Below are 57,671 nucleotides of genomic sequence, written 5' to 3'. Positions count from 1 at the left end.
AACCGTAAAATTGGTGTGGTTGGATAAAGTTATCCTCGTACCATCAATATGCAATATGTGGCTAATGGCTATAATGTAGCCTCTGTGCAATTGTATAAAGCCCTTTTTAATGCTCAGCTGTTCCTTTACATCTTTTAAACTAAGATAAGCAATAATGATTTTCTCTGTTGTATGTATTTTGATGTAGTTATGGAAGCTTTCAAAACAGATAATATCGGTATAGCGTACCATAACAGCCTTGTGATCTTCCGATTTATTCTTAACCAGAAAATAGGTTTCCTCTTCTCCATTTTCCAGTTCCTCACCAAAAAGCCTGGCCAATGTCAGTGCAAATTTGGCATAGCCATAAGGTTTTAATAAATAGGCATCTGCTTCTGCCTCAAAAGCTTCAAAAGCATATTCCTGGTGCGAAGTGGTAAAGATCAATTTTCGTGTTTTCGAACGTACTGCCTTTGATAATTCAAGTCCAGATATCTGTGGCATTTGGATATCCATAAAAATAACATCAACTTCATCAATCTTTTTAAGCTCGCGCAGGGCCGTTAACGGATCTGTGTAGCTCCTTATGAGTCGCATGTTGGGCGTATCTTCAATATATTTTTGAAGTCCTGCGATTGAACTTTGCTGGTCATCTATGGCTATACACTTAATCATCTCCTAATCTTTCTTTAACTACATAACGAAATTACACCTTTTCATAACGAAAATATAACTATCCATATAGTTTTCTTTCAATTTGTACTTGATTTAAGTAAATTAATGTAAAAATGTGCCTTATGATTTATACAGGAATTATTAAATGGTATAATCCGATACGGGGTTTCGGGTTTATCGCTACTGAGGATAGTGAGGAAATGATTTATGCGGATAACCAGCAGCTGAAAGGTCTATTTAAGCCTTCGCTGGTAGTGGGAACCAAAGTTCGCTTTCATCTGGTAAAAGGGCACATAGGCTGTCAGGCAACCGACATTGTTGTGGTGAACGAAGACATCAACTAACCGTATAGCCTTTTCGTAACGAAAATTGACCGATCTGTGTAACACAGTTTGTAAAACGCTTTACGAATACGATCTTCGACCTAGATCATTAACTAAAAGCATTTACGGATTAAAGACAATAAAATTTTTAGCTGAACTAAATTTGTCCCGCTTTTACTACATCTATCTATTTCAGCATATCTAATTTAACTCTCCTCCATGTCTAAAATAACGCTCTCATTTTAGATATGGAGCCAGCAAAAGGCAATCTTACCTGCTACATTGACACTACATCTTTAACAGCATCATTTTCTTTGTTTCTATTGTTCTGCAAGGTTACGCAGTAAAGCTAAATTTTTAAAAAAAAACGGAGCTGAACTGCTTTCAGACTCCGTTATTAACTACTAAACTAACTATGATTTTTTAAGCTTTTCTTTTCAATGTAATGCCTTCCTTATTTCTTTTCGGGCATATCAATTACGCAAATTTCATAAATAGAAGGGAGGGCAGTGGCTTTTAAAACCCTAAAGCGCAGTTTGTTGGTTTTGTACCGTTTAGGTAGTCTAATCACCTTACAATCTCCCATTGGTTCATCGCTAAAGTAAATACTTTGCCATTGGCCATTCTGCATAATATCTACACTGTATTTTTGTATCCTCGGAACCCTGATCTGAGAAAATCCGTCAGATAGATCTTTAGTGTCCTGATATTCGAAAATGCTGATTTTATTAAATGCTTCGGTAGGGTTGAGGTTCATTTCTACACTGGCTACCGTATCTTTAGCTGCCCAACGGCTATCCAAATTGCCATCATTAATCAAATTGCCGCCATACTCGGTGTTTTTATCATCTTTCCAAGTGCTGCTTGCAGTAACCGCTTGTTTAAGTGAAATGAATTTTCCGTTTTTTGGCAGAGGTTTATTTAAGGATAAATTAAGCCTTTTACCCAAATTGATAACTGTGTTGGCTTCGTACTCGCGTATTTGCCCAGTTTGATCGGGAGGTACGTTAACAACCAAACAGTTATCATTATCGGTACTCCAATAAAAAAGTTCTTCCATTTCATCCAGGTCTCTTACCGGTGTTAGCTCTTTTTTCTGAAACCAGTTCCAGTATTTACTAATGCATATGGTATGCTCAAATGGCATATAATACGATTTGCCTTGGTGCAGGTATTGTTTTTTATCAAACTTGGTAATCACTTTTGGGTCCCACAGCCTAAAATCAGACGGGAAATACTGAAAAAAGTATTTGTTGTCTTCGGTCATGTTGGATGGAAGCGTGAATTTACGTTTACCTTCCTCGTTTACAATGGTGTGGTTAACACTTACCGCACATGCCGGATTGTATTTTTTAACCAATTTGTATACCTGGTCAATACCCCAATCTTCCGGTTTGCGGTCCCAGCCGCCATCTAACCAAAGTTCGCCTATTTTACCGTAGTTGGTAAAAAGTTCGGTAAGCTGGTTTAGCATATAATCTACATACTTTTGCGGATTTTTGTCTTTGTAAGATGCTTCGTGCCTATCCCACAGCGAATAATAAACCGCAAACTGGATTCCATATTTTTTACAGGCATTGGCTACAGCCTTTACCACATCTGTTTTTACAGGTGATGAAGCCACATCATAATCGGTATACTTGCTATCCCAAAGGCAAAAACCGTCGTGGTGCTTGGTTACCAATAGCACGTACCTAAAACCAGCTTCTTTAGCAGTTCGCACCCATTGATCCGGATCTAAATTTGTAGGATTGTAAGAACTTACCGGCAAGGTGCCATCAGACCATTCTTTTTCATTGAAGGTGTTAATGCCAAAGTGCATAAACATGCCATAGCCACGTTTTATCATGGCCGCTTGTGCTAAATTTGGTTGGGTAGAAGGCAGCTGGACCTGTGCAATGCAGTAATTTAGTGCAGAAATTAAAAGCGATACAGCAATTATCGTTTTCTTCATATTGATTTTTATTTTATCCATTATATAGAATTACCAGAGGGTAATCTATCTAAATTGTTTTGGTTAGGGTGAATTCAAAGTTATTAGCATTAATGATTAAATTATAAAGCCTGATTCGCTTTTTATGATGCTATTTTAGCATCGTCCTGGCTATGCAATATGTTACAAGGATAATATTGCTTTTTAGCTGAATGGGCAATAGATCCGCTTTTCCATCATATAATGGTTTTTATTCTATATTAGTTCGTTTAACAGTTAAAATCATACCATAGCTAATATAGCATTGGTTTTGGCTAAAATAAAGGAAGATTTGAGCTCATAGTTTAAAGAATAAAATACTTAAACCTTAATTAATTGATTTAGTACATGAAGAAAAAATGGAATTTGCTTCAAATCCTTTTGTTTGCTGGCATATTACAGGTAGGGGCTCAGGTTAAAATAATTCCGGCCATTAAAAAAGAAACCTGGAAAGGTTTTGAAAAGGTCAGTTTCAATATAGCCGGTCACGAGGCTTGGTATGTTAAACCTGCAAAAGCCTTAACCGGGAAGCCTTGGGTGTGGCGTGCCTCTTTTCCGAATTGGCATACAGATATGGATAGCATTTTACTGGCCAAAGGTTTTCATGTTTTTTTCGTTAATGTAGATGATCAGTACGGTAGTCCATATGCCATGCAGGTGTGGGATAAAAGCTATTTTTATTTGGTAGATAGTTTATCATTTGCACCTAAGCCTGCATTAGAGGCCGTAAGCCGCGGTGGGCTTTACGCATATGGGTGGGCCAAAAGAAACCCTGATAAAGTTTCGTGCATTTATGCAGAAGCACCTGTGTGCGATATCATGAGCTGGCCAGCGGGCAAGGGCAAAGGCGCAGGCGATATAAATAGCTGGAAACAGTGCTTAGCGGTTTTACAATTAACAGAAGAAACCGCAGGTACCTATCGTGATATTCCTTTAAACAACCTTGACGGGATGGCTGCCTATCGGGTTCCGGTTTTACACGTGGTTTCCAATGAAGATAAAATTGTACCCGTTGCAGAAAATACCTCTCCCTTAATCAATAATTATTTGGCCTTAAACGGTCCGGCAACTGTTTTTCCGGTAATTAGCGGACCACAGGATCTGCAGGGGCATCATTTTCCGATTGATAAAGCTGCTGAATGGGCTGATTTTGTAATGAAGAATAGTTATCCCATTAAAAACGAAATCAAACAGGATAAGTACCTCAACATCCGGAACGGAATTGAACATGTTCATCAAAAACTGGTTTCAGGTAAAGCTGTAACTGTTGCTTTTGTTGGTGGCTCCATTACTTTTAACGATGGCTGGCGCGATAAAACGGCCAATTATTTAACAGAAAGCTTCCCCAAAACCGAATTTAAGTTTATCAGGGCCGCCATACCATCTTTAGGTAGTTTGCCACATGTTTTTAGGATTTCGACTGATTTGCCACAGTTAAACCTGGTCGATTTATTGTTTGTAGAGGCAGCGGTGAACGACCGCGTTAATGGCACCGATAGCCTCACGCAGGTGAGGGCGCTCGAAGGTATTATTAAACAGGCCAAAAAAGCAAATCCTGCTATGGATATTGTGATGATGTCTTTCGCAGATCCGGATAAAAATAATGATTACAGTAGCAGAAAAATACCTGTAGAGATACAGAATCATGAAAAGGTTGCAGCATATTATCATCTGCCATCCATTAACCTGGCCAAAATGGTACACGATAAACTAGCCAATAAAGAGTTTAGCTGGACGTATGATTTTAAAGATCTACATCCTGCGGTTTATGGGCAGGAACTTTATTTTTCGGCAATAAAAAGGTTGTTGTTTAAAACTCTTTTTGAACGCTACCCAGCTGAGCAGCAGAAATATCCATTTAAAAACTTAAATACCGGGAGTTTTACCAATGCGGGTTACGTACCGATTGAACAGGCCAAATTAGGAAAAGGCTGGGAAATGGTTAAAGATTGGACCCCAACGGATGGTTTAGGTGCCAGACCAGGTTTTGTACATGTACCAATGTTGGTGGCCACTACACCTGGTGCAAGCATATCTTTCCCGTTTCAGGGCTCTGCTGTTGGTATTTCTATCGTTTCGGGCGCAGATGCAGGTATGATTGAATATGCCATTGACGGAAAATCCTTTCAAAAACTGGATTTGTTTACCCAATGGAGCAGTAGCCTGCATTTGCCATGGTATTTGCTTTTAGCTGATGACCTTCCTTTTAAAAAGCATGTGCTGACTTTAAAAATCAGTGCCGATAAGAATAAAAACAGTACAGGAAATGCCTGTAGGATTGTTCACTTTTTGGTAAACAAAAAGGAATAATTGTTTTAGGGTGTTAAATTTATAAACGGCTATTGCTGAATTGGATGATCACCTTTGGTATCAATTTAAACTTAAGCATCGAAATGTAGCATCACGATGCTTAAGCATTTATCCCGTTTATTTCTTCAACAAAGTATTAATCTCTGTATTAAATTCCTTGATAAATTCATCATAGAATTTCCCAGTTGCAGGTCCGTTAAAGCCGGTATGGATCTGTGCAACATTTCCTTCTTTATCGATAATGATGGTTGTTGGGAAGGAGAGGAATGAATCGAGTGCTGGTAATGATTCGGCTACTACCTGTTTATCAGCGGTACCGGCAATCACCTGGTCGTATTCAATCCCGAAACGTTCGCGGAAACGGGTCATTACTTTTTTTGCATATTCTGGCTCGGTTGAGCGTTCGTAATGCAAAGCAATCACTTCTACGCCACGCTTTTTATTTTCCTTATACCAAGGGGCAATAAAGCTGGCCTCATCTACACAGTTAGGGCACCAGCTTCCGGTAATGGTTAAAATAACCACCTTGTTTTTGTATTTATCATCCTTTAGCGAAATCTTTTTTCCGTTCACATCCGGAAAGCTAAAGTCAAGGGTTTTGTAGCCCGGTTTAAGGTAGGTAAGTTTATAGGCATCGGGTAGGGCTGCATCTTTGTTTTTAATGCCGGTAAAGGGCTGGCTGCCCCTTGCGCCCAAAATTTCGCCTGTTAATGAGCCATCTTTTTGAAAGGTACCTTTGTAATAGGCAGGAGAGGAGCCAATAAAGCTCGAAAGCTGAAATTCATTGCCTTCTACTACACCTTCCAGATAGCGCGAATCGCCGGTTACCCTTAAAAAAGTGCCCGTGAGTTTGTTACCTTTTTGTTTAAATAGGCCAACTGTTTTTTCTTCCTTGCCATTTGGCAATTTAAAAACAACATCGTAAGTGCCCGAGTAATCTGCTGTAGCCGGTTTGTTTAGCGTTTCAAACCTGTAATTTTTACGTTCGGCCAAAATGGTTAAGGGTTTTCCTGCTTTATCCTGTTTTCTTAAAGTACCCGATAAATGATCATTATCTACAAGCGCAAAAGCCAGCTCGTTATCAAACTGGTCGAGTTTTACAAAAAGCGAATCTGCAGTCTGCTTTACCAAACCACCTTCAAACCTTTCTTCCGCATTGCGGAAATACAGTTTCTGTTGCCCGTTTTTATCGTTAATCTCGAAGTTGAAGGGAATATCCAAACCTTCCTTTACTTTGGCAAGGCCATGCCAGATACCCAGCGCCACAAATGCTTTTGTTTTTTTCTCTTTGTCTTTTGCCTGTTGATTATTGGCCAAAACCGGTTGATCCTGAGCAAAAGTAATGGAGGTTAATATGGCCAGTGCGGCAGTAAATAGGGATTTTATGTTCATTGGGATTGTATTAATCGACTAAATTAGTCGACAAATATAAGGCCGAAATAGGGAAAGAAAAAATATTTGAATAAAAATCTATAAAAACTATAGGATAAATGGAATAAATTATACCTTTGCAGCAGTTATTTAAAAATGCTTATCAAGAAAGGCGGAGGGAATGGCCCTATGAAGCCTTAGCAACCATCTGATTTTTAAATTGGAAATGGTGCTAATTCCATCCCAGCAGAAACTGGGGTAGTTAAGTCAGTAGTTTGCGTTATCCCTATAAAAAATATATGGAGCACTTCTGACTTGGTGGGGGGTGCTTTTTTTTGTGCCAATGCTTTCTTGATGGTAACCTATTTTATTAAAGATCATTTCCAGATGAAAAAAACAGACCTACTAAAAGCTATTTATCCAATTTGCACGGCATACTTCCGAATGCGTATGCCCTGTTAAAACAAATCTGATTTAACAGGCTTTTTCAGGCTCATTTTACAGTGATTTCCATTTTTGAGGTAATACGGTTTTAGGCCGTGGTGGAATCGCTATGCCAAATTATTACCCTTTTACTCATCATTAACTACACACACACATGTTTAAAAATTTTAAATCAATAGCGTTTATCTTGCTGCTCTTTTTTGTGCAAAAGCTTTACGCGCAAAATTCAACAGTTACCGGAACGGTAAAGTCGGCAGATGGCGAAACACTGCCCGGCGTTTCTATTTTAATCAAAGAAACCAAGCAAACCACCATTTCTGATAATAAGGGCGCTTTTTCTATCAGTGCGCCTGCAAATAGTACCTTGGTGTTTTCATACATCGGTTTTAAAAGCCAGGAAATACTGCTCAACAAAAATGCCGGTCCTCTTTCCATTATTCTGCAATCGAGTGATAATTCGTTGGATGAAGTAGTGGTTACGGCACTGGGTATTTCCCGTCAAAAGAAATCGCTCGGTTATGCTGTTCAGGAATTAAAAGGACAGGATTTAGCTGAAGCCAAAGAATCTAACCTGGTAAATGCGCTTGCAGGAAAAATTGCGGGTGTAAGGGTAACCAATAGCCAGGGGAGCATGGGCTCATCAAGAGTGGTAATTAGGGGAGAAACCTCTATAGCAGGCAACAACCAGCCTTTATTTGTGGTTGATGGGATTCCGGTTGATAATTCGCAGTTAAATTCGGCAGGGGCAAGAGATTATGCCAATGCAATATCAGATATTAATCCAGAAGATATAGAATCGATCAGTGTGCTTAAGGGGCCAAACGCCGCTGCGCTTTATGGTTCGAGGGCTGCGGCAGGGGTTATCCTTATTAAAACCAAAACGGGTAAATCTAAAAAAGGACTGGGCATTGCCATTAACTCCAATGCTGTAATCGAAACGCTGCTTACCTTGCCTGTATATCAAAATGCATTTGGCCAGGGCTCGGAAGGTAAATTTAGTTATGTTGATGGCAAGGGAGCAGGTACTAACGATGGTGTTGATGAAAGCTGGGGCCCTAAGCTTGATGGAAGGTTGATTCCGCAGTTTTATTCGAAAGGGGTAGCAGTACCGTTTGTAGCGCATCCGGATAATGTACGCGATTTTTTTGAAACTGGATATGCGTTAAATAACGGCGTATCGGTTGCCGATGCCGGAGAAAAATACGATTACCGCTTATCTTACAATAACCTCAAACAGGTTGGGGTAATCCCAAATTCTGGTCAGGCGAAAAATTCGTTTGTATTGAACACTACCTTAAAAATAACCCCGAAATTAAGTTTAACCGCAAATGCAAATTACAGCAAACTTAATTCTGATAATTTACCGGGTACGGGTGGTTCGCGCTCAACAAGCACCATGCTCCAGTTTACCTGGTTCGGCCGTCAGGTAGATATTAACCAGTTAAAGAATTACCTTGATGAAAATGGGAACACTTTTAACTGGAACAACAGTTACTACAGCAATCCATATTGGGTAGCTTATGAAAACACGGTTGCCCAAAGCCGCAACAGGATTATCGGAAGCCTGGGTTTAAACTATAAAATTATTGATGGTTTAGAATTTAATTTCCGCTCTGGTACCGATTATTACAACGATAGGCGTAAAGTTAAAATTGCTTACGGCACCAACGGAACACCTTTTGGCTCGTATACCGAAAGTGCATTTACGGTAAGCGAAAGTAATACTGATGCGACCTTAAACTTTAACAAGCAGTTGAACGACGATTTCAGTTTGGAATTATTGGGCGGAAGCAATATCCGCACCCGTTATATCGAGCAGAACGATCAAAGTGCATCGAGGTTGGCCGTTGCCGGACTTTATACGCTTAAAAACTCCCGAGATCCATTGGTATCATCAAACAACTACAGTAAATTAAAATCCTACAGCGTTTATGCTTCCGGACAAATTGGTTTTAGAAACTATCTTTTTGCCAACATCACCGCCCGTAACGATTGGTCGTCTACCTTGCCTGCGCAGAACAGATCATACTTCTATCCATCGTTTAATGGAAGTTTTGTAGCTACAGAAGCATTTGATATTAAAAGTGAGGCGCTTAATTATTTGAAAATACGTGGTGGCTGGTCTAAAGTAGGTAAAGATGCCGATCCTTATCAATTGATCAATACATTTGCTTTCGGTGCGCCATTTAATACAAATGAAAAGCTTTTGGCAGAAAATCCACAACTGCCTACTTCAAACCCACAGCTTAGTCCGGGTTCTATTGATCTTAATCAAAACCTTAAACCCGAAACCACCACTTCAACAGAATTGGGTGTAGAGGCTGTATTCTTTAATAAAAGATTGCGTTTCGATTTAAGTGCTTATAATACCAATAGTTACAACCAGATTTTGGCTGCAGATGTAAGTCCGAGTACAGGTTTTACCTCTAAACTGTTAAATGCCGGAAAAATAAACAACATGGGGATTGAAGCACAGTTGGGCATTACACCCATTAAAAAAGCCTTTACCTGGGATATCGATGTAAACTTCGCAGCCAACCGGAGCAGGGTAATAGAGCTTGATGCCGAGAAATTTTTAACTAACTATGTGGTGGCCTCTAATTCGGCTCAGGTAATTGCAACGGTTGGGCAGCCTTACGGATCGTTATTCGGGACTGCTTTTTTAAGAGATGGAAGCGGAAATATCATCGTAAACTCAACAGGGGCACCGGCCACAAACCCAACCAAACAGGTTTTGGGTAAATATACACCAGATTGGATCGGTGGCGTATATAACACTTTTACCTATAAAGGCATAAGTTTAGGGGTACTGGTTGATGCCAGCATTGGTGGTTCTATTTACAATGGTACTTATGCTACTGGTACTTATACGGGTGTTTTGGCTTCTACCTTACCGGGAAGAGCTGCAGAGTATGGGGGTATTGCTTACTACTATCCGGGCAATGATAAAAAGAACGGAACCGTTAGGGTAAATGGAACTGCACCTACAGGGGTAACCGTTTACGATGATGGGATTGTTTTTGATGGCGTAACAGCCGATGGTAAGCGCAATGAAAAGGTTTTACCAGCACAGCAATACTACAAATCGTTCAGGAACATTGATGAGGCCAATATTTTTGATGCATCTTATGTTAAACTCCGTGAAGTAAAACTGAGTTATAACTTGCCGGCCAAGTGGCTACGTCCACTGAGTTTACAGGGCGTTTCAGTATCACTTGTTGGCCGTAACCTTTGGATCATCCACCGCAATACCGTTGATATTGATCCTGAAGTGGCCTTTAATACCGGTAACGGTCAGGGTTTAGAGAGTTTATCTAATCCAACAACCCGCACTTACGGATTAAACCTGAATATCAAATTTTAAATATTTCCATCATGAAAAATAAGAAACTATATATACTGGCCATTTTGGCCATAGCGCTTTCATCTTGCAATAAAGAACTTGATGAGGTAAATATTAACCCAAATGCTCCCGAAAATGCACAGCCAGATTATCTACTTACCGGAGCAATTAAAAACACAGCCGATGCGTATTGGAGCACGGCCAATACCATGAATTCCAGTTTGCTTTTTGTTCAGCACTGGGCCAAGGTTCAATATACTGAAGAAGACCGTTTTATATTTACCAACAGCAGTTTTACCGCTTTGTGGTCTACCGGTTATTCAAAAAGTATTGCCGGATTGAATAAGATTATTGAACTGGGCGATGCACAGGGCAATTCTAATTACAAAGGGGTTGCATTAACATTAAGATCGTGGACTTTCTTATTGCTTACCGATGCTTATGGTGATGTACCTTACTCACAAGCGGGGAAAATAAAAGAATACATTACGCCGGCATACGATAAACAGAAAGATGTTTACTTCGGCATACTTAACGATTTAAAACTGGCGCAAGCGGCTTTAACTCCCTCGGGTAAAAGCATTGGTGGCGATGTAATATATGGCGGTAATATTGCCCGCTGGAAAAAATTTACCAATTCTTTAAGGCTGCGTATTGCCTTGCGCATTGCCGATAAGGAACCTGAAAAAGCTAAACAGGTAATTGCCGAAATACAGGCAGAGGGCAGTGGATATCTTGTGGCAACTGCAGACAATACCCAGTTAATTTACGATGCCTCGCCTCAGCAAAACCCGGTAAATGCAATTTTCGAAACCAGGGATGATTACCGCATTAGCAAAACAATTGTGGATAAACTTTTTGCGCTGAACGACCCCCGTCTTCCTGTTTATGCCAGTAAAACCAAAACGGCAACGCCTCAACAGTATATAGGCGTACCCAATGGCTCAACCAACTCGGAGGCCAGTGCTCTGGGTTTTGCTACTACATCCAGACCCGGAGAGTATTTTTTATTAACTAAGGCTCCGGCAGTTATTCTGAGTTATGCCGAACTCCTTTTTGATAGGGCAGAGGCTGCCGCACGTGGATTTACCACCGAAAATGCTGCCGATTTGTATAAGCAGGCCATTAGGGCATCATTTGAACAATATGGAATTACCGGAACGGTTGTAGATACTTATATCAACCAGACTGCGGTACAATACGATGCTGCTAACTATAAAAAATCGATAGGTGAGCAAAAGTGGCTGGCTTTATTTGGTCAGGGTTTAGAAGCCTGGGCCGAGCAGCGGAGGTTAGATTACCCACAGTTAAGCGCTTCGGTAAACACCGTGCTGAATGGCAAAATACCTGTACGTTTTATTTATCCGGGTACAGAGCAATCGTTAAACGGACAGAACTATAAAAATGCGGTAAGCAGTCAAGGGGCCGATTTATTGACCACCAAACTATGGTTTGATGCTTTTTAGTGTCGTTGTACTATGCCATTAAGTTAAAAATTATTAACCACGGATGCGCACAGATAAACACGGATTATTTCTGTGTGTATCCTTTTGATCTGTGGTTAAATAATAATTATAAACAAAAGTCCCGGTTTTTACACCGGGACTTTTTTTACTTTCACTATCAAAGAAAGAGATATACCTGTTCAGGCTCCTTTCTTTTAATTGGTGTTCATTTGGCCAAATCGTCGGCCGCATTACTTACGCGTGTTTTTAAATCTTGGGTATATCCTTTGGCTTTATCTACCCATTCAGGAGCCTTGTCCATTAATTCGTCTACAATAGATTGTCCGGTGATCGGATCTTTCTTTGTGATATATTTAACGCCTGCATAAACTGCCGCGCCAATAATTGCTGTTTTTAAAATTCCCATGTCGTTTTCTTTTGTTTTTAGTTAAACATTTTGAGCCAGTTAAAAGTTTTAGACGATTTATCAGGCGGAATGTTACGGATAATTTTCAGGTGCTGTCAAATGCTACCATCTGACTGAAACAGTTTTTATTTTTTTTACCACGGAGGCACAGAAAACACAAAGTTTCTGGATTTTGTTCTGGATAACAAATAGGTTCAATAGCAATTCCAATCCTATTCCGTGTGAATCTGTGTTTCCGTGGCAATTTAGTATCGATTTGAGGTTTCGGTCGGTGAGACACCGACCGATAAGATAAATGCAATTCCGTGTCAATCAGTGTTTCCGTGTCAATCAGTGTTTCCGTGGCAATTTAGTATCGATAGAGATTTCAGTCCGTGAGACACCGACAGATATGGTAATTTTTTACCACGGAGGCATGGAAAACACAAAGTTCTTGGATTTTGCTCTGGATAACAACCAGGTTCAGTAGCAATTCCAATCCTATTCCGTGTTAATCTGTGTTTCCGTGGCTATTTAGTAGCGATAGAGATTTCAGTCGGTGAGACACCGACCGATAGGGTAATAGCAATTCCAATCCTATTGCGTGTTAATCTGTGTTTCCGTGGCAATTTAGTAGCGATTTGAGGTTTCGGTCGGTGAGACACCGACCGATAGAACAGGTTCAATTGTATTCCGTGTCAATCAGTGTTTCCGTGGCTATTTAGTAGCGATAGAGATTCAGTCGGTGAGACACCGACCGATAGGATAAAAAGTAATAAAATCTGTGTTTATCTGTGTGCATCTGTGGCTAATTTATATCGCTATCACACTGACCGCGATAAAATTTTTGCCGATAATCTCTATTATATTTATATATTTCGATCAAAATTAACTTAAACCCATCCGAATATTAATTAAATGCTGCTGCATGAATAAGGAAAAGCTGTTCAATGAAATTAAAGACCTGAGCATTATCAATTCGTTCTCCAAGCACGAACAGCTTGTGCAGGGAATCATTAATGGCTTAAATCATAAACTCATTGCCAAGGGCGATATTTTGCCTTCGGTGAATGAAATGATGCGCGAAACCGGTTTTGCCAAAGAAACCATTGGGAAAGCCTATAAAGAGCTGATCAGCAGGGGTATTTTGGAATCGAAAAACAGACGGGGCTATTTTGTTGCTACAGATGATACCGAGCAGCACCTTAAAGTTTGTTTGTTGATTTACGCTTTTGATACCTTTCAGGAAACTTTTTATCAGAACTTCCGCGATCATTTAGGCGAAAATATCCAGGTTGATGTATATTTTCACCACAATAATTTTAGCGTTTTCGAATCGATCATCAACAGCAATAAAGGGCAATACGGTTTATATGTAATTGCCCCGATTGAGAGCAATGAAGCAAAAGAGGTGCTGGAACAACTGCCCAAAGAAAAACTGTTGATTGTGGATAGGTATATAGCCCTGAAAGGCGAATACTCTTACATTGTGCAGGAATTTGAAAAAGCTTCTTACAATGCTTTTTTGCAACTGGCACCAAGAATTAAGGAATTTTCCGAATTTGTTTTCTTCTTTAAGCCATCATCGGCCGAACCTAACGAAGTATTGATTTCATTTAAGCGCTTTATTAAGGAATTTAAGATTAATGGCGTTATCAAAAACAGTTACGAAAGCGGAAGCATTGCACCCGATAAGGTTTACTTTACCATCCATAACCTCGAACTATGGGAAATGCTTAAAGATACCAAGGTGAAAGGGCTTAAAGTGGGTAAAGACCTGGGGATCCTATCGCATAATGATGATAATGTGAAAGAAATCATTTTTGATGGCATCACCACTTTCTCCATCGATTTTGCCGAGATGGGCCGATTGGCAGCCGAATTTGTGCTGAGTCTCAAACCTGTGCAGCATGTAATGGAAAATAAACTGATCAGAAGAAATTCACTTTAACGCCATCGCGTGGGAACAACGGCCATCATTAGTTTTATCCTGTTCACGGTACTCGCCGCGATTATTTCTTATTTCAAAACCAGAAAGGCGCAAAGATCCACCATCAGTGGTTTTTTCTTTGCCAACCGCACAAACGGTTTTATCATTATCGGCGCCTCCCTGTTTTTCAGTAACATCAGTGCCAACCAGTTTATCGGCGAAAACGAATCGGTATATATCAACAACATGTCGGTAATTGGCTGGGGGATATCGTCCATCCTCGCCATGATTATTGTATCAGAATTTTTTATTCCGATCTATTTTAAAACCGGTATCCGCACCATTCCCGATTTCTTGGAGAAGCGTTACGATAAGCAGACCAAAACACTGGTTTCGGTTGTTTTCCTCTTCAGTTACATAATTAATCTGCTGCCATCGGTACTGTACGGTGGGGCAGTGGCCTTTAGTAACCTGATCGATCTTTCGCGTTTCCACCTGAGTTACTGGGAAAGCATCTGGATATTTGTATGGATTATGGGTTTAATCGGTTCGGTATATACCATACTCGGTGGTTTTAAGGCCATTACCATTTCGGATACGGTTTTAAGCGCCGGCATGCTCATCTTAATTATTGCCCTGCCTTATTTCGGGCTCCGCTATTTGGGGCATGGCGATTTTTTTGGCGGACTGGCTACCGTGCTTTCAACTAAAAAAGAACACCTTAATGCCATCGGCAGCAGTAAAGATGCCGTTCCTTTTTCTACCCTGTTTACGGGGATGCTCATTGTAAACCTCTATTACTGGGGTATGGAACAGTACATTATCCAGCAGGTGCTTGCGGCCAAAAGCTTAGAAGAGGGCCAAAAGGGAATTGCTTTAACCTGCTTTGCCAAATTATTATGTCCCTTGCTCATTAATATACCCGGCTTAATTGCTGTACATCTGTATCCGGTTTTAACCAATACCAACCAGGTGTTTCCGCTGTTGATTAAAGATGTGCTGCCGCCAGTTTTAATGGGACTATCGGCCTGTGTGCTGTTTGGCGCCGCCATAACCACTTTTAACGCCGGACTGAACAGCTCCAGCACCCTGTTTCTATTAAACCTGTACAAACCATTTATGGAGAAAAAGGGAAAAATCTTATCGGATAAAAGCTTGTTGAGAACGGGGAGGATGTTTCAGATTTCCGTATCGCTTTTCGCCATGGCATTTGCACCTTTTATCATCTTTTCTAAAAACGGATTTTACGAGTACCTGCAAAAAATCAGCGCTATTTTCAGTCTGCCAATATTTACCATCATCTTTATTGGTTTTATTACCAAAAAAATGCCACCCATTGCCGCTAAAATTGGCATGCTTTTCTTCATTTCCTGTTATATATTGAGCGAATGGGTATTTTCTATCCACCTCCATTATCTCCATGCCTTGGCCATTATCTTCCTCATTACCACTTTATTGATGTTGGCCATATCGAAAATGTACCCCAACCAAAACCCCTACATCTTGGTGCTCGATAATAAAATTGAAATTGTTCCCTGGCGCAGCAGGCATTATTACCATGTGGTTCTCATTGCGTTAATGGCATTGGTGTTTTTCATCTTTTCTTCTTACATGCTGGCTTAATAACCGATACACACATCTAATTTGTTTAAGCACTTGGAATATTAATTTTTTTGTTTATAATTGTACCACGAAAGAATAATAGGATAGTATAGTATAGGATAGTAACTGGTATCTGTTTGCGTTCCAGCGTTTTGTTTGATTCTTTTTTAAAAGTTTAGAACAGAAAAACAGGTGCAATACAACTTTCCAACATGTTGTTCTGCTATGATTTCGACTAACCAAACAACAAAAAATATGAGAAAATTTACAAAAAATCAAAAAGAAGAACTGTCGGCTTCTTCGCTTACTACCTTTAAAGGCTACACCGTGCACCACAACACCTAGTGCATTAACCTGTAAACTCAATCTACCTATCTTAATCGTGTTTAATTCACTCATTAAAAGCTAATTGGCAAATGAAGCAATTATTTTTGTGCGGGTACTTACCGGTATCCAGCAAGTTAAAAAATGCACTGGTACTGATGTTTTCGGTCTTTGTGTTTTTTCTGGTTTTTATCCCTCTGGAAAGCAGCGCGCAAACCGGAAAGAAAACCATTACAGGTAAAGTTACCGATACGCTAGGCGTAGGTTTACCCGGCGTTACTGTAGCGGTGGTGAATAAAGTTAATGTAGGTACGCAGACCGATAACAACGGAAAGTTTGTACTCGATGTAGCTCCGGGAGAGTTACTCCGGTTTTCGTATGTAGGTTACCGCGAACAAAAGGCAACGGTTGGTGCGGCCAACGTAATCAACGTAAAGCTAACGGAAGAAAATATGCTATCGGAAGAGGTTGTAATTACCGCTCTGGGGCAGAAACAACGTAAAGAAGCCTTGGTGGGTTCGGTTACGACAGTAAAAGTGGCTAATCTGAAAATCCCTTCAAGCAACTTAACCAATGCCCTTTCTGGTCAGATAGCGGGTGTAATCGGTTACCAGCGCAGCGGACAGCCCGGTCAGGATAACTCGCAGTTTTTTATCCGTGGCGTAACTACTTTCGGTTATAAACGCGATCCTTTAATTTTAATCGATAACGTAGAACTCAGCAGTTCAGATCTGGCCCGTTTGCAGGTTGATGATATTGAAAGCTTTTCTATTTTAAAAGATGCAAGTGCCACGGCCCTTTATGGTGCAAGGGGTGCAAATGGGGTAATTTTGGTAGCCACTAAATCAGGTAAAGAGGGTAAGGCCAAAATTAATTTCAGATTGGAGCAATCTGCTTCCCAGTCGGTCCAGAATTTAGAACTGGCCGATCCCATTACCTATATGAGGCTTTTTAATGAGGCATCTATTGGCAGGGGAATGGATCCTATGTTTACACCCAACCAGATTATTAATACACAAGCCACGGTAAATAAAAGCCCAGGTTATAATGAGTATGTGTACCCAGCGGTTGATTGGCTGGATATGCTCTTCAAAAAAAGAACCAGTACACAGCGGGCCAACCTTGGTGTTAGCGGAGGTGGCGGTGTGGCGCGCTATTATATTGCGGGTTCGTATAATTTGGACAATGGTGTGCTGAAAGAAGATTCGCGCAACAATAACGATAACAATGTTAAATTCCGCAATTACCAGTTGCGCTCCAACATCAATATCGATTTAGGAAAAACGACCGAAATGGTGGTACGTTTATCGGGTAATTTTAGCGAATACAATGGCCCGTTGGCTACCGATGGCGGTTTTTCTACCGATTTATATAATATTGCGGTGCATACCAGTCCGGTTTCATTCCCCGCTTATTTTCCTGCCGATGCTGCAAATCAAAATGCACAGCACATCTTATTTGGAAACAGGGGCGGTGCAGGCGTTAACAGTATTTTGGATAATAACCCTTATGCTGCCATGCTCCGTGGGCACAAAAACTCTTCTGAATCGCGCATGTCGGCACAGTTTGAGTTAAACCAGAAACTTGATTTTTTTACTGAAGGGCTTTCGTTCAAATCGATTTTCAGTACCAACAGGTATTCTTATTTTGATTCGCAAAGAGCTTATTCGCCATTTTACTACAACGTAGGTTCGTACGATAAGCAAAGCAATACCTATGTGTTAAACTGGCTTAACTCATCGGTAACCGGTGGTGCACCGAACGTTGCGCAAGAATATCTTTCTTATTATCCGGGCGGTACCAATATCAATACCTTTTTATATGCTCAGGCTTCATTAAATTACGATAAAGCCTTTGGCAACCATAACGTAAGTGGAACATTGATCGGTACGGCACAGCAAACCGTATACAGTAATGCCAGTTCTTTGCAAAATTCGCTTCCTTACCGCAATCTGGGTTTGGCAGGCCGCTTAACCTATTCGTATAAGAGCAGATACTTTATTGAAACAAACTTTGGTTATAATGGCTCGGAGAGGTTTTCAGAAGATCACCGCTTCGGGTTTTTCCCAACTATTGGGGCTGGATGGGTTGTATCAAACGAGAAATTTTGGAGCGGTGGACTGGCCAATGTAATTAACCGCTTAAAAGTAAGGGGCAGTTACGGTATTGTGGGTAACGATGCCATTGGTGCACAGCGCTTTTTCTACATCTCAGAAGTTAACTTAAACGGTGGTGGCAATTACGCCCAGTTTGGATTTAACGGTGCGGCCAACCGGAACGGTGTATTCATCAACAATTACGAAAACAAAGATGTAACCTGGGAAACATCAAGGCAGACCAATTTAGCTTTGGAGGCTACGCTGTTTAAAAACTTAAGCTTAATTGCCGAGGTATATAACAATTACCGCTACAACATTTACATGCCACGTACCAACCTGCCTACTACATTGGGATTGGAAGCTGGCGTAGGTGCCAACGTTGGCGAAGCCAGATCGAAAGGGATCGATTTATCGCTCGATTATAAATTTAATGTGAACGACTTTTCTTTTTCAGTTCGATCGAACCTAACCTTTGCCAAGAACAAATACATTAATTATGAAGAACCGCAATGGGCAGAAGCTTACCGTTACACCACCGGACAGGCCATTAACCGCAACTTTGGCTACATAGCCGAACGTTTGTTTGTAGATGATAAAGAGGTGCAGAATTCGCCCACTCAGATTTTCTCGGCAAATGGTAAAGCGCCAAGAGCCGGTGATATTAAATACCGCGATTTAAATAATGATGGCCGGATAGATGAGGCCGATAAAGCATACATCGGTTATCCGCAATCGCCAGAGGTGGTATATGGATTTGGTTTTAGCTCATCGTACAAAGGTTTCGATCTTTCGGCATTTTTTACAGGGCAGGATAGGATGACTTTCTTTATCGATCCAACCAGGGTAAGTCCGTTTGTTCCAAGCAACCAACAGTACATTTTGGGCAATACACAGCTTTTGAAAGATTTTGCTGATAACCACTGGTCGCCAGAAAACCAGGATCTGTATGCACTTTATCCAAGATTGGCTGTAAATGCGGTAGATCTTCAAAACAATGCACAAACCAGCACCTGGTGGATGAGGAATGGTAGGTTACTGCGATTAAAGCAGGTTGAACTAGGCTATACACTTCCACAGCGCATTTCAACCAGAATTAAATTAAGCTCTTGCCGCATTTACTTTAACGGCTTAAACCTGCTAACCTGGAGCCCTTTCAAATTATGGGACCCGGAGCAGGGCGGAAACGGATTTGCTTATCCAATACAAAAGGTGTTCAATGTTGGTCTTAACGTAACCTTATAATGAAAACGATAAAAACATATTTAAAATACAGTTGCATTGTACTTGTGCTTTGCGGTTTGGTATCCTGTAAAAAGTATCTTGATGTAACACCAGATGACATTGGTACATTAGATTACGCTTTCAGAAACAGGAACGAGGCCGAAAACTATTTATATTCTTGTTACGCTTACCTGCAACGGATGAACGATGTAGCCACTAATCCGGGTTTTACCACATCATCCGAGCTGATTTACTCCAATACCCTCGATAATTTTCAGGGTTTTAACGCCACTGGTTTTAACCTGTTAAGGGGTACACAAACCGCCTCAAAACCCGGTTTAAATACCTGGGATGGCGAGGAGGGCAGCTACAGCCTTTGGCGTTCGATCAGGATCTGTAACATCATGCTCGAAAATATTGATAAACCTATTGATCTGGGTGCTGCTGAAAAGAAACGCTGGATAGCTGAAACCAAATTTTTAAAAGCTTATTACCACTACGTTTTATTTAAAATGTATGGTCCAATTCCTTTAATCAAAACCAATTTGGCCATCAACAGTACAACTGATGAAGTACGGATCAAAAGAATGCCGGTTAATGAAACGGTCGATTATATTGTTTCCCTGTTGGATGAAGCTATTGCCGATCTTCCTGCGGTAATTACCAGCCAGGCAACAGAATTGGGTAGGGTAACCAGTGTAATTGCCCTATCGGTAAAAGCCGATGTATTAACCACGGCAGCAAGTCCGTTGTTTAACGGTAACCCCGATTATGCTAACTTTAAAGATAAAGAGGGGGTTAGCCTTTTCCCGGCAGCTTACGATGCCCAGAAATGGAAAAGAGCAGCAGATGCCGCAAAAGCTGCCATTACTGCCGCCGAAGCGCAGGGAATAAAATTGTATACCTTTAATTCGCCCTCAACAGTTGGTAAATTATCCGATTCGTTAAAAAGAGAGCTCGATGTACAGAATGCAGTGGCCGAACGTTGGGAGCTGAACCCCGAAATTATCTGGGCCTCAAACCCCGAGTTTAACTACCAGGGTTTTTCTACGCCAAGGCTTACCGCAAAATCGGCTGTAAACAATTTCTCTAATCCTTCTACTTTCTCGGCACCGATCAGTACACAGGAGCTTTTTTATACAGTAAACGGTGTGCCGATTAACGAGGATAAAAACTGGGATTATGCGGGTAGAAATACCATTAAAGCAGGCGATAATGCCAGCCGTTATTACATTCAGCAAGGTTACGAAACCATTAAGGGCCACTTTGCGCGCGAAAGCCGCTTTTATGCCGATATCGCTTTCGATGGGGGCATCTGGTTCGGAAATGGCCGCAATAACCAGGATGATCCGGCCAATCCATTATATTATGTTTCGGCAAGGGGTAGCGGTTTTGCTGCACCAAGCGATAACATCAGGTTAAATATTACCGGTTATTGGCCCAAAAAACTGGTCAGCTATGTTTCAGTTTACGATGATGGCTTTCAATCGTCACCTTTCAGGCTGCCATTAATCAGGCTTGCCGGTTTATACTTGCTTTACGCGGAAGCATTGAATGAAGTTAACGGACCAACCGCAGAGGTGTTTACCTATATTGATAAGGTAAGGCAGCGCGCAGGTTTACAGGGGGTACAGGCCTCTTGGACAAACTTTTCCAAAAACCCGAATAAATTTAATACGAAAGACGGTTTAAGGCAGATTATCCACCAGGAGAGAAGAATTGAACTTTGCTTTGAAGGACAGAGCGGCTGGGATTTAAGACGATGGAAAGAGCTTCAGGCGGTGTTAAACAACCCGATACAGGGCTGGAGCATCAACAACGCAGAAGCCATAAATTATTACCGCCCAACTACCCAGTTTATTCCGGTTTTTGGCCTTAAAGATTATTTGTGGCCAATAAAGAGCTCCGATTTGGTTGTAAATCCAAACTTAGTTCAAAACCCTTATTGGTAATTAAAATATTAAAGCCAGGAAACCGTGATGTGTGGCATAAACCATAACCTTATCCGCACATCATTGCTTCATCACCGATAAAATAACTTATAACGATGAAAAGTATTAAAAATAGTATTTACCTAGTCCTTATAGTTTCTGTTTTGGCCAGCATTGCGGCCTGCGAAAAAATGGAAACCTATAACGATCCGTCATCTTCGGATATGACCAAGCCAGGTACAGTAACCAATATTAAAGTAAATAATTTTAATGGCGGTGCCTACATTACCTATTCTCTGCCCAATTCGAAAAACCTGCTATATGTGCTGGCGCAGTACAAAATTAACGGTATAACCACCAGAGAAACCAAATCGAGCTATTATTCTGATACCATTATGGTTGATGGTTTTGCAAAAAAACAAGCTTACGATGTGACTTTGTATGCGGTAAGCAGGGCTGAGGTTAAATCTGATCCTGTAGTGGTGAAAGTTAACCCCGATACACCGCCTTACCTGCTTTTAAAGCCTACAATTAATGCCGAGCCCGATTTTGGCGGGATTAAAATAACCGGAACCAATCCCCTAAAAAATAACCTGGGGATAATTTTGCTGGGCGTTGGCGATAACAATGCTTCGGATGTGATTGATCAGCATTATGGCAAAACAGAAGTTTTCGATTATTCGGTAAGGGGATATGCACCCGTGGCCAAAAAGATCGGCTACTACGTAACAGATAATTTTGGGAACATTTCTGATACCACTTACAAAACCATTACCCCGTTTTTTGAAACCCTGTTGGATAGGGGCAAGTTCTTTCAGTACAGGCTGCCTTCTGATGGTGTAATTGCCTATGGATGGGACCTTCCTTACCTGTGGGATGGCAAAACCGACGGCAGCTCAAACGGATGGCATACCGCTCCAGGCGGTGCAATGCCTGCAATTGCCACATTTGGCTTGGGTGTAAGTGCCAAACTAAGCCGCTTCGTTTTATGGGAGCGCCCAGATGGAGGCGATAAATTTGCCTATGGGCACGGTAACCCCAAAGTATTTTCGATATGGGGTTCGGATGCTGCTGCACCACGCGATGCACAGCTTCCTTTAGCAGCACCTGTAGGTACGGTAATAGGCGATTGGGTTAACATGGGCAATTACAATTTCCCTAACCCGCCATCAGGCGCAACGCCAGTAGCCCATACAACAGCCGATAACGATTTTGTAAAGGCAGGGGTGAGTTTCAACTTTCCGCTAACCAACCCTAAAGTTCGGTACGTGCGTTTATCGGTAAGTACAACTTGGTCTAACGGTACTTTTGCCCACGCCATGGAAATGGCCTTTTATGGCGATCCGAGATAGTGGAAATATAAGATTCGTATAAAAAGATAAATTTTCGAACATGAAAAGTATATATAAAATTGGTGGTCTGCTATTGTTGTTGCTTACAGTGGTAATGAGCTGTACCAAAGATGATCTTGCTTTTAAAGATTTTTTAAAGGATGGAGAAATTGTTTACCCGGGGCGTGTATCCAATATCGTAACCAAGCCCGGTAATTTAAGAACGGCATTGTGGTGGAACCCAAGTCCCGATCCAAGTGTAAGCAAATATGTGGTGTACTGGAACAACAATGCCGATAGTGTAACGGTGGCGGCAAGTAGCCATAATCCTTCAGATACCATTAAGGTGGTAATTCCGAAACTGAGCGAGTACACTTATACCTTTACCATTTACTCGTATGATGCTCAAGGACATAAATCTATCCCCATTGAAGCCAGAAACGTGAGGGTTTTTGGTCCTTTATACCAATCGGGATTATTGAACAGGCCTTATAATGCCACTACACCTTACGTTATTAATAGTAATGGCTCGGTACAGTTAAATTTTAAAACCCCCGATACCATTAATGTAAATACCATTATCAGGTACACCAATACTGCAGGGGCGAGTATAGATAAAACACTTTTACCGGCCGATACAGCCATTACCCTTACAGATTATAAAGCAGGGACCGATATTACTTATAAATCATCGTACATACCAGGGAAGGGTTCGTTGGATGTTTTTTCGGTAACCGATTTTTCTACCTTCCCTAAAATATTCTCTTACGTGCTTTGCAATAGGGCTTTATTTAGTGAGGTGAAACTTCCAGGCGATGCACCAACTTACGAGTCGGGCACCAGCATCAGCAAACTTTGGGATGGAAGCGTTGGTCCGCAGGGCTACCCGAATATTTTTCATAGCGCGGGTAATAGCGGTATGCCACATGTAATCACTTTCGATTTGGGAAAAATTTATACCAATTTATCGCGTATAGAAGAAACTGGCAGAGATTGTTGTAATAATCCCGATCGTTTTGAAGTTTGGGGCATAGCCGATTTAACCAATGCCACTACCAATTTATCGGCAAGTAACAGCGGTTGGCCAGCAGAAGCAACCAGTAAGGGCTGGGTACTTTTAAAAGATGTAACCCGTACCGATGATGGTAAAAATGCAATTACTGCCGAACTCGATAACGGAGGCAAACCGATTCGTTATATTCGCATCAGGATTAAACATGTTACCACTGGAGACGGAAATTACAGCAATATGAGCGAACTCCGTTTCTGGAACAAGGAGTAATTTTTTAAACGACCGTCATTTCGACTGGAATGTTTAATTAAAATGGCCGTCATTTCGAGCGGACCCGATAGCTATCGGGTGCAACGCAGCCGAGAAATCTATCTCGAGGTAGATCTCTCCACTCCACTGCGTTCCGGTCGAGACAACGGTCTTAGATTAATCACACACAAAAATGAAAAATGAATTTTAAACAACTGACAGCTATTGCGCTTTTTTCGCTTTTCATCAGTAAAAATGTTTCTGCCCAGCAACAGCCGCTCCAGCTCTGGTACGATAAACCGGCCAAGGTTTGGGAAGAAACATTGCCTTTGGGAAATGGTAAGCTGGGCATGACACCCGATGGGGGCGTTGCCAGAGAAAACATTGTGCTAAACGATATTACCCTGTGGAGTGGCGGTAAGCAGGATGCCAATAACTACGAAGCCTATAAAAGCCTGCCAAAAATCAGGCAACTGATATTGGCAGGTAAAAATGACGAAGCCCAGGAGCTAGTTAACCGCGATTTTGTTTGTAAAGGACAAGGCTCGGGCGGGGCAAACTGGGGCAAGTATCAAACCCTTGGCAATCTTCAGCTTGATTTTGATTACCCTGGTATTAAGGCGGCAAGTCCGCAGGTGTATAAAAGATATTTATCGCTCGATAAGGCTGTAGCCGTTACCGAATTTAGCCTTGATGGTGTACAATACAAAAGAGAGTACTTCTGCAGTTTTGATGATGATGTAAATATCATCCGCATTACAGCCAGTAAGCCTAATAAACTGAACTGCAATATTTCCATAAGCAGGCCCGAAAAAGCAAACCTTGCCAGCGAAGGAAATGAACTGCTCATGTTTGGCCAGCTGGATAATGGAACGGATGGCAAAGGAATGAAATACCTGAGCAGGGTGGCTACCAAATTGAAAGATGGTTCAGTTACCACCGAAGGCAATATCCTTAAAGTAAAAAATGCTTCAGAGCTTATTATTTATGTAGCAGCAGAAACCGATTTTAAACATGCTGATTTTGAAGACCGGGTAAAACAGGTTTTACTGGCGGCCCAAAAGAAAGCTTATGCTTTAGAACTGGCTAACCACAGCGCCAAATTTGGAAAATTGTTTAACCGGTTAAAAATCAATTTGGGCGAAGGCGCGGGAGCCAAACTGCCAACTGATATGAGGTTGGAACACTTTTACAAAGATTACAAAAATGATGTTTCCTTAAGTGCATTATTCTTTCAGTTTGGCCGCTATTTAAGCATCAGCAGCATCAGGGTTGGCCTGTTGCCGCCCAATTTGCAGGGCTTATGGGCAAACCAGATCAATACCCCATGGAACGGCGATTACCACCTGGATGTAAATGTACAGATGAACCATTGGGCCATTGAGCCGGCCAACCTTTCCGAATTAAACCTGCCATTGACCGAACTGGTAAGGAATTTAACTGATCACGGTGCAAAAACAGCCAAAGCTTATTACAATGCCGATGGCTGGATTGCCCACGTAATTACCAATGTGTGGGGCTTTACCGAACCCGGCGAAAGTGCCTCTTGGGGTGCATCTAATGCAGGTTCGGGCTGGTTGTGCAGTAACCTGTGGGATCATTTTGCCTACAGCCGCGATTTAAAATACCTGAAAAGCATTTATCCCATTTTAAAAGGATCGGCAGCATTTTACCAAAGTGCATTAATTAAAGATCCCAAAACGGGCTGGCTGGTAACCTCCCCATCTGTATCGCCCGAAAATACTTTTTATCTGCCCAACGGAAAAACGGCCAGCATTTCGATGGGGCCAACCATCGATAACCAGATTGTAAGGGAGCTTTTTAATCATGTAATTACGGCTGCTAAACTGCTTAAAACAGATGCGGCATTTAGTGCCTCGCTACAAGATAAATTAAAATCAATTCCTCCGGTAGGGGTAATCAGCAAAGATGGTCGCATACAGGAATGGTTGGAAGATTATAAAGAAACAGACCCTCAGCACCGCCATATTTCGCATTTATATGGTGTTTATCCCGCAGGTTTAATTACACCAAATACTACACCTGCTTTGGCCGAAGCCGCTAAGAAAACACTCGAAGTGAGGGGCGACGACGGACCAAGTTGGTCAATCGCTTATAAACAGTTATTTTGGGCACGTTTACAGGATGGAAACAGAGCATTTAAGCTTTTTAGGGAAATCTTAAAACCAACTTTGCGCACTGATATTAATTATGGCGCTGGTGGAGGGGTTTATCCGAATATGTTATCGGCAGGCCCTCCCTTTCAGATTGATGGTAATTTTGGTGCAACTGCAGCCATTGCCGAAATGCTGATCCAAAGTCATGATGGCTACATAGAACTATTGCCCGCTATACCTGATGCCTGGAAAGCCTTTGGTGAAATTAAAGGTTTAAAAGCCCGTGGTAATTTTACGGTTGATATGAACTGGAAGGACGGAAAAATTACCGCTTACAAAATTGCATCGGCCACACCGCAAAAGGTAAAGCTTAAAATGAACGGAAAACTAACCGAAGTAACTTCGACAAAATTTTAGAACAATACATGATTTTTAAACTTTTATTAAAGCCCAAGCCTCTTTTAGTTTTATTCATGCTGTTTTTTGCCTGCAGAACTGCCTCGGCTATTGTGATCAGTTATGGTAAAGCCGGCAAAATAAACTATAACCTCGAAACAGGCACATTTAACGTTTCGGATGCTGCGGTGCAACTGTTATTGGATGGTTTTTCGCAGGCTGGCTATCAGAATGCAATACTCAGTTCAAAAGATTATAAGCAGATTAGCTATAGCAAAAGCAGCATTAAAGATGGCTTTGGCCGTGGCATTAAACATGTGTTTTTGTTAAAACAGGCTGGTTTGCCCAGTATGAAGCAGGTATTTTACACCTATGCCGATCAGGATTATTTTATGGTTGCGGTATTTTTACAAGGGGCTAATTTATCGGTTAACCATTTGGTTCCTTTAAACGGAAACCTGGTTGATCAGGAAAGCTCAAATGCGCCAACCAGTTTATTTGTGCCTTTTGATAACGATACTTTTATTTCGTACAATGCGGTGCCTTTAAAAGCCAATGTAAGCAATCCAAGTGCGGAGGTTACCGCTTTGTACCATGATCAATCATGTAATGGCTTTGTAATCGGCTCTATTGAACATGGCAATTGGAAAACAGGCATTATAACTGCCCGCGATAGCGAGAAAAAAATAAACCTGAAGGCCATTTGTGGTTATACCGAAGAGAAAATTACCCGCGATAATATAGTGCATGGTTACCTAAAAGGTAATTCAATTGCTTCTGCTAAAGTATTATTCGGGGCATTTGCCGATTGGCGGCAAGGAATGGAAAAATATGCCAAGGCCAATCGGATAGCCGAAGCCCCGATTGTTTTTAAATGGAAGGCGCCGACTCCGGTGGGCTGGAACAGCTGGGGAGCCATGCAGGAAAAAATAACACTCGAAAAAGCAGATCAGGTAAGCGATTTTTTTGCCGATAGTTTAAAGTCTTTCAGGAGCGGGGGGGTAGCTTATATCGACCTCGATTCGTATTGGGACAACCTGTTAAGGGGTGGCTTAAATGGCGACTATTCCAAACTGAAAGCCTTTGCCGATCATGCGAAATCAAAAGGTTTAAAACCAGGTATTTATTGGGCTCCTTTTGTGGATTGGGGATTTGCGGCTGGCGGAAAACGTATTGCCGATGGAAGCCGGTATTCTTTTGGCAGCATGTGGACAAAAGTTGGCGCAGGTTACCATGATATTGATGGTGCCAGGGCATTAGATCCCACACATCCGGGTACCCAACAGCGCATTGCTACCGTAATACGGAAATTTAAGGAATGTGGATTCGAAATGATCAAAATAGACTTTTTAGGTCATGCGGCCATAGAATCCGATCACTTTTACGATCCGAAAATTACCACAGGCATGCAGGCTTATAAAGTAGGTATGGAATTTTTGCTAAAACAGCTTGATGATAAAATGTTGGTTTATGCAGCCATATCGCCGAGTTTGGCTTCTGGACGCTACATTCATATGCGCAGAATTGCCTGCGATGCCTTTAAATCAATAAACGATACCGAATATACCTTAAACAGCCTAACTAACGGCTGGTGGCAAACTTATCTTTACGATTATATTGATGCCGACCATGTGGTGTTCTCTGATCAATCTGAGGGCGAAAACAGGGCCAGGCTGCTGTCGGCTATTGTTACCGGAACCTGTATCACTGGCGACGATTTTTCTAAGCCTGGAAAATGGCGCAGCACTGCACAACAGTTGCTGAACAATACAGAAATTTTAAAGGTTTTGGAAGATGGAAAAGCATTTCTTCCAGTAGAAGGAGATAAGGGTAAATCGGCCTCGCAATTATTTGTAAAAGACCTCAATGGCGTGAAATACCTTGCCATATTTAATTATGGCAGTGATGCAAAAAACTATACCATTGACTTTTCAAGGATCGGCTTAAAAGCTGCTGGATTTTACCGTGCTGAAAACCTCATTGCCCAAAAAACAGAAGATTTTAAAAATAACCAAAACATTAATTTAGGCGCAAAAGATGCCATTCTATTTAAAATTACGCTCCAAGCATCAAATTAAAATCAACCTATCTACCTATAAAAAACATTAGCTATTAGTATTGAAAACACAAATGAACAGATCAGATCAAATTACAGGTTATATGAGGCAGGGGGCATTGGCAATGGCTGTTTCCCTCTTTACCATGGCAAGCATTAAGGCGCAAACCATCATTCCAATCGAAACCGCCCACAACGCTTTGGTATTGCAAGCCGATGTTAAAAAAGATGTAAATACCATATTTTTCGGAAAAAAACTCGCCAATAAGCAGGAGTATGCACAGGTTAGCGGTCAGTACAGACAAACAGAAGATTATACCGGCCAGTTAAATTCAGTTTACACCCCCTCCGGATCGAGAAACCTTGTTGAGCCGGCCATTAGTGTTACCCATGTCGATGGCAATAATTCGCTCGATCTGAAATATGTTGATCATACGGTTACAGCTGTTGATGACAATGTAAGCCTGCTTAAAATCAGGTTAAAAGATCCGGTTTATAATTTCGAAGTCACCCTGTTTTATAAATCCTTTTACCAGCAAGATGTAATAGAGCAATGGACAGAAATTAGACACAACGAAAAAGGAACTGTTGTACTGCACAAATATGCTTCGGCCAATCTGCACTTAAAATCGCCACATTTCTGGCTTAACCAATATCATGGCGATTGGGCCAAAGAAATGCAGCCCGAGCAAAGCGAAATTACACATGGCATTAAAACCTTAGATAGCAAGCTGGGAACAAGGGCCAATCTCTTTCAGCCATCGGTTTTTATGATTTCTTTAGATCAACCGGCTGAAGAAAATGAAGGCAATGTTTTATACGGCGCACTGGAGTGGAGCGGTAATTTTAAGATCGATCTGGAGTTGGATTATCAGGATAACCTGCGCATTATTGCGGGCATGAACAACTATGCTTCGCCGTACAGCCTAAAACCTGGTGAAGCTTTCACAACACCGGCATTTTTGTACACCTTTTCTGATCAGGGAAAAGGCGATGCCAGTAGGAAATTGCAGAACTGGGCGCGCAACTATAAGATTTTGGATGGTAAGGGCACCCGTTTAACGCTTTTAAATAACTGGGAAGCCACTTATTTCGACTTTAACGAACAGAAACTGGCCGAATTGTTAAAGGATACCAAAAAACTGGGTGTCGATTTCTTTTTGCTGGATGATGGTTGGTTCGGCAATAAATATCCACGCAACGATGACCATGCGGGGCTTGGCGATTGGCAGGAAAACAAAAAGAAACTGCCAAATGGAATCTCTTCCCTGGTAAAAGAAGCCGATCAGGTTGGAACCAAATTTGGGATATGGATTGAACCGGAAATGGTGAGCCCAAAAAGCGAACTGTATGAAAAACATCCTGATTGGGTGGTAAAACAGCCAAACCGCCCTGAACATTATTTTAGAAACCAGTTAGAACTGGATCTGTCGAACCCAAAGGTACAGGATTTTGTTTTCGGTGTGGTAGATGAGCTATTTACCAAAAACCCTAAACTGGCCTATATTAAATGGGATTGCAATGCCGTTATTTATAATGCCTACTCTGCACATTTAAAAAACCAGTCGCACTTTTACATCGATTATGTAAAGGGCCTATACAGCGTTCTACAGCGCATAAGGGCCAAATATCCAACTGTACCAATGATGTTGTGCTCAGGCGGTGGCGGTAGGGTAGATTACGCGGCCCTACAATACTTTACCGAGTTTTGGCCGAGTGATAATACCGATCCGTTGGAAAGGATATTTATGCAGTGGGAATACTCTTATTTTTATCCGGCCATTAGCAGTGCTAACCATGTTACCGATTGGGGCAAGCAACCGATAAAATTCCGTACGGATGTAGCGATGATGGGTAAATTGGGTTTTGATATTGTGGTGAGCAAGCTTCCCGAAAAGGAACTTCAGTTTTGCCAGGAAGCGATTAAAAATTACAACGAGCTGAAAGAGATTATCTGGCAGGGAGAACAATACCGTTTGGCCAATCCGCGTACGGGCAGTGTTGCATCAATGTTATACGTAAATGCACAGAAAACAGCAGGTGTAATATTCAATTACCTCGTAAATTACCGTTATGGTGCAGGCAGTAAATATCCCGTTAAACTGAATGGACTCGATGCGGCGAAGAAATATGTGATTAAAGAGATCAACCTTTTTCCGGGTACAAAATCAGCTATTGATAGCAGTAAAACCTATACAGGAGATTTTTTAATGAAGGTTGGCTTTAACCCAAATTTAAATACGGATAGGACAAGTGTAGTGCTGAAATTTGAGGAAGTGAAATAATGGACTGCGTAGCAATAACTTTTATTGGCACGTTTTAAAATCGGCCGTCATTCCCAATCGGGTTGGGAATGACGAACTCCGAATCCTATCATCCCTTCACCCGTGGTTCGTGTCCTCACGCACCACTTGGAATAAGTTTTTTGCTAATACCTTAAATGCTAACAAAAGCCCTTCGACTCCGCTCAGGGTGACAATCGGTGACGGACCGACTGAGGACTTTGGACTGGAGGCTCAAGACTTAGTACCAATCTACTCTTCTCCATTCCTCATCCGTGGTTCGTGTCCTCACGTACCACTTGGAATAAGTTTTTTGTCTAATACCTTAACTGCTAACAAAAGCCCTTCGACTCCGCTTAGGGACAATCGGTGATGTGCCGACTGAGGATTTTTCACCCGTGGTTCGTGTCCTCACGCACCACTTGCGTTAAGTTTTTTGTCTAATACCTTAACTGCTAACAAAAGCCCTTCAACTCCGCTCAGGGTGACAATCGGTGATGTACCGACTGAGGATTTTGCACTGGAAACTCAAGACTTAGTACCAATCTACTCTTCTCCATTCATAAAATACCGCGGGCCTTGTCCGAATTGCTTTTTAAACTCCCTGCTGAAATATTTTGGATCGTTAAAGCCAACCTGATAAGCTACTTCGTAAATGGTGAACCTGTTTTGTTTAAACAGTTCCATTGCTTTCTTTAAACGGATCGATTTAACAAAATCATTAACCGAAAGGTTGGTTAGCTGCCGTATTTTTTTATACAGCACAGGCCGGCTCATGCCAACCATCGAAGCCAGTTCCTGTACGCCGAAATCTTCATCGGCAATATGCTCGTCGATATAACCCATTAATTTTGACATAAAAGCCTCATCAATAGCATTAATGGTAAGCTCTTTGGGTTGCAGGTGGATATGCTGTAAAAATTTCTGCCGCATAACCTGTCTCGACATCAATAAATTCCGCACATTGAGCAATAGCAGCTCCGGACTAAAAGGTTTGGTTATATAGGCATCAGCTCCGGTTTCTAAACCGCTAACCTGGTGGATGTGCGAAGAACGTGCAGTAAGTATAATCACCGGGATATGACTGGTACGTTCATCTTGCTTAAGCCTGCGGCACAATTCAATCCCATCCATTACAGGCATCATAATGTCGCAGATGATCAGATCGGGAAGGGTTTCTACCGCTGTTTCCCAACCCAATAGCCCGTTTTCGCTTTCAGTAACCTGATAACTTCCACCAACCAAAGATGAAATTAACTGCCTGATTTCGCTGTTATCTTCCACTATTAAAATGGTTTCTTGAGCAAGATCCACAGGTTTAGCCGTTTTTAAATCTGTTACACCGTTTTCTACCGTTTCTGTATAGAGGTTAGGGTGCGATGGATAATCCTTAACGCCATCGAAAAGGGCTGTTTTAAAATGCGACTTTCCTTTTTTAAGCCTTACAGTAAATTTGGTAAAGCCCCTCGATCCATTTTCTGCAGGCGTACTTTCTACGGCAATATGGCCTTTATGTTCTTCCACAATAGCTTTCGATAAGGCAAGGCCAATGCCCGAGCCAATTTGGTTGGAGCTTTGCTCGTCGATCTGAAAATAATCGCTAAACAGGTTCTTCAAGCTTTCGGCGGGGATGCCCAGTCCATTGTCTGAAATGCTGATTTCCACTTCATCAGCCTGTTCCAGCGCTGTAACGACGATTTGGCCACCATTACTGCAAAATTTAAATGCATTTGATAAGAGATTGAACAATACCTTTTCGAGCTGCCGCTTATCAAAAAACAGGTTAATGTGTTCCTGTTCGTGTACAAATTGATATTGTATACTATTGGTTTGGGCCAAATGCGAGAAAGACAGGTAAATTTCGCTGATAAAATCAATAATATTATCCTCTGTAACGTGCAGGGTAAGGTGCCCGGTTTCTGCTTTCCTAAAATCCATTAATTCGGTAATGAGGCGCATTAGCCTGTTCGCGTTGTTTTTTATGGGGATGATCTGCCTATTCAGTTCAGTATCGTTTTGGTATTGGTTGGATAGGTTTTCGAGCGGTCCGAGGATTAAGGTTAAAGGGGTTCTGATTTCGTGGGCCACATAAGTGAAGAAATTCAGTTTCATTTTCTGTATATCCTCCGTACGTTTTAACAGGGCACGCACAAACAGATACCGTACAATCAAAAACAATAAGCCCGAAAAGAAAGCCAGATAAATAAGATAGGCCCACCAGGTTGCCCAAAAGGGTGGGAGTACCGTAATTTTAAGCACAGCAGGTGTGCCGCCAGGATTTCCGTCGTTGTTGTTCCCGCTAACCATAAGGGTATAACTGCCCGAAGGCAGATCGGCGTAGCTTACGCTGGGGATATCGGTTTTAACCCAGTTTTTGCTGTGGCCTTTAAGCAGGTAGCTGTAACTGTTTTTTTCTGGTTTAATGTAATTGAGCAGGGCAAAATCGATGCTGAAATTGTTGTTGTCGTATTTAAAGGTAATTTGCTGGGTGTTTTTGATGTCTTCTTTTAACAGTCCATCAGGGCCGTTTACAACAACTGGTTGGTTAAACAGTTTAAGTCCGGTAAAGGTAATTGGTGCCACATTTTGGTTAATATCAATCTGTGCAGGATAAAAAGTAGTTAAGCCATCGTATCCCCCAAAAAACAGTTCGCCATGGCTATCTTTTAAAAACGAGCGGATATTAAAATCGTTGCCGGCAAGACCATCGCTTTTGGTGTAGTTGATAAATTTACCGGTTTGGGTTACGAGTTTAGACAGGCCTTTATCGGTACTGATCCATAAATTTTTGTTGTCATCTTCAATTATCCCAAAAATATTGCTGTTCGGGAGTCCATCTTTTTCGCTGTAGGTTTTAAAGGTTCTGCCATTAAAAATGCTCAGCCCTCCAAATGCGGTTCCAACGCCGATATTTCCGTTTTGAAGCTGCACAATACAGTTGATGTGATCTGATTTTAATCCCTTGGTATTGGCTTTGCTGCGGTAATAGGCCTTAATTATTTTGCTTGTGGGGTTATAAACGTATAAACCGGCCATGGTTCCAATCCATAGGTTTTTGGCCTTATCTTCAAATATAATCTGGATGTACTTGTTCTTCAGGTTTTTTTCTATGGGGCTTTTAACGGTTGCAGCAGCATATTCGCCGTTTGTTTTCTTTAAGGTTGATAATCCATCCCTGGAGCCTACCCATACCGTTCCGTAACTATCTTCGGTTATGGCAATAACCTCGGCACCGCCAGGGCTATTTTTAACATCCTTAACGTTGACTATTTTTTTAAAATTGTTTGTGGCGCGGTTAAATAAATACAAACCGCCTCGGTGCGTACCCACCAATAATTTACCTGTTTTATCCAGGCAAAGCGTTTTAATCAGGTTCGAATTTAGTCCGTTGCCATCGTTAGGGGCAGATTTATAATAGCTAATGCTGTGGTTGTTTCTGTTAACATAGTTTAAACCGCCACCTTCGGTACCAATCCACAGGTTGTGGTGTTCGTCTTCGGCCATGGCGCTTACAATATTGCTGCTTAGGCCCTGTTGGTTTTTCGAATTTCTGAGCACAGTAAAGGGAGTGGCAGATGGATAAACCACATTTACGCCTTTGTAGAAAGTACCCACGTACATAGAACCGTTAATATCCTGAAAAATACTATGTATGGAGTTTTGGCTTAATCCGTTTGGCTGATCGGGATCGTAGCGGTAATTGGTGAAATTGCGGGTAACAGGGTTTAATATGCTCAGCCCTTCCTGCGTGCCGATCCAGATATTGCCGGCTTTATCGCAGGTTAATTTTCTGATGTCGTTATTGATAATCGAATTTGGATCGCTAGTGCTGGTTTGGTAGCGTTTAAAGGTTTTGTGCTGGTAATCAAACAGGTTTAAACCGTTATAAGTACCCAGCCAAAGGTTTTTCTGCTTATCAATTACTATGCTTTTTATGGCATTGGCGCTAATGCTGTTCTTGTTGTTGGGGTTGTGCCTAAAAATTTCGAAATGGTATTTGCCCTTAACCTGGTAAATGCGCACCAGGCCATTAAAAGTACCTACCCAAAGGTTTTGCCGATCATCCTTAAAAACAGAAAAAACATAATTAAGCCCCGATTTGTAGTTCGATTTATTAAAGAGGAACTTTTTAAAAATCTGTTTCTCGGCATCTATTACAAGGTTAAGCCCGTTGTAAGTTCCAATCCAGATGTTTTTCTGGGGGTCTTCATACACACATTCTACCGAATCGCAGCTAAAAGAGTTTGCTGAGCTCCGTTTGTTGATGCGTAAAAAACGGTCGGTTTTTGCGTTGTAAATATTCAGTCCGTTTTCGGTGCCAACCCATAACCTTCCTCTGCTATCGCTCAATAGGCTGGTAATTACATTGTCCGAAATGCTGTTCTGGTTATCAGAGCTGTTGCTGTAAATTTTAAACCGGTAACCATCGTAACGGTTTAAACCATGCCGGGTACCCATCCAAATAAACTGGCTTTTATCCTGGGCAATAGCCATCACCGAATTTTGCGACAGGCCATTATCAATAGTTAAATGGTTAAACGTAACCTGCTTTTGTGCACGTAATGAGGTGCAGATCAAAAATATTAATAAAAGGGATATAGCGCTTAAACGCAGCTTCATAATTCGGGTTAGATTTTTTAATCACCTTACACTTTGAGGAATAAAAGCCGGGGGATGATTTTATCCTAAATATAGCGCGAACTTATTAAAATAATAAGGAATTGCAGTTTTTCTACCCATTCATTTACAATTTTCGACCTTTTTCATTTTGGGCCAAGGTAGTTTTGGGAAAGCTAATACAGGTACTGCCCAAACCATTTTACCAATAACTACCAGGCAATTTCCATCATTAGCTTATAACCAAATTAACCAACAACCATGGCACGCTGAATGAACTAACTAAGGCAGGCCAAACAACAAGTATTAACCAAACCAACAATGAAACAAAAATTACTTTTATTAAAAGCGGTGCTTTTAAAAATTAGGAGTCCGAAGGTTTTGCACCGGCGTTTCCCGTCAGTACAACATAACCAACAGAAATGGATGCTAGCATTTTAATTACTGGCTCTACCAGTAATAATAAAACATCCCGAACAATCAACTCCTAAAATTTATGAACTTATTTACACTCAAAAGGCATTGCCTAATGCCTGCACTTGCCTTATTGTTTTTTACTTCCTGCAAGAAAAAAGAAGTCGAATCAGACATCTACACCATCCGGCAATGGAAATCAGATTTATCTGTAAGCAATGTTGTGCCCGCAATAACCGGCAGAACAGACCACGCGGTAGCTGTATGCTATTTAATGACCGATAACAAGCTTTACTACTACCTGTATTTTGATGCCCCGATCAACAATGGCGATAGCCCAACCAAAGCAGCAATTTACAGTGGAACTGCTGGCGCCAATGGAACTGTGTTGATTGACCTGAACAACGGTGCCTTTAATACCAGTAGGGAAGTAAAAGGGTCGGTTGAGTTATCGGCGCAGACCATAGCAGATCTAAATTCGAAAACACTTTACCTGCAGATTGCCTCGGGCCAACAAGGCGGTGGTTTGGTAAGGGGCACATTAACATCATACTAATAAACAGCTGATATTATGAAGATAAAAAATACAAATATTAGACTGAAGTGGCTGGTAGGTATGTTAGGCCTTGCACCTGTTTTTGCACTGGCACAAGAAAAACCCAGCACTAACACGGTTATAAAGGTGGATAGTACATTGATCAGGAGATTTGATCAGAAAAACTTTCTGCAGAATAAAGTTGATGTATGGAACGGAACAACTAAAAAAGCCAATCTGATAGTGGGTGCGGCCACCATATATGGCGATGATATTAATGCCACGCCGGTATCGGATGTAACCAATACGGTAGCAGGCCGTTTAACGGGTTTGTACACGCTGCAATCGTCGGCCCGTACAGGTTTTGATGTTACGCAACTGGTACTCCGAGGACAAACGCCGCTTATCGTGGTTGATGGTGTGCCGAGATCGTTCACCAATTTTAATCCCGATGATGTAGAGAGCATTACGGTATTGAAAGATGCCCTGTCTACTTCGATGTATGGCATGCGTTCATCAGGCGGTATCATTTACATCACCACTAAAAAACAATCTAAAAACAATCCTTTCGAAATTAATTTCGGTGCGGAGTATGGTGCGCTTCAAAATCTGTTTACACCAAAGTTTATTACCGGCGGCGATTATGCCCGCATTTATAACGAAGCACAGTTAAATACAAATCCCGGCAGTACGCCTGTGTACAGCGATGCCGTTATCGGTGCTTACGATAACAACACCAATAACCCGTTTTTACAGCCCAATAACAACTGGTACGATCTGGTTTATAAAAAGAACAGTGCGCAAAAACGTTATCATTTGGGTGTAGCTGGCAACTCTCAGGCTTTTAAGTATTATGCCAGCTTAGAGCATTTTGCATCTGATGGTAATTTTGTAACCGATAATAACAATGTTTACAATACAAATAACTTTTATAAACGCTATAACATCCGCACCAATGCCGAAATTAATTTTAACGAAGATATTTCTTTACAGCTGAATATTTTCGGTTCGGTAGAAAACAACAACCAGCCCGGCGCTTATGCAGCTAACATTATGGGCTTGGTGTATGCTACTTCGCCACTGGCCTATGCGGTAAAAAATCCTGATGGAACCTACGGCGGTACGGCTTCGTTAACCAATAATATTTTGGCCAACACAATCAATTCGGGTTATATAATGACCACCACGCGTACCTTAAACTCGGATGTGGCTTTAAAATATAAGTTAGATGATATTACCAAAGGTTTATGGGCCAAGGCTGGTTTATCGATAGCCAACTACTACAGTGAAGACATTTTAAAAACAAAAACATTTGCCATTTATTACCCAACCATAAACGGCAGTACAGTTAATTATACCAAATCGGGTACGGATAGTAAAGTGCTTTTGGGCGGTGGTAGTTCTGATGTAACCGATCAGTTAAAACAGACCTATTACAATTTTATGTTAGGCTATTCAAGAGATTTTGGAAGCCAACACCTGGATCTGTTAGGCTCATATAATGGCGATAACAGTTTATCGAGCGGTTTGTTAACCAATGGGCAGTTAAATAATATCCTTAAAACCGGAGGCCTATCGGCCAAATACAATTACAATGAAAAGTATTTTGCCGAAGCTGCTGGTTCGTACAGTAGTTTTAACAAATATGCTGACGCACAGAAATGGGTATTTCTTCCTTCAGTTGGTTTGGGTTGGGTAGCATCGAAAGAAGAATGGTTTAATCCTTCTACAGTTAATTTCTTAAAATTCAGGGCTACCTTTGGTTTAACCGCAAGAGCAAATCTTTCTGATTATTTTTCTTACATCCAGCGGTATTCCATCAGTGGCTCGGGTTATGTTTTTGGTACTGGCCAAACAGCGGTGGGTACAGCTGTTCAAGGAAGCCTGGCTACCTCAAATGTAGGCGCAGCAAAGGCCAGGAAGTTTGAAGTTGGTGCCGACGCCGCATTTTTAAACCATAAATTAAATGTAGGCTTAACCTATTACAACAATAAATATTACGATCTACTAATCTCTAGGCCCTATGCAAGCGCCATTATCGGTGCCGATTATCCTGATCAGAACCTTGGCGAAGCAAGATATTCGGGCGTAGAAGGTACGGTAGATTTTGGAGGTAAATCGGGCGATCTGGGTTATAAAATCGGTTTAAACCTTAGCGTACAAAAGAATAAAATTTTATATGCAGGCGAGCCGGATTATCCATATAGCTGGATGTATACTGCAGGTCAGGCGTCAGGCACTTTTGGGTACCAGGCCATAGGCTTTTATAAAACAGGAGAAACTGCAGGCAATACGCCAACCTTATTGGGTTATACACCAGTTCCAGGCGATATCAAATACCAGGACCTGAATGGTGATGGTATAATTTCTTCACTCGACCAAAAGAAAATTACCGGCGATAAAGCTTTGGTTTATGGCGGCTTAAACCTGGCTTTCAATTACCAAGGATTTGATTTTTCGGCCTTGGTACAAGGGGTTTTCAATAGAGAGGTGCTGTTGGGTACGGGCACTATGCTGGCTTTAAATAACAACACAGGTTATGTTTTAGATTATACCACCCAAAACAGGTGGACACCAAGTAACCAGGAAAACGCCACTTTACCACGACTAACACTAGGAACCAATTTAAACAACAATGTGGCTTCCAGCTTCTGGTTGCGCAATGGCAATTACCTGAGGCTAAAAAATGTAGAGTTGGGCTACTCGCTTCCTGCACACCTGATTAACAGGTTGAGAATAAAAAAACTTAGATTTTTCGTAAACGGCTATAACATGCTTACCGCTTCAAAACTGGATTTCGATCCCGAATCGTTGCTCAGCAGTTTCCCTAATCAACGTGTAATCAACGGAGGTGTATCATTAACATTATAGAAAACAGATTTATGAAAAAATATTTTATAGTTGCCTTCGTATCTGCTGTGTTATTTGGAACATGGGGATGTAAGAAATTAAGCGAAGATACCCCTTTAGAACTAATTGGTCAGGAAATTATTTTTGACAAGACAGATTCACTGGGTGTAAATGCCGAGAAATTTTTGAACAGTATTTATGCCGGCCTGCCAAACGGGAATAACCGGATCACCAATAATATACTCGATGCTGGTACCGATGATGCGCTGCCCAATGCAGTAGGCGATGCCGTGCAGTACTTTAGCAACGATGGGGTAAGTCCATCGAATGTAGTAGATAATGTTTGGGCCAAGAACTACGCCAACATCAGGAAAACGAATATCTTTTTGGCCAATATCGATATTGTTCCCTTAAACCTTAAAGGTTACAAAGACAGGTGGAAAGCCGAGGCACGTTGCTTAAGGGCAATGTCTTATTTCGAGCTGATTAAAAGATGGGGAGGTGTTCCGCTTATCGGTGATAAGGTTTTTACGGCAGAAGAAACCATTGATGTTTCGCGCAATACCTATCAGCAGTGTGTAGCTTATATTGTAAGTGAACTGGATGCGGCAATGCCTTATCTATTAACCGCAAATGCATCTACCAATGGTACCTTTGCCGCAAACTTTTACGGGCGTTTTGGCCGTGGTGCAGCTATGGCCTTAAAAAGCAGGTTGCTTTTGTACGCGGCCAGTCCGCTTAATAACACCACTAACGACCTTACCAAATGGGCCAGTGCCGCCGCTGCTGCAAAAGCAGTAATGGACAGTGTTGCGGCAGCTAAATTTACCTATGCATTAAATAGTGCCGCCACAACAGCTCATTATACAACCACTACACTTGCCGGGGTAGCACCAAGTGCGGCGCTTGCCACTTATGTTACCAATGTAAACAAGTTTTTAAGTGTTTTTACTACGGCCAGTAACAACGAAATTATTTTGCCTTACATGGCAGCAAGCAACTCTACGGTAGAAGTACTGAACGATCCGGTAGGGTATACCCGTGCTTCATCATCTTCGGGCAAAACCAATCCAACCCAAGAACTGGTAAACGAATATGAGATGACCAATGGCAAACTGATTACCGAAACAGGTTCGGGTTATGTGGCTACCAATCCATATTATGATAGAGATCCGCGCTTTCCGGCTACCATTACGTTTGATGGCCTTTACTGGTTAAACAGAAAAGTGCAGACTTACGATGGCGGTTTGGACAGGCCATTTGGCTACGGAAGGGTAACTAAAGGCGAAACCCGTACAGGTTATTACATGCGTAAGTTTATGACCAGCAATTCGAGCGGAACATCATATTCCAATTACCCGCACGTTTTTCCCATTATCAGGTATGCAGAAATACTGTTAAACTATGCCGAGGCCCAGAATGAGGCCGTAGGGCCAGATGCCAGCGTTTACACCGCAGTTAATGCCATTAGAGGTCGTGTGGGTATGCCAGCCTTGCCTGCAGGATTAACGCAAACGCAGATGCGCGATAAAATCAGGCATGAGCGCAGGGTAGAATTTGCTTTTGAAGAGCACCGTTTTTGGGATATCAGAAGATGGAAAATTGCTGCCACGGTACTGAACGGAACCCTCCATGGCGTTCAGGGTACAATGGCAAGTGGCGTAGTTACCTACAAAACAGTAGATGCCGCTACAACCAAATTTGATGCGAATAAAGGCTACCTGTATCCAATTCCATTAAACGAGGTGATTTCAAATAAATCGATGGTTCAAAACCCTAACTGGTAAAATAGCGCAGAACACATGAAAAAATTTATTAAAACAATATTCTTGTTTGTAGCGCTTATTGTTTGCAATAGGGCAAATGCACAAACAGGTAAAACCGTAACGGGAACCGTTAACGATGGTAACGGACCAATTCCTGCAGCAACCATTTTTGAAAAAGAGTTTACCAGCAATGGTGTTTCAACCGACGAAAAAGGCCGTTTCGTTTTAAGATTAAGGGGTAATCAAGGAGTTATCGTCATTAAATCGGTAGGTTATCTTTCGCAGGAAATCAATGTATCATCAAAATCCAGCGTCAACGTGCTTTTAAAAGATGATGCCAAAGGTTTAGAAGATGTGGTAATTCTGGGTGTAGGGCAATCGGCTAAAAAGATTACTGTTACCGGGGCAGTAAGTTCAATTTCGGGCGAAAAAATCCGTCAGAGTCCATCAGCAAGTTTACAGAACAGTTTAGCGGGCCGTTTACCAGGTTTCTTTTCGCAGCAACGCAGCGGTCAGCCGGGTAACGATGGTGCTGCCTTCCAGATCCGTGGAATCAGTACCTATGCCGGTGGTACCACACCATTGGTTATTGTTGATGACGTAGAGGTAAGTGCCGATCAGATCAGCTCTATCGATAACAATGAGGTAGAGAGTGTAACCATATTAAAAGATGCATCAACCACTGCCGTGTACGGTATCAGGGGTGCAAACGGTGTCGTAATTATTACCACCCGCAGGGGGCAAAGCGGTAAGCCAGCATTAAATGTAAAAAATGAAAGCGGCCTGCAGATGCCTACGCAGCGGCCGGTGGTTAACCCGGGTTATACCACTTTAAGCTTATTCCGCGAACGCTTGGCCGGTTTATACAATAACCCAGCTACTTTATATCCAAATTTCTTTTCAGGAGATAACCTACAACATTACCTCACCAACGACGATCCTTATAACCACCCGAATGTGAACTGGTGGGATGAGGTAATTAAAAAGGTAAGTTTACAGAACAAAATCAATTTCGACATATCGGGCGGTACCGAAAAGGTAAAGTATTTTGTTAACCTGGGTTATTTATATCAGGGCGGTTTATTTAAGGATTTTTCTGAAGGTCAGGGATATAACTCCAACTACTTATACAATCGGTACAACTTCCGGTCGAATGTAGACATTACCCCAAATAAAAATTTAAAGATCAAGATAGACTTATCTGGGAAATTTGGCGTAACCAACGAGCCTAACGATAAACCATGGAACAATGGCGGTACCATATTTCAATACCTGTGGAATGGTGAGCTTTCTTCATTTCTGTACCCAATATATTGGCAAAATGGTTTAATTGCCAGCTCTGCAGCAACAGGAACCAAGCCCAATCCGGTAGCAAACTTGATGTATTCGGGTTACAACCGTGGCTATAACAACAATATCGCGGCCGCTACCAGCGCCAACCAGTTATTGGATGTAATTACCCCAGGTTTATCGGCAAACTTTTTGGTTTCTTACACGGGCGATTACAGCTTTACCCGCAATTTAACGCGTGCATCAAGCGAAATCCTGGCTTACAGTTACGATCCAGCTACCCAAAAATACAACCCAACTACAGCAAACCTTTACCGGATGGGCGTTTTAACCCGTAGCACCACTTTTAACGATACCAAGCGCACCACAACCATCCGCGGCGGACTGAATTACAACCGTAGTTTTGGAGATCACAATGTGGCTGCAGTGGCATTGCTTAACCAAACGCGTACCAATATTTTGCCGGTAGGCAGTACAACGGTTACTTTAATTGATCCATACAACATTCAGGGCTTTACCGGTAAGGCTACTTATGCCTACAAACAGAAATACCTGTTGGATTTGACTGCTGCTTATAACGGATCGGATAGGTTTAGCGAAAACAACCGTTTTGCCTGGTTTCCAGCGGCCAGTATTGGTTGGAACATCAGCGAGGAAAAGTTTGTAAAGGATAATTTAAAGTTTATCAGTTTCCTAAAACTTAGGGCTTCTTACGGTATAACCGGTAACGATAATATTGGTGTAACCAGCTTAATTTATCAAAAGAGCTATTCAACAGGTGCAAGCGGTATAGTTTTTGGTGAAACGCCACAATCTTACTCAGGTATTGTTGAACCCACTTTATCTAACCAGAACGTAAAATGGATGACGGTAAACGATTTGGATATTGGTTTGGATGCTAAATTTTTCGGCAGCAAACTATCGTTAACGTTAGATTATTTTAATAAAAAAACAACAGATATTTTTACCACGCCAGGCTTGGTGCCGGCTTCTTTTGGCGCAACCTTGCCTCCTTATAACTTAGGGCGTGTACACAATACCGGTTACGAGGTTGATTTAACCTACAGGGATAAAGTAGGTCCTAATTTTGAGTTTTTCGTAAATGGCAATGTTACTTTCGCTAAAAACAAAGTACTGTACCGTGATGAGCCCGCTTACCTGTACGATGGATTGGCCTTAACCGGTAAACCTGTGGGGGCTGTTTTTCAGTATACCGCAGATGGTTATTACGAAAGCCTATCCGATTTATACAATTCGCCCCGTTTAGCGGCTTCTGTTCCTTTATCTACCCTACAACTGGGATCGATAAAGTATAAAGATTTAACCGGCGATGGTATTATTGATGCCAACGATAAACAATATATCGGCAACAACAATCCAAACTATACAGGTGGCTTAAGCTTCGGTTTCTCTTATAAAGGTTTCGATGTTTCGACCTTGTTCCAGGGTTCTTTCGATTACATCATCAACATGAACAGGGGAGCGCTGGCTTATGCACGTCCAGACCGCGTTTCAGTGCCATGGAATCTGGGAAGATGGACGCCGGTAACGGCAGGTTCGGCTTCGTTTCCAGAACTTTCGGGCAGTGTACAAAATGGTTTCGATGGCTCCGGAAGTTATTGGTCTACTTTCTGGTACGTGCAGGGCGATTACATCAGGTGGAAGAATTTTGAACTGGGCTACAGGATCCCATCATCTTTTGCCAAAAAACTGCATGTAAACAATATCCGCGTATATGCCAATGGCTATAATATGGGCATCGTTTACACTAAAATCCCTTCGTTTATCGATCCCGAGTCGGCATTAACCTCATCTGCAGGTGAATATCCACAACAGCGTGTATTGAATTTCGGGATACAATTTGGACTATAACTTTTAATCAAAAGATATGAAAACTAAAATATTTACCATAGCACTGGCCTTATCAATTGGGATGCTGCTATTCTCTTGCAAAAAAGGTGGTTTCCTGGATTCGCAGGTAGAAGTACTTTCGGAAGAAAATGTATTTGCCGATAGTACAATGACCTTTAATTTTCTGAACAACATTTATTGGAATACCGGTTTGGATATCCATCCTTACCGCAATACCATTGGTGGTTTTTCGGGCGCAGGACCAGGTACAAGCGATTGGAACGATAGTTTCGAAACGCTAAGTTCGAATGCTACAAGCGGCTTTTCGGGGCAGGATGCATTTTTAAAAGGCACTTCAACCAGCTCAAGTCACCCTTTACTGGCTATGTGGACATTGATGTACAAAAAAATCAGGGCTGCAAATAAATTTATGGCCAACGTGCCTAATTCGCCCATTTCAGCCTCACGCAAAAAGGTTTTAATAGCTGAAGCCAGATTTTTAAGGGCATTTTATTATCAGATGCTGGTGAGGTATTACGGAGGCGTGCAATTGGTAGGCGATGATGTAAGCGACGATTTTCCAACCTACGATTACAAACGTAATCCTTATAAAGACTGTGTAGATTACATTGCTGCAGAATACGATAAAGCAGCGGTTGATTTACCCAGTGCAACCACATTAGAGGCGATTAATTACGGTAGGGCTACGTCAGGGGCATGTAAGGCTTATAAAGCCAGGCTGCTGGTAACTGCTGCGAGTACGCTATTTAATGGTAGTCCGGCAAGTGCTGATGCTGCCGTGCGCCCATTTATATGCTATTCTGCCAATTACGATGCCACCTTATGGCAAAAAGCAGCCGATGCCTGCAAAGCCGTTATGGATTTGCCAGAATATGCCCTGATTGTAGATAATGCGACCAAGGCTGGCGATGGTTTCTTTAAACTGTTTACCAGTGGCAGAAAAACCAGTGAATATATTTTCGTTTATAACCTAGCACTCGCAGCGGCCAGTGCTTCTGATACGAATGGTGGACTGGAGCGTCCGTTTTTCCCTTGGACCATTACCGCAAGGGGAGCAGGTTCAACAACTTCTATGAACCCAAGTCAGAATGTAGTGGATGCCTTCGGGATGGCGAATGGAAAATTGATCAGCGATGCCTCATCGGGCTTCAATATCCTAGATCCTTATAAAAACCGTGATCCAAGGTTCTACAATTCGATTATTTATAATCAGGCTACCATGACCAGTAGATCAACAACGGCTTTAACCACCATCAATATTTATACCGATGCCAATAACAATCCGGTAGGTGATGGTATTCAGCCCTATCATACCAAAACAGGTTATTACACCCGTAAAATGTGCAATGATCGCTTGCCTTTTGCCAGTTTAACTGTTGCCAGGGCCTTGCCTATGATGCGTTTGGCTGAAATGGTTTTAGGTTATGCCGAAGCTTTAAATGAATTGGGCAGAGTAGAAGAAGCCGTAAGTGAAGTAAACAAAATCAGGAACAGGGCTGGTATTACCGCTGGTGCAGATAACCGCTATGGCATTCCTGCAGGCGTAACACAAGATCAGCTAAGAACCCTGATCAGAAATGAATACCGTGTAGAATTTTATGGCGAAGGCCATTGGTATTACGATACCCGCAGATGGAAAACCGCAGAAATTACCGAAAAAGGAAGTTTGTTGCTGGCCAAAGGAAAACAGAATCCAGCAGGTAGCGCATATCCATTTGCATATACCTATGAAAATGCATTATCAATGAATTTTATTGCACCTGCCATGTATTTTGTGCCGATTCCATTAAGCGAGGTTTTAAAATCAAAAGGCTTGTTGTTACAGAACCCAGGGTGGTAGTTGATTGAATGATTGATTGAATGATTGAATGATTGATTGATTGAGTGATTGATTGAGTGATCGTTAGTTTGGAGTTGAGAGTCGGCCGAGTAGTTAGCAATAAGAGTCGATTTTCAGCTTCTAAATGTTGCCCAGGCAGTTTGATGCGTTCAATCTACCCAACTTTCGGTTGCTATATGCAAGAAAAATAATTTAGGAAAAATCCAGTACGAACCAATGACAAATGAACTAATGAACCCTATTACCAATATCAGAACCCTCGAGCCGATTATCTTTTACTCTGGTAAGGCAGATGAGCTTCAGATTTTTTTAAAAGACACTGATTTTGGGGAACTGATTATTATTTCGCTTGCTGATGATCAGTTAAAAGTTAAAGAAGTGCTGTTGGAAGAAACAAATGAAAAACTGGACTGGAAGCAGGATTATAAAGGGCTAAGGATTTTAGTGCCTGAAACAGGGCATGCAAGTAACAATAAAATGGGACGTGTATTGAAGGTTAGTTTTTAAGTAGATGTATGGTCATTAAGAAGTTAAGAACATTAAGGTTTAGCGGCTATCTGTTAATTAACCAGTTTAAACAATTGACCATATAATTCAATGACCATTAAGAAGTTAAGGATATTAAGGTGTGGCTGCCATTCTAGAATACTATTAACCATGAGCCATTAACCATCAATCATAAGTCAATTAACCAGTTTAAACATTTAACCAATTAACCCAAATAAGTCAAACCATTTAAGAACATTAAGACTTAGCCAACGCAGCCATGGACTATTAACCATTTACTATCAACCATTGACAAATGAATTAATGACTAATGAACTAATGACCAATGAACTAATGACCAATAAACTAATGAACCAATAAACCATAAACCTTTAACCATTAACAATGAAAAACAAAAAACAACTTTGCTTTGCCTTGCTCTTGATGATTTCGAGCGGCATTTTAATGAGTAGCTGTAAAAAGGCACAAGTTTCAGAACCAGAAACCACTCAGGCAAAACCAATTAAATTGGCACTAGAATCGGGAACCACACCGCCGAGTTTTGTAACCAATACTAAAAACCTGAACATCGTAATGTTTGTGCCGACCGATAATCCGGCGCTTTCTGATTACAAAACCCGCTTAACATCGTTACTTGTGCATTTTCAGGGCTGGTTTCACACCGAAATGTTAAGGTATGGCTATGACAAGTACATGGGGCTACCGAAAATCGATTCGACCGGATTGGTGCGTTTTATCGAAATACCGGCCCAGTTTGGACAATCGGCCTATCCTTACGATTCAGGGGTTTCTGCAACAAAGATCTTAAACGAAATTGCAGCGTACAAGGCTACACATGCTTCCGAGTTCTCCAATTCGAGTCATACACTAATCCTTTTGCCAAACAGAACCGATGGCGGCGACCAGCCTTTTTATGGCTATGGTAAAAACTGCTTTGCCGTTGATAATGCAAACATGGCTGTGGATAAAATTCCGAATGCCAGCTCAAACCTGCTGGGTGGTATGTTGCACGAGTTGGGCCATGGTTTAAATTTACCGCACGATCATGCCAAATACGCTTCTGAGCAGCCAACTTTGGGCACTTCACTAATGGGATCAGGAAATGTAACCTTTAGTAAAGGCCAACCTACCTTTTTAACCGAGGTTGATGCCGCCATTTTAAACCGTAATGAAGTATTCCAGAATCCATTGCCATCAGAAACACCTTACGAGGCTGCTACCACCACAATTGATGCGCAGTTTGCCTACAATGCCACTACACAGGCTTTCAATGTTACGGGTTCGTTTACCAGTAATAAAGAGGTGAGCGATATTTTGATCTACATGGATCCTGATTTGGGCAGCAGCGATGCCGATTACAATGCCGTAACCTGGAGATCGAACCCTGGAACCAGTAATACCATTTCGGCAACCATTCCATTTAGCGAGCTTTATTACAAAAACAACGAAGCATACAATATCAGGGTAAAACTTTTATTGAAAAACGGTGGCAATGTGAGCAAAAACTATTCATTTTCTTTCTTGAGCGGGGTACCGCAGATTGGTGTAAACGGTTCAGCTAAATTTCACCAGAATGCCAGTTATGGTGGTTATGGCGTATCGTTACCTGTTGGCCAGTACACCACAGCCGATTTAATCAGCCGTGGCATCAGCAACAACGATGTCTCATCTGTTAATTTAGGTTTAGGGGTTAAAGTGATTATGTATGATGGAGATAACTTCACCGGAAGCAGTATCGAACTCACCTCATCAAGCACCTATGTTTCTACTTTTAATGATAAAGCATCATCTATAAAAGTAATTGCCCTTTAATTAATTATCTTATTTTTAAACAGACCTCTAAGAAAACGTTCGAACACCAATACCAAATGAGAAAAACACTTTTTTTGAGTCTGTTATTTGCACTGTTTGCCCAGCTGTTGTTTGGGCAAACAGTACAAAAAAATGCATTGGAAGACTTTAAGGCCTATAAATTCGGTTTATTTCTGCATTGGGGCCTATATGCCCAAACTGCAGGCGATTGGAAAGGGCACGCCGTAAAGGGAGGAGAGCATTTTATGTTATACGAGCGCATCCCTGTGCAGGAGTATAGCACCATAGCCGAACAATTTAACCCGACAAAATTCGATGCCGACGCCTGGGTTAAACAGGCCAAAGAAACCGGTATGAAATACATTGTGTTTACGGCCAAGCATCACGATGGTTTTGCCATGTACAATTCGGCCAGTTGCGATTATAATGTGGTAAAGAAAAGCCCATTTAAGCGCGATCCCATTGCCGAATTGGCCAAAGCCTGCAAAAAATACAAACTTACCCTTTGCCTTTATTATTCTTTGGGCAGGGATTGGCAAGATCCCGATGTGCCAACAAACTGGCCGGTAAAAGCGGGAAGAAGCAATACCTGGGATTTCCCGAACGAAGACGCAAAGGTTTTTAACCGTTATTTCGAAAGAAAGGTAAAACCTCAAATTACCGAGCTATTAAGTAACTACGGGCCAATTGGTGTGCTGTGGTTCGATACACCAGAGCTGATCAGTAAAAAAGAGAGCGTACAACTTAAAGCATTGGTTCATAAATTACAGCCAAACTGTCTGGTTAACAATAGGATTGGAAATGGATTTGGCGACTTTTCTATTTCAGAGCAATCCTTAACCCCAGCTTCAAAAAAGGCTTGGGAATCGTGCCTAACCATTGGCCAGAACTGGGGCTATAACAGGCACGATAGCGTTTGGAAATCGCCCGAAGTACTGGTTCGCCATTTGGTAGAAGTAGCAGCCAACGGGGGCAATTTGTTGCTCAATGTTGGTCCGCAGGGAGATGGAGCATTCCCCAGCTGGGCAACTGAGCGTTTAAAAGAAGTTGGCAAATGGATGGATGTTAACCACGAAGCCATTTACGGTAGTCGCCCATGGTTAGCCGTAAAAGAAAATACAGCCGAAGTTAGGAGTGCAACGATAGAAGAAAGTAAAAATGCCATTAAGGATGCTGTTTTTGATGGTACGCCAAAAACGACTGCGCCTGATGTGTATTACACCGCAAAAGATAAAACCATATATGTTTTTTTGCGGAGCTGGCAAAAGCCCGATGTTCTGCTCAGGCAGCTAAACAATAACCTGGTATCGGTTAAAAATATAACACTATTGGGTAATAAAAGTAAATTACAATGGACGATAACCGATGCGTATCTGAAGTTGAAACTGCCCTTGGGCTTTAATAAAGGAACGCAGCTTCCTGTTTATGTTTTAAAAATAACAACCAATTAATGAGGTTACTATATAGCTTACTTATATTATTTATTTATTTGAATGCCTTTGCACAAGCGCAAAGCGGTATTATTCCTGTACCCCGTAAATTTGTTAAGGGAAATGGCTATTTTACATTGAACAATCAACAAACCATTGGTTACAATAACAGCCAGTTAAAAGCACTTGCCTATTACTTTCAAAACGAACTTTTAAGCCAGAAAGGAATTACCCTACAACAAAAAAACGCACAGGCAACAATTTTGCTGATGCTTAAACCGGACAAGAAAAAAACCGATTCCAGTGCTTATCAGATCAGCATTAAACCAGGGCAGATTATCGTTTCGGGCAATCATCCCAATGGGATCTTTTATGGTTTAATTTCAATCCTCCAGCTTGCCTTAACCAGTAAGAACAACCAGATCCCCGTTGCCGAAATCAGTGATGCACCCGCTTATGGCTGGCGTGGACTGATGCTCGACGAGTCGCGACATTTTTTCGGAAAAGAAAAGGTCAAATCTATTTTAAACTGGATGGCTTTTTATAAGCTCAATACCTTTCATTGGCATTTAACCGATGAGCCTGCATGGCGCCTGGAGATTAAGCAATATCCTGATTTATCACTCATAGGTGGTATTGGCGATTATTTAAATGCCGGTTTGCCCGCTCAGTTTTATACCCAGGCCGATGTGCGAGAAATTGTTGACTACGCGGCCGAACGCTTCATTAAGGTAATACCGGAGATTGATATGCCCGGACATGCTACGGCGGCCAATAAGGCTTATCCCGAATATTCTGGCGGTGGATCGGCAGGGCACCCTGAATTTACCTTTAATCCAGGATTAGAAAAAACATATGCTTACCTCAGCAATATATTAAAAGAAACCAGTGTGCTTTTTCCGGCGGGCCTAATACATTTAGGTGGCGATGAAGTGAGTTATGGCAACGAAAAGTGGAGCAGCAACCCTGATATTTTGAAGCTTCGTGAGCGCGAAAAACTGAAAGATAACGCTGCAGTTGAACATTACTTTATGAAACGGATGGCCGATTCGCTTTACCAACTCAATGCAAGAGCTATTTTTTGGGATGAAATGGCTGATGCAGACCTGCCCAAAGAAAAAACGATTATGTACTGGTGGCGACAGGAAAAGCCAGCGCAGTTGCGTACGGCATTAACCAAAGGCTATCAAACTGTTTTATGTCCACGCTTGCCGCTGTATTTCGATTTTGTTCAGGATAGTACACATCAATACGGCAGGAAATGGAACAAACTTTATAACCCGATTGAGCAGGTATACCAGTTTGATGCTTTGGCTTTTGCTCAAAACGAGCAGGAGAAACCATTGATACTGGGCATACAGGCCAACATATGGACAGAAACGGTAGATGGTAACCAGCGCTTGGATTACCTGCTTTTTCCGCGCATTGCGGCATTGGCCGAAGCCGCATGGACACCACAAAAAACAAAGGATTTTAAGGCTTTCAATACGATTTTAACACAGCATTTGGAACTGTACAGCAAAGCTGGATTGTACTATTACAATCCTTTAAAGCCCTTGCAAAACCCTGAGATACCCGTAAAAAGGAAAAAACCATTAAATTATAAGGATTAACAAGAAGACGCATAAAATTAACACATGAGAAAGATAGTAAAGTGTGCATGGATGGCCATGCTTGCAACAGCTGCTGTAAGCCAGGCCAGCGCACAGTGGACCGGACCCAAAAGCAAGCCTACAAAAGAAGTAGAAGTTAAATATGGCACATTAACACCGCCGCACCGCACCGATGCCGATATGCAGGCATTCCGTAGCTATGGTTTAGGCCAGTTTATACATTGGGGCATTTATTCTATTGCCGGTAACGAGTGGAACGGTGTAAGTGCGCGGGGCGGGGCTGCAGCATCAGAGTGGATACGCTCTTGGGGCGGGCCAACGGCGCCTAAAGATTGGACCACTACTTACGATAACCTTTATAAACGGTTTAATCCAACTAATTTCGATGCCAGGCGTTGGGCTAAACAGGCTAAAAACATGGGCGCCAAATATGTAATTTTTACCACCAAGCACCATGATGGTTTTGCGCTGTGGCCAACAAAGTATTCGGATTATAACATAGCTGCATCGCCTTACAAGCAGGATATTGTTAAACAGATTGTTGATGCCTATACGGCCGAAGGCATTGATGTGTACCTGTATTTCTCGGTTTTGGAGTGGAACAATCCAAATTACATGGGTAAAGCACCTAAAACAGACGAGGAAAAAGAGAAATTCGGCAAGTTTCTGCAATACACCCGGAATCAGCTTATGGAGCTGCTAACCAATTATCCTAAAATTAAAGGTTTTTGGTTCGATGGTACCTGGGATGCTTCGTGGAAAAGCGCTTATGAATTTACCTACAACCTGGAGAAAGAACTGCGCGAGAAACACCCTGGATTAATTATCGGTTCGCGTTTCCGTAATGATGAACATGGGGCTAGGCATTTCGATTCAAACGGCAATATTTTGGGCGATTACGAACAAGGCTGGGAACGTAAACTGCCTACTGAATTCGAATGGTTAAACGGCAACGATTGGGATGCGGTAATGACAATCCCACCAAATGGATGGGGCTACATGAAAGATTGGTCGGGCATTTATACCAAAACCACTGATGATTTATTGGATATGTTGATGCACTCAGTATCCATGAACGGTAATTTCGTATTGAATTTTGGTCCTGATGGTAACGGAAACATGCATCCCGAAGAAGATAAACTGGCCAAAGAAATTGGCGAATGGATGAAATTAAACGCCGAGGCTGTTTATGGTGTGCGCCATGCCGCTTTAACACCTTCTAAGTTGGGCTATTTTACACAAAAAGATGATCATCTGTATTTAACGGTTTTTAATAAGCCTGTTAACGGGATTGTACGCATTGCCGTGCCTAAAAATGCCACACAGGTTCCGGGTACAGCTGCACTTTTAAGCAATGCCAAAAATTTAACGGTAAAACGCTCGGATATTGGATTGGATTTAGATAAAAACACTTATTACGATGTGCTGCTTCCAAAAGATTTTCAGCCCAATAGGGCATTTGTAATCAAGATGAAACTGGTTCCGCCTCAAACAAAATCGACCAAATTAATGGATGCGAAAATGTAGTGTAGTATTAAGTGTTTAGTGGCAATACAATCGCCAAGCTCGTTCATCCTCGTTACAAACGAGGACGATAGGAAAAAAAAATATTAAGTAAAGTCGAGCAGGCGCATTAAGATTGTAATCCTGAGCAGGTGGAAGGAAAACAGCACACAAATAAATTACTGAAACAACTTGAGGGTGAAGAAACCTCAATTTTACCAAGAAGAATGAAGATAGATACGACAAGATTGAAAAAAACAGTTTTAATTACCCTGTTTGCTTTTTTAGCTAGTTTTGCATCAGCTCAGCAAGCAGGTAGAATAACCCTGCCATTTAATGCAGGTTGGTCTTTTAAAAAAACAAAAGATAGTGCTTCAACAAAATGGGAGCGTGTTACCCTTCCACATACCTGGAATGCTGTAGATATGCAAACCACCAAGAATTTTTACGAAGGCGAAGGGATTTATAAAAAAGACTTTGTTTTTGGAAACGAATATAAAGATAAACGCCTTTTTTTAAAGTTTGAAGGGGTTGGGCAACTGGCGGAGGTTTACGTAAACAATAAACTGGTGGGTAAGCACAAAGGCTCTTACAGTGCCTTTTGTTTAGATATCAGCTATGCCATAACACTGGGCAAAAGCAATACCATTATGGTTAAGGCCAACAATACAGCCAAAAAAGATGTTATTCCGGTTAACCACTTCCTGTTTGGTATTTATGGTGGTATTTACCGCCCGGTAACACTTATTGCAACCCATAAACTGAACATCAGCACTACCGATTATGCTTCGCCTGGTATTTACATTTCACAGAAAAATGTTTCAGAAAAATCGGCCGATATTGCCGTGGAGGTGAAGGTAGAAAATAAACTGGCGGCAGCTAGCGATGTATCTATCAAAACAGCTATTTACGATAAAACCGGTAAAGATGTTGCCAGCACCACAGATAACTACGTGGTAAATACGCAGGGCAGACAGGATTATGTACAGCAACTTACCGTTCAAAGCCCAACGCTTTGGGATGGATTTAACAATCCGTACCTCTACAAAGTGGTTACGCAGCTCATTCAAGATAACCAGGTTATAGACGAGGTTGTGCAGCCTTTGGGCATCCGTAAGTTCGAGCTGGTGGCCGGAAAAGGCATGATGCTTAATGGAAAACGCTATAACATGTACGGGGTTTCGAGGCATCAGGACCGATGGGAGTACGGCAATGCGCTCAGCAATGCACAGCATAAAGAAGATCTGGATATTATTAAAGAAATGGGGGCAACAACCATCCGTTTGGCGCACTACCAGCAGGCCGAATACCTGTATGCACAGTGCGATACCATGGGCTTTGTCATTTCGGCCGAAATTCCTTTTGTAAATGTGTATACCGGAGAAGAGGGCGAAAATTCGAAACAGCAGCTTATGGAACTGATTAAACAGAACTACAACCATCCTTCCATTTATATGTGGGGCCTGCATAACGAAGTGTACGGTAAAACGCCTGCGGATTTCCCAGCCGTGCTAAGCCGCGATTTAAACGATATGGCCAAACAGCTCGATCCATACCGCTACACCATAACAGTGAGTGGTTACGGCGAAATGGACAGGCCTACCAACCTGAATGCCGATGTGCAGGGCATGAACCGTTATTATGGCTGGTACGAAGGTAAAATTGGCGCTTTAGAGAAATGGGCGACAGATTTAGAGGCTAAATACCCGGACAATAAGGTTATTTTATCGGAATACGGTGCCGACGGAAATGTGCTGCAGCAACAGGAGCAGGCCGATTTAAAAGATACCTACAATTATACACTGCCCTTATATCCTGAAACCTACGAAACCAAAACACATGAAATACAGTGGCCTATTTTAGCCAAACATCCCTACATCCTGGCTTCTTATGTGTGGAACATGTTCGATTTTGCTACACCGATGTGGAACCGTGGCAGCATGCCTGCCAGAAATATGAAAGGCCTGGTTACTTTTGACCGTAAACTAAAGAAGGATGCTTTTTATTGGTATAAGGCCAACTGGAGCAAAGAACCGGTATTATACTTAACTGAAAGGCGTGCCACATTACGTAAGCACCAGGTTACCGAAGTAGTGGTTTACTCGAACGTGGGCGTGCCGAAACTTTACTTAAACGGAAAGAAAATTACGGCCGAGCCTAAACTGGTTGATGGCAATGTGTTGTATAAATTCGAGAATATAAGCTTGAAAAAGGGCAAAAATACAATTGAAACCAGTGCTGTTAAAGCGGGCAAGAGCCTGAAGGATAGTATTACCTGGCTTTTCAATTAAAAACATAAATGTAAACCACGCGGTAAGGGCTATCTGGTTTGTTAGAATGTCCAGATCCTTGCCATAGTACGGTGCAAACATCAGAATGGTTATCTGTTATTGGCCCGTGCAGTACATTTATTTGGTTAGTTAATGGTTGCGTAGCGATGGATGTTGCTACGCAATCTCCATTTTAGGGCTAACTGTTTATCCAGTAAAAAGTAGCGGTGCGCAAAAAGCACAAACTTTATATCAAATACTGCAAAATTAATTTTTATGATTAATTTACATTTGGTTTAACGTTTTAGTGAAATTTTCGGGTAGTATGATGAAGAGATTTTTAGCCATTACATTGATGACATTGTGCTTGGGGTCGGTTTTGTTTGCGCAGCAGATCAAAAATTTTACGCCGGATGGCAAACAGATTACCCGTTTCGACCAAATGGGGAAGGCCGTTGACGCCCACGATGGGGAGATTGCTTACTTTGGTGGAACTTATTATTTATATGGCACCAGCTACGATTGTGGTTTTGAGTGGAATAATAAAACGGCACCCTTTTGTGGCTTCAAAACCTACTCTTCTAAAGATATGCAGAACTGGAAAGATGAAGGTTATTTATTCGATGCCAAAACACCCTTGTGGCAATCGCGTTGCGACGGCAAAACATATGGTTGTTTCCGCCCCCACGTAATTTTTAACAAAAAAGCCAACCTGTATGTGCTGTGGATAAACGTTTACGATAACGTTAGCGGTTACCGGGTATTTACAAGCAAATCGCCCATAGGGCCCTTCATTGAAAAACCTGAGCCTAAAATTTCGGTCAATAGCGATATGCCTGCCGCAGGTTTGAACAATGGAGACCATGATCTTTTTATCGATGATGATGGCAGGGGCTATCTGGCCTTTACTGATTGGAGAACTAAGGGAACCATCGTGATCGAACAATTAACCGACGATTATCTCACTGGAACGGGTAGAGTGGTAAAATCTATCACCACCGGACAAACAGAAGCGCCCGCTCTGTTTAAACGAAATGGCATTTATTATTTAACCTATTCTGATCCTAACTGTGGCTATTGCTCCGGAACGGGAACGTCTTACCGTACGGCAAAAAGTGTATTCGGACCATGGAGCGAAGGCCGGAAAATAAGTGATAACTCTTGCGGTGGGCAACCTTCTTTTGTATCGACCATGAAAATTAATGCCGAAACTGTTTACTTGTACGGCAGCGATTTATGGAATAATGCAGCAAAGAACGAAGCATTGGCCAATTTCTATTGGGCTCCCTTAACCTTTGCGGCCGATGGTTCTATTAATCCCTTGGAATGTTTAAAAACCTTTGCGCTCAAAAAAGGTAACGCGGAGCCAGCGGGATTAAAGGAAGATTATCTGGCCAGTTGCGATATTAATGCGGGTTTAAGCAGAAGCCAATCTTTCAGGTCTGCAAAATCAGGTCTGTTAAAATCGGTTGATATCACCACACTTAAAAGTGGTTATCCAGATCAGGATTTAATTGTAGCGTTTTATCCGGCTGTAGCAGGGAAAATCAGTGGAGCAGCTTTAGGTAATGTGGTGGTATCCGAAAAACTTATAGGCTGGTCGGCGAAACAGATCAATATTAAAACTGCAATTGCCGTACAAAAGCAGCATGAGTATATTATGGTCATTAAATCGGGCGCTACTACAGGTTGCTATGGTTTTGCCATGGGTAAAGCAGCAGTCCAATCGGCAGATGTAACAGCAGTTAGTAAAGATAAAGGCGCAACTTTTGAAGCTATGCCGGGCAACAGGTTAAAAGTGAATTTTAATGTAGAGTAATCTTTTTTGTTGGGTTGGTTTTGTGAATCGCGGGTACTATTATATAGATCGCGGGTGTATCAATATAAATCGCAGGTGCAATAATATAAATCGCGGGTGCTATTCTATAGATCGCGGGTGCATCAATATAAATCGCGGGTGCAATAATATAAATCGCGGGTGCTATTCTATAGATCGCGGGTGCATCAATATAAATCGCGGGTGCAATAATATAAATCGCGGGTGCAATAATATAAATCGCGAGCGCTATTCAATAAATCGCGAGCGCTATTCAATAGATCGCTTGCGATTTATATATACCATTGAAGTAAATAATTTAATAGACAAGGTTATACCTTATTATTACACCAATTAGGCAAAATATTAGTGAGGTTGCAAAGAAAACAATTCCTGTTATATACTTTTTCTTTTGATGCTGTTTGTGCATAATGATGGATACACATGCTCCGGCCAGTGATAAAAAGTAACCTATAGTAATGAAGGTATTTAATGTTCTAAGCATTATGACTTGATTCCTTCCAGCACGATATGTGGAACTTATGGAAAGCAATTTATTGTTTCTTATTGGCGTAGATGAAGCTTCTTTTATTGAGTAAAAACGGCTATCAGGTATAAGTAGAAAAATAAATAGTTGAATTACACAGATTGATAGTACTGTAGTATAAATGATTTTTAAGGTTTTCATACCATTGATATTTAAAAATGTTAGCGCTGT

30 protein-coding genes and 1 riboswitch (1 of these 31 cut by a window edge) are annotated in these 57,671 nt (G+C 41.6%); of the genes, 25 read left to right on the top strand and 5 right to left on the bottom strand.

Going from position 1 to position 57,671, the window contains the following annotated elements; genetic code table 11:
* Positions 1-654, bottom strand: the 5' portion of a protein-coding gene (locus tag ACS5PU_RS06875) for a LytR/AlgR family response regulator transcription factor (RefSeq protein ID WP_439458540.1). It extends 72 nt beyond the left edge of the window; the window shows 654 of its 726 coding nt (coding positions 1-654); its start codon is at positions 652-654; its stop codon lies off the left edge, out of view.
* Between the two features lie 122 nt (positions 655-776).
* On the opposite strand from ACS5PU_RS06875, the gene ACS5PU_RS06870 reads away from it, so the two are divergent.
* Entirely contained in the window at positions 777-998 is a 222-nt protein-coding gene (locus ACS5PU_RS06870) for a cold shock domain-containing protein (protein ID WP_439458539.1), read from the top strand.
* A 433-nt stretch (positions 999-1,431) separates the two neighbouring features.
* Here ACS5PU_RS06870 and ACS5PU_RS06865 read toward each other — a convergent pair whose 3' ends face one another.
* Complete coding sequence (locus ACS5PU_RS06865; protein WP_439458538.1) at positions 1,432-2,931, bottom strand: alpha-L-fucosidase; 1,500 nt, start codon at positions 2,929-2,931, stop codon at positions 1,432-1,434.
* A gap of 366 nt (positions 2,932-3,297) precedes the next feature.
* Here ACS5PU_RS06865 and ACS5PU_RS06860 point away from each other — a divergent pair, with 366 nt between their 5' ends.
* On the top strand, positions 3,298-5,259 hold the full coding sequence (locus ACS5PU_RS06860; protein ID WP_439458537.1) for a GDSL-type esterase/lipase family protein: 1,962 nt from the start codon (positions 3,298-3,300) through the stop codon (positions 5,257-5,259).
* 117 nt (positions 5,260-5,376) lie between these two features.
* On the opposite strand, the gene ACS5PU_RS06855 is transcribed toward ACS5PU_RS06860, so the two are convergent.
* Positions 5,377-6,651 carry a peroxiredoxin family protein gene (locus ACS5PU_RS06855; protein WP_439458536.1) on the bottom strand — a complete coding sequence of 425 codons (1,275 nt, stop codon included), beginning with the start codon at positions 6,649-6,651 and terminating at the stop codon, positions 5,377-5,379.
* 136 nt (positions 6,652-6,787) lie between these two features.
* Positions 6,788-6,899: riboswitch (SAM riboswitch) on the top strand.
* Between the two features lie 329 nt (positions 6,900-7,228).
* Between ACS5PU_RS06855 and ACS5PU_RS06850 the strand changes: the two genes are divergently transcribed.
* The gene (locus ACS5PU_RS06850) at positions 7,229-10,438 is read left to right on the top strand and encodes a SusC/RagA family TonB-linked outer membrane protein (RefSeq protein ID WP_439458535.1); all 3,210 of its coding nucleotides are present in this window, start codon (positions 7,229-7,231) and stop codon (positions 10,436-10,438) included.
* An 11-nt stretch (positions 10,439-10,449) separates the two neighbouring features.
* Complete coding sequence (locus tag ACS5PU_RS06845) at positions 10,450-11,883, top strand: SusD/RagB family nutrient-binding outer membrane lipoprotein (RefSeq protein ID WP_439458534.1); 1,434 nt, start codon at positions 10,450-10,452, stop codon at positions 11,881-11,883.
* A gap of 205 nt (positions 11,884-12,088) precedes the next feature.
* On the opposite strand, the gene ACS5PU_RS06840 is transcribed toward ACS5PU_RS06845, so the two are convergent.
* Entirely contained in the window at positions 12,089-12,289 is a 201-nt protein-coding gene (locus ACS5PU_RS06840) for a YtxH domain-containing protein (RefSeq protein WP_439458533.1), read from the bottom strand.
* Positions 12,290-13,196: 907 nt separating this feature from the next.
* Here ACS5PU_RS06840 and ACS5PU_RS06835 point away from each other — a divergent pair.
* The 9 genes from ACS5PU_RS06835 (at position 13,197) to ACS5PU_RS06795 (ending at position 30,821) form a co-directional block, all read left to right on the top strand.
* Entirely contained in the window at positions 13,197-14,219 is a 1,023-nt protein-coding gene (locus tag ACS5PU_RS06835; RefSeq protein ID WP_439458532.1) for a GntR family transcriptional regulator, read from the top strand.
* Between the two features lie 9 nt (positions 14,220-14,228).
* Positions 14,229-15,821 carry a solute:sodium symporter family transporter gene (locus ACS5PU_RS06830; protein WP_439458531.1) on the top strand — a complete coding sequence of 531 codons (1,593 nt, stop codon included), beginning with the start codon at positions 14,229-14,231 and terminating at the stop codon, positions 15,819-15,821.
* Positions 15,822-16,216: 395 nt separating this feature from the next.
* Positions 16,217-19,465 carry a SusC/RagA family TonB-linked outer membrane protein gene (locus tag ACS5PU_RS06825; protein WP_439458530.1) on the top strand — a complete coding sequence of 1,083 codons (3,249 nt, stop codon included), beginning with the start codon at positions 16,217-16,219 and terminating at the stop codon, positions 19,463-19,465.
* Positions 19,465-21,396 carry a RagB/SusD family nutrient uptake outer membrane protein gene (locus ACS5PU_RS06820; RefSeq protein WP_439458529.1) on the top strand — a complete coding sequence of 644 codons (1,932 nt, stop codon included), beginning with the start codon at positions 19,465-19,467 and terminating at the stop codon, positions 21,394-21,396. Before ACS5PU_RS06825 ends, ACS5PU_RS06820 begins: the two co-directional genes overlap by 1 nt.
* Before the next feature lie 95 nt (positions 21,397-21,491).
* Positions 21,492-22,727, top strand: coding sequence for a DUF5000 domain-containing lipoprotein (locus tag ACS5PU_RS06815; RefSeq protein ID WP_439458528.1), 1,236 nt, complete (start codon positions 21,492-21,494; stop codon positions 22,725-22,727).
* A 40-nt stretch (positions 22,728-22,767) separates the two neighbouring features.
* Positions 22,768-23,988 (top strand): DUF4998 domain-containing protein, encoded by a 1,221-nt coding sequence (locus tag ACS5PU_RS06810; protein WP_439458527.1) that lies wholly within the window; start codon positions 22,768-22,770, stop codon positions 23,986-23,988.
* A gap of 179 nt (positions 23,989-24,167) precedes the next feature.
* Entirely contained in the window at positions 24,168-26,501 is a 2,334-nt protein-coding gene (locus ACS5PU_RS06805) for a glycoside hydrolase family 95 protein (protein WP_439458526.1), read from the top strand.
* An 8-nt stretch (positions 26,502-26,509) separates the two neighbouring features.
* A complete protein-coding gene (locus ACS5PU_RS06800) occupies positions 26,510-28,558 on the top strand; it encodes an alpha-galactosidase (protein WP_439458525.1) in 2,049 nt (682 codons plus the stop codon).
* Between the two features lie 52 nt (positions 28,559-28,610).
* On the top strand, positions 28,611-30,821 hold the full coding sequence (locus ACS5PU_RS06795) for an alpha-galactosidase (protein ID WP_439458524.1): 2,211 nt from the start codon (positions 28,611-28,613) through the stop codon (positions 30,819-30,821).
* Positions 30,822-31,364: 543 nt separating this feature from the next.
* Here ACS5PU_RS06795 and ACS5PU_RS06790 read toward each other — a convergent pair.
* Positions 31,365-35,438, bottom strand: coding sequence for a two-component regulator propeller domain-containing protein (locus ACS5PU_RS06790; protein ID WP_439458523.1), 4,074 nt, complete (start codon positions 35,436-35,438; stop codon positions 31,365-31,367).
* Positions 35,439-35,931: 493 nt separating this feature from the next.
* Between ACS5PU_RS06790 and ACS5PU_RS06785 the strand changes: the two genes are divergently transcribed.
* From ACS5PU_RS06785 to ACS5PU_RS06730, 12 genes are all read left to right on the top strand, one after another.
* Positions 35,932-36,405, top strand: coding sequence for a CHRD domain-containing protein (locus ACS5PU_RS06785; RefSeq protein WP_439458522.1), 474 nt, complete (start codon positions 35,932-35,934; stop codon positions 36,403-36,405).
* Positions 36,406-36,420: 15 nt separating this feature from the next.
* Entirely contained in the window at positions 36,421-39,255 is a 2,835-nt protein-coding gene (locus ACS5PU_RS06780; protein WP_439458521.1) for a SusC/RagA family TonB-linked outer membrane protein, read from the top strand.
* 11 nt (positions 39,256-39,266) lie between these two features.
* Entirely contained in the window at positions 39,267-41,021 is a 1,755-nt protein-coding gene (locus ACS5PU_RS06775) for a RagB/SusD family nutrient uptake outer membrane protein (RefSeq protein WP_439458520.1), read from the top strand.
* Positions 41,022-41,036: 15 nt separating this feature from the next.
* Positions 41,037-44,162 carry a SusC/RagA family TonB-linked outer membrane protein gene (locus ACS5PU_RS06770; RefSeq protein WP_439458519.1) on the top strand — a complete coding sequence of 1,042 codons (3,126 nt, stop codon included), beginning with the start codon at positions 41,037-41,039 and terminating at the stop codon, positions 44,160-44,162.
* A gap of 16 nt (positions 44,163-44,178) precedes the next feature.
* Positions 44,179-46,002 carry a RagB/SusD family nutrient uptake outer membrane protein gene (locus ACS5PU_RS06765; protein ID WP_439458518.1) on the top strand — a complete coding sequence of 608 codons (1,824 nt, stop codon included), beginning with the start codon at positions 44,179-44,181 and terminating at the stop codon, positions 46,000-46,002.
* 216 nt (positions 46,003-46,218) lie between these two features.
* Complete coding sequence (locus ACS5PU_RS06760; RefSeq protein WP_439458517.1) at positions 46,219-46,509, top strand: hypothetical protein; 291 nt, start codon at positions 46,219-46,221, stop codon at positions 46,507-46,509.
* Between the two features lie 384 nt (positions 46,510-46,893).
* On the top strand, positions 46,894-48,321 hold the full coding sequence (locus ACS5PU_RS06755) for a hypothetical protein (RefSeq protein ID WP_439458516.1): 1,428 nt from the start codon (positions 46,894-46,896) through the stop codon (positions 48,319-48,321).
* Between the two features lie 56 nt (positions 48,322-48,377).
* Positions 48,378-49,772 carry an alpha-L-fucosidase gene (locus ACS5PU_RS06750; RefSeq protein WP_439458515.1) on the top strand — a complete coding sequence of 465 codons (1,395 nt, stop codon included), beginning with the start codon at positions 48,378-48,380 and terminating at the stop codon, positions 49,770-49,772.
* Entirely contained in the window at positions 49,772-51,364 is a 1,593-nt protein-coding gene (locus tag ACS5PU_RS06745; RefSeq protein WP_439458514.1) for a beta-N-acetylhexosaminidase, read from the top strand. The genes ACS5PU_RS06750 and ACS5PU_RS06745 overlap by 1 nt, the downstream gene beginning before the upstream one ends.
* 24 nt (positions 51,365-51,388) lie before the next feature.
* Positions 51,389-52,891, top strand: coding sequence for an alpha-L-fucosidase (locus tag ACS5PU_RS06740; RefSeq protein ID WP_439458513.1), 1,503 nt, complete (start codon positions 51,389-51,391; stop codon positions 52,889-52,891).
* A gap of 203 nt (positions 52,892-53,094) precedes the next feature.
* The gene (locus ACS5PU_RS06735) at positions 53,095-55,158 is read left to right on the top strand and encodes a glycoside hydrolase family 2 protein (RefSeq protein ID WP_439458512.1); all 2,064 of its coding nucleotides are present in this window, start codon (positions 53,095-53,097) and stop codon (positions 55,156-55,158) included.
* Between the two features lie 304 nt (positions 55,159-55,462).
* Entirely contained in the window at positions 55,463-56,956 is a 1,494-nt protein-coding gene (locus ACS5PU_RS06730; RefSeq protein ID WP_439458511.1) for a family 43 glycosylhydrolase, read from the top strand.
* The last annotated feature ends 715 nt before the right edge of the window (positions 56,957-57,671 follow it).

Origin of the sequence: Pedobacter sp. GSP4 (assembly GCF_051857575.1) — a bacterium.
In the GTDB taxonomy this organism is placed as follows: Bacteria; Bacteroidota; Bacteroidia; order Sphingobacteriales; family Sphingobacteriaceae; genus Pedobacter.
Note: the sequence above shows the minus strand (reverse complement) of the source record. Positions and strands in the feature narration are given on the sequence as shown.

Bases quoted from the DNA above. Each gene is read 5' to 3' on its own strand.
- ACS5PU_RS06835 (WP_439458532.1), top strand. From the start codon at position 13,197: ATGAATAAGGAAAAGCTGTTCAATGAAATTAAAGACCTGAGCATTATC.
- ACS5PU_RS06750 (WP_439458515.1), top strand. From the start codon at position 48,378: ATGAGAAAAACACTTTTTTTGAGTCTGTTATTTGCACTGTTTGCCCAG.
- ACS5PU_RS06785 (WP_439458522.1), top strand. From the start codon at position 35,932: ATGAACTTATTTACACTCAAAAGGCATTGCCTAATGCCTGCACTTGCC.
- ACS5PU_RS06840 (WP_439458533.1), bottom strand. From the start codon at position 12,289: ATGGGAATTTTAAAAACAGCAATTATTGGCGCGGCAGTTTATGCAGGC.
- ACS5PU_RS06845 (WP_439458534.1), top strand. From the start codon at position 10,450: ATGAAAAATAAGAAACTATATATACTGGCCATTTTGGCCATAGCGCTT.
- ACS5PU_RS06870 (WP_439458539.1), top strand. From the start codon at position 777: ATGATTTATACAGGAATTATTAAATGGTATAATCCGATACGGGGTTTC.
- ACS5PU_RS06805 (WP_439458526.1), top strand. From the start codon at position 24,168: ATGAATTTTAAACAACTGACAGCTATTGCGCTTTTTTCGCTTTTCATC.
- ACS5PU_RS06800 (WP_439458525.1), top strand. From the start codon at position 26,510: ATGATTTTTAAACTTTTATTAAAGCCCAAGCCTCTTTTAGTTTTATTC.
- ACS5PU_RS06820 (WP_439458529.1), top strand. From the start codon at position 19,465: ATGAAAACGATAAAAACATATTTAAAATACAGTTGCATTGTACTTGTG.
- ACS5PU_RS06825 (WP_439458530.1), top strand. From the start codon at position 16,217: ATGAAGCAATTATTTTTGTGCGGGTACTTACCGGTATCCAGCAAGTTA.
- ACS5PU_RS06760 (WP_439458517.1), top strand. From the start codon at position 46,219: ATGACAAATGAACTAATGAACCCTATTACCAATATCAGAACCCTCGAG.
- ACS5PU_RS06855 (WP_439458536.1), bottom strand. From the start codon at position 6,651: ATGAACATAAAATCCCTATTTACTGCCGCACTGGCCATATTAACCTCC.
- ACS5PU_RS06765 (WP_439458518.1), top strand. From the start codon at position 44,179: ATGAAAACTAAAATATTTACCATAGCACTGGCCTTATCAATTGGGATG.
- ACS5PU_RS06850 (WP_439458535.1), top strand. From the start codon at position 7,229: ATGTTTAAAAATTTTAAATCAATAGCGTTTATCTTGCTGCTCTTTTTT.
- ACS5PU_RS06860 (WP_439458537.1), top strand. From the start codon at position 3,298: ATGAAGAAAAAATGGAATTTGCTTCAAATCCTTTTGTTTGCTGGCATA.
- ACS5PU_RS06810 (WP_439458527.1), top strand. From the start codon at position 22,768: ATGAAAAGTATATATAAAATTGGTGGTCTGCTATTGTTGTTGCTTACA.
- ACS5PU_RS06745 (WP_439458514.1), top strand. From the start codon at position 49,772: ATGAGGTTACTATATAGCTTACTTATATTATTTATTTATTTGAATGCC.
- ACS5PU_RS06775 (WP_439458520.1), top strand. From the start codon at position 39,267: ATGAAAAAATATTTTATAGTTGCCTTCGTATCTGCTGTGTTATTTGGA.
- ACS5PU_RS06795 (WP_439458524.1), top strand. From the start codon at position 28,611: ATGAACAGATCAGATCAAATTACAGGTTATATGAGGCAGGGGGCATTG.
- ACS5PU_RS06740 (WP_439458513.1), top strand. From the start codon at position 51,389: ATGAGAAAGATAGTAAAGTGTGCATGGATGGCCATGCTTGCAACAGCT.
- ACS5PU_RS06735 (WP_439458512.1), top strand. From the start codon at position 53,095: ATGAAGATAGATACGACAAGATTGAAAAAAACAGTTTTAATTACCCTG.
- ACS5PU_RS06730 (WP_439458511.1), top strand. From the start codon at position 55,463: ATGATGAAGAGATTTTTAGCCATTACATTGATGACATTGTGCTTGGGG.
- ACS5PU_RS06755 (WP_439458516.1), top strand. From the start codon at position 46,894: ATGAAAAACAAAAAACAACTTTGCTTTGCCTTGCTCTTGATGATTTCG.
- ACS5PU_RS06815 (WP_439458528.1), top strand. From the start codon at position 21,492: ATGAAAAGTATTAAAAATAGTATTTACCTAGTCCTTATAGTTTCTGTT.
- ACS5PU_RS06780 (WP_439458521.1), top strand. From the start codon at position 36,421: ATGAAGATAAAAAATACAAATATTAGACTGAAGTGGCTGGTAGGTATG.
- ACS5PU_RS06770 (WP_439458519.1), top strand. From the start codon at position 41,037: ATGAAAAAATTTATTAAAACAATATTCTTGTTTGTAGCGCTTATTGTT.
- ACS5PU_RS06790 (WP_439458523.1), bottom strand. From the start codon at position 35,438: ATGAAGCTGCGTTTAAGCGCTATATCCCTTTTATTAATATTTTTGATC.
- ACS5PU_RS06865 (WP_439458538.1), bottom strand. From the start codon at position 2,931: ATGAAGAAAACGATAATTGCTGTATCGCTTTTAATTTCTGCACTAAAT.